The organism is Gemmatimonadota bacterium, from assembly GCA_026706345.1.
Lineage (GTDB): Bacteria > JAAXHH01 > JAAXHH01 > JAAXHH01 > JAAXHH01 > JAAXHH01.
On sequence record JAPOYX010000198.1, the window covers coordinates 41202 to 98872 of the forward strand.

Annotated in this window: 46 protein-coding genes and 3 tRNA genes (1 of these 49 only partly in view); 34 read left to right on the forward strand and 15 right to left on the reverse strand. The window is 61.8% G+C overall.

The window, feature by feature from the left end:
- A partial coding sequence (locus tag OXG98_13335) for a hypothetical protein (GenBank protein MCY3772987.1) occupies positions 1 to 2253 on the reverse strand: 2253 nt, incomplete at its 3' end.
- 247 nt (positions 2254 to 2500) lie between these two features.
- Positions 2501 to 5536 carry a TonB-dependent receptor gene (locus OXG98_13340; protein MCY3772988.1) on the reverse strand — a complete coding sequence of 1012 codons (3036 nt, stop codon included), beginning with the start codon at positions 5534 to 5536 and terminating at the stop codon, positions 2501 to 2503.
- A gap of 733 nt (positions 5537 to 6269) precedes the next feature.
- Between OXG98_13340 and thrC the strand changes: the two genes are divergently transcribed.
- From thrC to OXG98_13355, 3 genes are read left to right on the forward strand one after another with little or no spacing between them, the layout of a single operon-like run.
- Entirely contained in the window at positions 6270 to 7595 is a 1326-nt protein-coding gene (gene thrC / locus OXG98_13345; protein ID MCY3772989.1) for a threonine synthase, read from the forward strand.
- Positions 7592 to 9103 carry a D-alanyl-D-alanine carboxypeptidase/D-alanyl-D-alanine-endopeptidase gene (gene dacB / locus OXG98_13350; protein ID MCY3772990.1) on the forward strand — a complete coding sequence of 504 codons (1512 nt, stop codon included), beginning with the start codon at positions 7592 to 7594 and terminating at the stop codon, positions 9101 to 9103. Before thrC ends, dacB begins: the two co-directional genes overlap by 4 nt.
- A gap of 34 nt (positions 9104 to 9137) precedes the next feature.
- Positions 9138 to 9608 carry a hypothetical protein gene (locus OXG98_13355; protein ID MCY3772991.1) on the forward strand — a complete coding sequence of 157 codons (471 nt, stop codon included), beginning with the start codon at positions 9138 to 9140 and terminating at the stop codon, positions 9606 to 9608.
- 118 nt (positions 9609 to 9726) lie between these two features.
- Here the strand turns inward: OXG98_13355 and rsgA are convergent, their stop codons facing one another.
- Positions 9727 to 10689: a ribosome small subunit-dependent GTPase A gene (gene rsgA, locus OXG98_13360; protein MCY3772992.1), complete on the reverse strand. Its 963-nt coding sequence runs from the start codon at positions 10687 to 10689 to the stop codon at positions 9727 to 9729.
- A 79-nt stretch (positions 10690 to 10768) separates the two neighbouring features.
- Positions 10769 to 11821: a DNA polymerase III subunit delta gene (gene holA, locus OXG98_13365; GenBank protein ID MCY3772993.1), complete on the reverse strand. Its 1053-nt coding sequence runs from the start codon at positions 11819 to 11821 to the stop codon at positions 10769 to 10771.
- A gap of 196 nt (positions 11822 to 12017) precedes the next feature.
- Here holA and OXG98_13370 point away from each other — a divergent pair, with 196 nt between their 5' ends.
- From OXG98_13370 to tsaE, 3 genes are all read left to right on the forward strand, one after another.
- Complete coding sequence (locus OXG98_13370; GenBank protein MCY3772994.1) at positions 12018 to 12830, forward strand: TIGR02757 family protein; 813 nt, start codon at positions 12018 to 12020, stop codon at positions 12828 to 12830.
- 120 nt (positions 12831 to 12950) lie between these two features.
- On the forward strand, positions 12951 to 14219 hold the full coding sequence (gene serS / locus OXG98_13375) for a serine--tRNA ligase (GenBank protein ID MCY3772995.1): 1269 nt from the start codon (positions 12951 to 12953) through the stop codon (positions 14217 to 14219).
- Positions 14216 to 14713 carry a tRNA (adenosine(37)-N6)-threonylcarbamoyltransferase complex ATPase subunit type 1 TsaE gene (gene tsaE, locus OXG98_13380; GenBank protein ID MCY3772996.1) on the forward strand — a complete coding sequence of 166 codons (498 nt, stop codon included), beginning with the start codon at positions 14216 to 14218 and terminating at the stop codon, positions 14711 to 14713. The genes serS and tsaE overlap by 4 nt, the downstream gene beginning before the upstream one ends.
- Before the next feature lie 49 nt (positions 14714 to 14762).
- Here the strand turns inward: tsaE and lon are convergent, their stop codons facing one another.
- The 7 genes from lon to OXG98_13415 all read right to left on the reverse strand — a co-directional run bounded on the left by lon (position 14763) and on the right by OXG98_13415 (position 23142).
- Complete coding sequence (lon, locus tag OXG98_13385; protein MCY3772997.1) at positions 14763 to 17180, reverse strand: endopeptidase La; 2418 nt, start codon at positions 17178 to 17180, stop codon at positions 14763 to 14765.
- Positions 17181 to 17236: 56 nt separating this feature from the next.
- Positions 17237 to 18484 (reverse strand): ATP-dependent Clp protease ATP-binding subunit ClpX, encoded by a 1248-nt coding sequence (gene clpX / locus OXG98_13390; GenBank protein ID MCY3772998.1) that lies wholly within the window; start codon positions 18482 to 18484, stop codon positions 17237 to 17239.
- Positions 18485 to 18493: 9 nt separating this feature from the next.
- Positions 18494 to 19117 carry an ATP-dependent Clp protease proteolytic subunit gene (locus OXG98_13395; protein ID MCY3772999.1) on the reverse strand — a complete coding sequence of 208 codons (624 nt, stop codon included), beginning with the start codon at positions 19115 to 19117 and terminating at the stop codon, positions 18494 to 18496.
- Between the two features lie 12 nt (positions 19118 to 19129).
- Positions 19130 to 20377, reverse strand: a complete 1248-nt coding sequence (gene tig / locus OXG98_13400; GenBank protein ID MCY3773000.1) for a trigger factor — start codon at positions 20375 to 20377, stop codon at positions 19130 to 19132.
- A 204-nt stretch (positions 20378 to 20581) separates the two neighbouring features.
- Positions 20582 to 20663 (reverse strand) — tRNA-Leu (locus OXG98_13405).
- Between the two features lie 50 nt (positions 20664 to 20713).
- Complete coding sequence (locus OXG98_13410; protein ID MCY3773001.1) at positions 20714 to 22432, reverse strand: S41 family peptidase; 1719 nt, start codon at positions 22430 to 22432, stop codon at positions 20714 to 20716.
- Positions 22433 to 22542: 110 nt separating this feature from the next.
- A complete protein-coding gene (locus tag OXG98_13415; GenBank protein MCY3773002.1) occupies positions 22543 to 23142 on the reverse strand; it encodes a CDP-alcohol phosphatidyltransferase family protein in 600 nt (199 codons plus the stop codon).
- 397 nt (positions 23143 to 23539) lie between these two features.
- Here OXG98_13415 and hrcA point away from each other — a divergent pair, with 397 nt between their 5' ends.
- The 20 genes from hrcA to hxlB all read left to right on the forward strand — a co-directional run bounded on the left by hrcA (position 23540) and on the right by hxlB (position 40288).
- Positions 23540 to 24571 carry a heat-inducible transcriptional repressor HrcA gene (gene hrcA, locus OXG98_13420; GenBank protein MCY3773003.1) on the forward strand — a complete coding sequence of 344 codons (1032 nt, stop codon included), beginning with the start codon at positions 23540 to 23542 and terminating at the stop codon, positions 24569 to 24571.
- 169 nt (positions 24572 to 24740) lie between these two features.
- A complete protein-coding gene (grpE, locus tag OXG98_13425; protein ID MCY3773004.1) occupies positions 24741 to 25514 on the forward strand; it encodes a nucleotide exchange factor GrpE in 774 nt (257 codons plus the stop codon).
- Complete coding sequence (gene dnaJ, locus OXG98_13430) at positions 25507 to 26658, forward strand: molecular chaperone DnaJ (protein ID MCY3773005.1); 1152 nt, start codon at positions 25507 to 25509, stop codon at positions 26656 to 26658. Before grpE ends, dnaJ begins: the two co-directional genes overlap by 8 nt.
- 51 nt (positions 26659 to 26709) lie before the next feature.
- Positions 26710 to 27612, forward strand: coding sequence for a 50S ribosomal protein L11 methyltransferase (gene prmA, locus OXG98_13435; GenBank protein ID MCY3773006.1), 903 nt, complete (start codon positions 26710 to 26712; stop codon positions 27610 to 27612).
- Positions 27613 to 27624: 12 nt separating this feature from the next.
- Complete coding sequence (locus OXG98_13440) at positions 27625 to 28368, forward strand: RsmE family RNA methyltransferase (GenBank protein ID MCY3773007.1); 744 nt, start codon at positions 27625 to 27627, stop codon at positions 28366 to 28368.
- A 60-nt stretch (positions 28369 to 28428) separates the two neighbouring features.
- Positions 28429 to 28773 (forward strand): histidine triad nucleotide-binding protein, encoded by a 345-nt coding sequence (locus OXG98_13445; protein ID MCY3773008.1) that lies wholly within the window; start codon positions 28429 to 28431, stop codon positions 28771 to 28773.
- 154 nt (positions 28774 to 28927) lie between these two features.
- Entirely contained in the window at positions 28928 to 29125 is a 198-nt protein-coding gene (gene rpsU, locus OXG98_13450) for a 30S ribosomal protein S21 (protein MCY3773009.1), read from the forward strand.
- A gap of 16 nt (positions 29126 to 29141) precedes the next feature.
- A complete protein-coding gene (locus OXG98_13455; GenBank protein MCY3773010.1) occupies positions 29142 to 29606 on the forward strand; it encodes a GatB/YqeY domain-containing protein in 465 nt (154 codons plus the stop codon).
- An 81-nt stretch (positions 29607 to 29687) separates the two neighbouring features.
- Positions 29688 to 30302 carry a CvpA family protein gene (locus tag OXG98_13460; GenBank protein MCY3773011.1) on the forward strand — a complete coding sequence of 205 codons (615 nt, stop codon included), beginning with the start codon at positions 29688 to 29690 and terminating at the stop codon, positions 30300 to 30302.
- Positions 30303 to 30325: 23 nt separating this feature from the next.
- A complete protein-coding gene (locus OXG98_13465; GenBank protein MCY3773012.1) occupies positions 30326 to 32785 on the forward strand; it encodes a Smr/MutS family protein in 2460 nt (819 codons plus the stop codon).
- A 120-nt stretch (positions 32786 to 32905) separates the two neighbouring features.
- A complete protein-coding gene (locus OXG98_13470) occupies positions 32906 to 33487 on the forward strand; it encodes a thioredoxin family protein (GenBank protein ID MCY3773013.1) in 582 nt (193 codons plus the stop codon).
- Between the two features lie 51 nt (positions 33488 to 33538).
- The gene (gene dnaG / locus OXG98_13475; GenBank protein MCY3773014.1) at positions 33539 to 35308 is read left to right on the forward strand and encodes a DNA primase; all 1770 of its coding nucleotides are present in this window, start codon (positions 33539 to 33541) and stop codon (positions 35306 to 35308) included.
- Positions 35309 to 35394: 86 nt separating this feature from the next.
- Positions 35395 to 35468, forward strand: a tRNA-Ile gene (locus tag OXG98_13480).
- A 6-nt stretch (positions 35469 to 35474) separates the two neighbouring features.
- A tRNA-Val gene (locus OXG98_13485) sits at positions 35475 to 35548 on the forward strand.
- A 69-nt stretch (positions 35549 to 35617) separates the two neighbouring features.
- On the forward strand, positions 35618 to 36445 hold the full coding sequence (locus OXG98_13490) for an HAD family hydrolase (GenBank protein ID MCY3773015.1): 828 nt from the start codon (positions 35618 to 35620) through the stop codon (positions 36443 to 36445).
- A gap of 18 nt (positions 36446 to 36463) precedes the next feature.
- Positions 36464 to 37294, forward strand: a complete 831-nt coding sequence (locus tag OXG98_13495; GenBank protein ID MCY3773016.1) for a Cof-type HAD-IIB family hydrolase — start codon at positions 36464 to 36466, stop codon at positions 37292 to 37294.
- Positions 37295 to 37458: 164 nt separating this feature from the next.
- On the forward strand, positions 37459 to 38133 hold the full coding sequence (locus OXG98_13500) for a hypothetical protein (GenBank protein ID MCY3773017.1): 675 nt from the start codon (positions 37459 to 37461) through the stop codon (positions 38131 to 38133).
- An 80-nt stretch (positions 38134 to 38213) separates the two neighbouring features.
- Positions 38214 to 38990: a LarC family nickel insertion protein gene (locus OXG98_13505; protein MCY3773018.1), complete on the forward strand. Its 777-nt coding sequence runs from the start codon at positions 38214 to 38216 to the stop codon at positions 38988 to 38990.
- Positions 38991 to 39051: 61 nt separating this feature from the next.
- The gene (locus tag OXG98_13510; protein MCY3773019.1) at positions 39052 to 39705 is read left to right on the forward strand and encodes an orotidine 5'-phosphate decarboxylase; all 654 of its coding nucleotides are present in this window, start codon (positions 39052 to 39054) and stop codon (positions 39703 to 39705) included.
- A complete protein-coding gene (gene hxlB / locus OXG98_13515) occupies positions 39698 to 40288 on the forward strand; it encodes a 6-phospho-3-hexuloisomerase (GenBank protein ID MCY3773020.1) in 591 nt (196 codons plus the stop codon). Before OXG98_13510 ends, hxlB begins: the two co-directional genes overlap by 8 nt.
- A 37-nt stretch (positions 40289 to 40325) precedes the next feature.
- Here hxlB and OXG98_13520 read toward each other — a convergent pair whose 3' ends face one another.
- The 4 genes from OXG98_13520 to OXG98_13535 all read right to left on the reverse strand — a co-directional run bounded on the left by OXG98_13520 (position 40326) and on the right by OXG98_13535 (position 51052).
- Positions 40326 to 41945 (reverse strand): hypothetical protein, encoded by a 1620-nt coding sequence (locus OXG98_13520; GenBank protein MCY3773021.1) that lies wholly within the window; start codon positions 41943 to 41945, stop codon positions 40326 to 40328.
- Between the two features lie 82 nt (positions 41946 to 42027).
- A complete protein-coding gene (locus OXG98_13525; GenBank protein MCY3773022.1) occupies positions 42028 to 43917 on the reverse strand; it encodes a BamA/TamA family outer membrane protein in 1890 nt (629 codons plus the stop codon).
- A gap of 54 nt (positions 43918 to 43971) precedes the next feature.
- Entirely contained in the window at positions 43972 to 48711 is a 4740-nt protein-coding gene (locus tag OXG98_13530; protein ID MCY3773023.1) for a translocation/assembly module TamB domain-containing protein, read from the reverse strand.
- A 34-nt stretch (positions 48712 to 48745) separates the two neighbouring features.
- The gene (locus tag OXG98_13535; protein ID MCY3773024.1) at positions 48746 to 51052 is read right to left on the reverse strand and encodes a hypothetical protein; all 2307 of its coding nucleotides are present in this window, start codon (positions 51050 to 51052) and stop codon (positions 48746 to 48748) included.
- A 256-nt stretch (positions 51053 to 51308) separates the two neighbouring features.
- On the opposite strand from OXG98_13535, the gene OXG98_13540 reads away from it, so the two are divergent.
- The 8 genes from OXG98_13540 to OXG98_13575 form a co-directional block, all read left to right on the forward strand.
- Positions 51309 to 51842 carry a metal-dependent transcriptional regulator gene (locus OXG98_13540; protein MCY3773025.1) on the forward strand — a complete coding sequence of 178 codons (534 nt, stop codon included), beginning with the start codon at positions 51309 to 51311 and terminating at the stop codon, positions 51840 to 51842.
- Between the two features lie 297 nt (positions 51843 to 52139).
- Positions 52140 to 52406, forward strand: a complete 267-nt coding sequence (locus tag OXG98_13545; protein MCY3773026.1) for a FeoA family protein — start codon at positions 52140 to 52142, stop codon at positions 52404 to 52406.
- A gap of 168 nt (positions 52407 to 52574) precedes the next feature.
- Positions 52575 to 53780: a PepSY-associated TM helix domain-containing protein gene (locus tag OXG98_13550; GenBank protein ID MCY3773027.1), complete on the forward strand. Its 1206-nt coding sequence runs from the start codon at positions 52575 to 52577 to the stop codon at positions 53778 to 53780.
- Entirely contained in the window at positions 53749 to 54150 is a 402-nt protein-coding gene (locus OXG98_13555; GenBank protein MCY3773028.1) for a hypothetical protein, read from the forward strand. The genes OXG98_13550 and OXG98_13555 overlap by 32 nt, the downstream gene beginning before the upstream one ends.
- Positions 54151 to 54288: 138 nt before the next feature.
- A complete protein-coding gene (feoB, locus tag OXG98_13560) occupies positions 54289 to 56529 on the forward strand; it encodes a ferrous iron transport protein B (protein MCY3773029.1) in 2241 nt (746 codons plus the stop codon).
- 50 nt (positions 56530 to 56579) lie between these two features.
- Positions 56580 to 56771, forward strand: a complete 192-nt coding sequence (locus OXG98_13565) for a hypothetical protein (GenBank protein ID MCY3773030.1) — start codon at positions 56580 to 56582, stop codon at positions 56769 to 56771.
- Between the two features lie 35 nt (positions 56772 to 56806).
- Positions 56807 to 57373 (forward strand): nitroreductase, encoded by a 567-nt coding sequence (locus tag OXG98_13570; protein MCY3773031.1) that lies wholly within the window; start codon positions 56807 to 56809, stop codon positions 57371 to 57373.
- Positions 57374 to 57433: 60 nt separating this feature from the next.
- Positions 57434 to 57671 carry the beginning of a thioredoxin family protein gene (locus OXG98_13575; GenBank protein ID MCY3773032.1) on the forward strand. It continues 299 nt past the right edge of the window, so only the first 238 of its 537 coding nucleotides appear in the window; the start codon lies at positions 57434 to 57436; the stop codon falls past the right edge of the window.

The following is a 57671-nucleotide window of genomic DNA, read 5'->3' on the forward strand; positions in this document are numbered from 1 at the left end:
GATGGTATCATCCTCAAATCCCGGAATCCGCCTGTCTGCGGCCAACGGGTTCGGATAAATTACCTCTTCGGGCGGGCTCAGCGTGTTGACCTGATTGCCGCCACCACCACCGAATTCCGCAATCTGGACGTATGGTCCGACAAAATTCGGCGCCGCGAAGTTGTTCACCAGCTTGGGAGATACGAAGTCATACACCCGGCCGATATTGAAATCGGCGCCGAGCGTCAGGCCTTCATGGATAAACCGGGCGTACGGATGGCCCTGCTTGACGGCAGATGATGTCGGATCGCTCACGTCTGTTACGGGTGACGCGCCTTCACTCAGACCCAGATTCGGCGGGATCATCGTACTATTGTAACCAACCGGATGGGCGACCGTCGCCGTCGGGAACTGATCGATGAACCCCGAAGCGCGGTAGACGCGATACTTCGCGAAATCAATAGATCCCGTACCAGGATCACGGGCGGTTTCAGCGTTATTGGCCCACGCCAGCGCGATCGTACCGTTATTCGTCGGGAACACGGAAAGCGTCGGAGGAGGAGGCGGGTGGAACAACGCGCCGCTGGTTGCGCCTCGACCGAAGTTCATGACCTCGGTCATCGCTTTGCCGTCGGCGTCCCGCACAATCGAACCATCCGCATTGTACACCGGAAGAATGCGGTCATTGGAACCATCCCAGTAGTACGTATCATTGGCTGGATTGTACTTGCGCTGCATCCAGACGTCCTGCGCCCGGAGATACACGTCGTACGCACCGTCTTTCCCGGCGCCAGCCAGGTCGACGTGCCAGATGGTCAGGGACTCACCGGGACCCTTGGTGTACGGACCCCATCCCAACGCGTTTCGAATACAACCGGGACCGGAAGTCTCTTCCTTGGTGTCGGAACCCTCATACGGATCCGGTACGATGCCTTTGAACACCCCGTCAAGATCGAAAAGGGTTATGTGGTCATACATCCCCTTCCTCAGCCCGACGCCAGCCCGAAGGCCCGGATTATTAGCCTGCGTCAGGTTACGCGGATCGCCCCAGAGCATACCCATGCCTTCGGCCGACTGCCCGGTCTGCGTCTTGGCGGTCCAGGTGCTGATATCCGTGGTGTCGGTCATCCTGCCGCCGCTTGTGAACAACGTCGCGTTCGCGGTAATGTCACCCGAAACCGCGTTGTTCCGGATCGTAGCGTCGGTCAGATACTTCGTCATACTACCGATGTACCAGTTGTACACACCCCGAAGGTCGGCAACCCACCACTCGTGAGTCTGAAACAAGCCGATGGAGGGCGCTTCGAAGATATCCAGCGCCGCTTCGGCGTCCAGATCTCCCATTGGCCCCCTGCCATCGCCTTCCAGCACCATCAGGGAGGCTTCGCCCACGTGCATGGGATTGAAGAGGCCGAGGGTCGTGTTCCAGAGATAGGTGTCCACACCATCGATACCGGGTGCATCTTCGTCGAACATGGTGACCAGGCCCGAATAGAAACGCGGCCCGTAAGGCGGCCGGTCGAATCGACCTGAATTGATCAGGTCTACCGGGGTCGCGAGGGGCATGGTTCTGCGAAACACGCCGGGAGGCTGCTTGTCGTCACCGCCGCCTCCACCAGAGACGCCTCCGCCCTGCGGAGAACGGGCCACCCCAATATCGAAGTCATAGTTGAAGATCGCGAAGAAGTTCTTGATGACGATGTCTTTCTGGACATTCTTTCCATCTAATAGAATGTCAACTTCGCCTGTAACGTCCAACACGTTGCGAAGAAGTATGAAATCGTTGGTATGGCCGTAGCCGTAACTGAAACTGTACGACTGGCGATGAACGTTAACCCCGTTGTTGGTTTTGAATGTCGTGTCCGTAATAAACGGCTCGCGGTAACCACCCGGTCCTACGGTGCCGAGACCAAAACCGTCGCTTCCCATACCGCCCAGATCCGACCAGTAACCCGTGGGTAGGTGGACCGGCGCGAGCTTCGGGAATCTGTAGACGTTGTTGGTTCCTACGAAAGCGCCCTCGACGCGGTCGCTTCCGGCTCCCGCCTTCGACACGTCGGGAAGATATGCGGTTATCCCGAAGGCGCTCGCCCATAACGGCTGGTCAAATCCGCCCGTCGGGTACGTAAAAGACGGAAAACCCATTGACGGAGCCATGCTTCGACCGGAACCACGCCAACCGTTGTGGGTGAAGGTGTCGCTCAATTCCGAATTCATATTGACCATGTAATGGTTGCCGGCGAGAAATGCCGACTCTTTTTCGCCTATGGCCAACTCCTCCGGAATCCGGCTGTTAATCGGCTCCAGACGATCGCGGGACGGAGCATCAGGCCGGGCGTTGAGAAATTGGGATATCCCAAAAACCGCCAATGCCGCGATTGCGACCGCGCCGGCTACAATATATCGACGCCAATTCTTCAAAACGAACCTCCTTTTCCGGCGACGTCAGGTGATACGCCGCCAGAGCATTCGGGTCGTGAAAGCACGCGATTACGCGCGTGCTTTCACGGATTTTGTGAAACTACCAGGACAGGTTGAGGCCTACCCATATATCGCGCGGTTGATTGTTCTGGGTGCCGATCCCGCCGACGGGTCCGCCGTTTATCCCCACCGGATCGCCACGACGCTGCCAGCGGTCGGAAGCCGAAAAGGTGGAGCCCGTGATGACACTGTAGACGTTTACGCGATCGAAGAGGTTGTTGACCTGGGTGAATACACCGAGACTCACGTTACCCAGATCGAACGACTTCTGCGCATAAAGATCGGTGGTCCAGGTCCACGGAGATCGCCTGGACGAGGCAAGCAGCCCGAGGGGATCGACGATATCCTCACTCGACGTACGGTACTGATTGCCGCTTTGCGCCTTGGTCAGGAACGACGCGGTTATCCCGTAAGGAAGCTCCAACAGCAGGTTCGTTACTATACGGTGGCGCCGATCAAACTGCGTATACTCCCGTATATAGGTCACCGGCACAGGCGTGCCGTCCACGAAATCTGCGAAAGAAGTAACCGTATCACCGTTGCGCTCGCGGAACGACAGTGGCGTAATCAAATCAGTGGTAAACGCCAGGGTGTAGTTGGCTCGCAGGGAGAAACGATTGGCCATCTGCCGCCTGAACGAAAGTTCAAGACCCCGGGTATCCTGCGCGTAAGTGGGAAGCAGGACGGAGATCTCGCGTTGAGAACCGCCGATGAAGGCAGTCTCAGGAGCAAAGAGCCACTGCAGCGGCAGACTGTTCACATCACGGAAATACCCGGTGGCATCCAGATAGTATCCCGGATAAATCTCGGCCTGCAGACCCATTTCGTAGTTCGTCGACTTCTGGTACGGCAGGTCCGGATTTCCGTGATTCCTTTCGAACGGAGAGGACTGCACAAGACCGTCGTACAGGTTGTTCAACGGAGGACGCTGGTTGAATATACCGTACGAGTAGTGCAACGCCGCCCGGTCCGTAATCGGATGGGAGATACCCAGCCGGGGAGCCAGCGCGGTCTTTATCGAAGGTTCGATGGTCCGGTAGTCCGGGTCGTCGTGAATGGTAAGAGGGCCCGAACGAGGACGGAACGGATTGATCGCATTGGCGTTCGCGTTGAAGATATCCAGGCGCAAGCCCGCGTTAACCACCAGGCTGCCGTATTCGATACGGTCCTGCATGTACGCGAAGTATTCGTACGGGTAGACGTGGGTCTGCCGTCCCGACAACGGAAGGATACTATTGGACGGGTCCGCGTTCAATTCGTTGAAAAGCGGCACGGCGGCGCCACGCGCGGGCCCCCGGGCGTTCTCCTCGAAATCATACAGGGTAATTCCGAGACCCGCCTTGAACTGGTGGTTCGACGTGACCTGGCTTGTGATGGAGAAGTTGGCGTCGGTCTTGAACGGGCGCAGACTGCTGTAATTACCGAAATCGATCGACGCGTATGCTTCGTCGCCATACACAAGGTATCCGCTCTGAGAGCCCTGCTCCGTCGGGTTGTAGCCTAGAGAGGAGATGAATTCCGGCGAATCGCCCGGAAGCGGCTCTTTCCCGTACTTGGGATTGTAACGCTCGTTGTACTCGCGCAAATGACTGAAACGGACTTCATAGAAAGTGCGCGTACTGAGCGTGTGGGTGAAAGCTACGTTGAAATGCAGACGACCGTTGTAGGCCTGGTTTCTTCCTTCGGCGATGTACTTCCAACCGTAAGGCGTGCTACGCTGCCCTTTCTTGCTGAAGAAACCCTCATCCTCGATGAGCCCGGACATGGACAGCTTCATACTGGTCCTCGGCCGGTAAGTCGCCTTGACGAATGCATTCATCAGACGGCTGTAGTCGTGAGGATTCCGCCCCCAGCTTTCGTTGAACCGACCGGAAGCGAACCAGTTCAGCTTGCCGCCCAACGGCCCGCCCATGCCGAAATCGATCTGCACCGGGCGCTTCTCGGTCCGGTTGTTGCGGGCGAACGCATTGTACTTGTCCGGGTGAAAAACGCGGTCGACGGACTTGCTGGCTTCGTCGGAGACCGGAGCGCCATTCGTGAGATACGAGAAATTCAGGGACTCGATCTCCGGATTGATCCGATCATAGTCCCAGTAGTAGTTGTCGCGGCTGTAACTCGCCGTCCAACCGTCTGCGGGGCCGGTCGTGATCAACGTATCGAACGGGTCTTTCAGCCTCAGGCCGTCCTCGGCCCTGGCCGGATCATTATTGAACTTGTTCGTCTTCTCGATCGCGTCGTCTATCGCAGTGCGGAGATCATCTTCCGACAGGGTGCCGGCCCGGTACGCGTCGGCCAAATCCATGTCCGGCGGCTTGGCCCAGTTGAGTCCCTTCTGGCCCAGAGTGCGGTATTCGAAGTTACCGCTGAATTGCGAACCGCCGTCCCTCGTTACGACGGAGGTGATACCGGACAGTGCATTCACGTACTCTGCGTTGAACGTACCCGTCTTGACCTCAAGTTCCTGGATCATGTACGGATTGATCTCGAATGCCTGAGCCCTGTTTTGATGCTGGCCCGTCACCGTGGAACCGTCGACCGTGGTCTGCTGGTCCTGGGCGCGGCCGCCGCGGAGGTTTCCGGCGAAGCTGCCCGCCGTGGTCAGGACCACTTCGGCGATATTCACGATGGGAAGCGCCTGGATTTCCTCGGCGTCCACGATGGTCCGCGTGGAGGTAAGGCTCTTCTCCACCAGGTCCCGAGTCGCCACGACCTCGACCGCTTCGGCGGATTCCAGTATCGTGGATTCCAGTTCGAAGTTCAACGTGGTGGTAAGGTCGGCGTTGACTCCCGTACCCACCACACGCAACGGAACGTAACCGATGACGTTCACCACCAGGGTATAGGTACCGGGCGGTACGTTCAGGATGAAATACTCGCCCATGTCATTCGCCATCGCACCCATTACCGTGCCCTCAACGCGAACACTGGCTGCCGGCAGCGGTTCCCGCGTCGCCTGATCGACCACGACACCGGAAATCTTACCCAGCGACAACTGCGCCAGCGCATCCGTCGAGAAACTGAGCAATAACGCAAAGGCGAACGCGAAGCGTAAAGCTCGTGAAATTATGGTAGACATCTAATTCACTCCTCGTTTGACAGAGCCCTTCTGAGTATTGTCAGCTTGCCCCGGCCTGCTGACGGTATCTAAGCATTGCAGACTCAACTTCAAAATCGAAACGTACGTTGGTAACACTCACCTCCCTCCAGCGATAGTAATGGGGCAATAGTATATAATGAATAATCCTAATACCTTTATGTTAGAACCGACATACGAATGGCCGCGTGCAAGGGCGTGAACACGCGACGAAACAACGGTAATTGAAAGCGCAGGAATTCAAATCGTTTATCAAATGCAAACAGCGTGCCAGATTTCAAACGACTTGCCAATACGCGTCCGGCTGTATCCGAAACTCCATGGGACTCTAAGTAAAACAAGACCGTCAGCCGTATTCCGCCCACTGCATGGGGCCGATGCGGACGACAAGAAACACGAAATAAATTTCATCCTTCCATGTAGACTGAAACGAATTGCATAACACGGCCCGAACCCATTACAATATCATACTCATCGCAATACCCGCGCCCGCCGCCATATCTTCCTTGACATTATGCACGGACCCGCATAAGGTGTTGCGCTGGTGATGGTTCGGTTGTGTTTAGTTATTCGCTTGCAACGATTAGTAAGTATATATGCGGTCCTTTTCATAGTCAACATTTTATTTCATTTTTTTCAAAAAAGTACGCGATAGGTAGTTTCGGGCTTGAAGAAAAGCGGGTTCGAGCGGCTGCGGGAAGAAAAGCGGGTTCGCATGGAAAACAGGGCATGGTTTCAGTGCATAGAAGGCTGCAGCGAAACCTATCCTCTGAACGAAATCATCTATCGATGCCGTGTCTGCGGGGGCCTCCTCGACGTCGCCCATGACCTGGAAAGCCTCGGGGCCCGCGGCGCCGCGGCCTGGATGAGGCTGTTCGACGAGCGGTACCGGCGAACGGACTATCCCTACGGGAGCTCGGTCTGGGGAAAGAAGGAATGGGTCTGTCCCGCGGTGGACGATCAGCACGTCGTCTCCATCTACGAGGGCGGCAGCAACCTGTTCTGGGCCGAGCGGCTCGGCAGGGAACTCGGCCTCGACGACCTGTGGGTGAAACAGTGCGGAAACAACCACACCGGTTCATTCAAGGACCTGGGCATGACCGTGCTGGTCTCCATGGTGAACCAGATGATAGCGGAAGGCAAAGGAATCAGGGGGATCGCGTGCGCATCCACGGGAGACACCTCGGCTTCGCTGGCGGCCTACTGCGCCTCGGCGGGCATCCCGGCCATCGTGTTTCTGCCCAGGGACAAGGTTTCCGTGACCCAGCTCATACAGCCCATCTCCCACGGCGCGCTGACCCTATCGCTGGATACGGATTTCGATGGATGCATGGAGATCGTCCAGCAGGTGGCGGAAAACGAGGGCATCTACCTGGCGAATTCCATGAACTCCCTGCGCCTGGAGGGGCAGAAGACGATCGGGATCGAGATCTGCCAGCAGTTCGACTGGGAGGTGCCCGACCTGATCATCATCCCGGGCGGAAACCTGGGCAATGTCTCCGCGCTGGGCAAGGGATTCCTGATGATGGAGGAGCTCGGGCTGATCGACAAGCGCCCGCGCATCGTCTGCGCGCAGGCCGCGCGGGCCAATCCGCTCTACCTGAGCTACCTGAAGGGGTTCGGCGAATACGAACCCGTCCATGCCGAAAAGACCGTTGCCAGCGCCATTCAGATCGGCAACCCCGTCAGCTACAAACGCGCGGTGCGCGTGTTGCGGACCTTCGACGGCAAAGTCGAACAGGCCACCGAGGACGAAATCGCGAACGCCTCCGCCCGGGGCGATCTTACCGGACTCTACAACTGTCCGCACACGGGCGTCGCGCTGGCGGCGCTCTTCAAAATGGTCGAACGGGGCGAGATTCACGCCTCGGACCGTGTCATCATCATCTCCACGGCGAACGGCCTGAAGTTCACCGATTTCAAAGTCGGATACCACGAAAACCGGCTGAACGACGTCAAAGTGAAACATGGACAGTCTCCCCTCGAACTTCCCGCCCGTTACGATGACGTGGTACGGGCGATCGACCGGACGCTGGCATGATGAGAGCGATACCGACCACCGGCGCGACCGCCTTTCCCGTGGCCGGAGCCCTGCTGACCCTTGCCCTGCTCGTCCTCGCCTGCGGCGGTCCTTTGCAGTTCCGCGGCGGACCTTCCGGGCCGGAACGCCGCCTGGCAGAGGACATAGGCCGGATCCTGGACCACCCGGACCTGGCGCCCATGACCATAGGCGTGAAAGTCGTGTCGCCGGTCACCGGCCGAACCCTCTTCTCGCGGCATTCCGGCGGACTGTTTCATCCCGCGTCCAATACGAAGCTGTTCACCGCCGCGGGCGTCCTGCGTACCATGGGACCGGACTATCGCTATCTGACGACCGTGTTCGGCGACGGAGACGCCTATGCCAGGGGCGATACCCTCTACACTTCGCTTTATCTTCTCGGCCGCGGAGACCCACTGCTGGAATCGGCGCACCTGGACAGCCTCGCCGTCGTCGTCGCCGAATGGTGCGGGACGCGGGTCATCGCGGGCGACATCGTCGTCGACGACGCCTACCTGGACGGGGTACCCTACGGCGAAGGATGGATGTGGGACGACGTGCAGTACAGCTACTCCGCCTCGCTGAACGCGCTCTCGGTGAACGGCAACAGCGTGTGGATCGGTGTATCTCCCGGCGCCGCCGTCGGCGCGCCCGTGACGGTCCGAGTGGATCCGCCGACGACGTCCGTCACCTTCGAAGTGGAGGCCCTGACGGCGGCGGCCGGGGATACGTCGGCCGTCGAACCGCTCCGGGTCGAACGGGACTGGCCGGCGCGGTCCAACCGAATCGTCGTGACCGGCCGCCTCGGGATGGACGCGAAAGAGCAGGCATACTACCGGTCCGTCGAAGAACCCGGGCTGTACGCGGGAAACCTGTTCCGGGACACGCTGCAGGGCCGCGGCATCCGCGTCACCGGCCCCGTGCGAAGGGGGATCACGCCGACGCGCGCACGGGCGCTGGCGACGTGGTCATCGCCGGTGCCCGGGGCCCTGGCCCTTTTGCTCAAGTACAGCAGCAACCTGACGGCGGAACTGCTCGTTAAAACCATGGGACGCCACGTCACAGGCGAGACGGGTACGGCCGTCGACGGTCTGGCCGCGCTGCGGGGGGTCCTGACGGACTATATCGCCCTGGACCCGGCCGCCTACCGGTTCGCCGACGGTTCCGGCCTGTCGTGGTACAACTACGTGTCCCCCGACCAGATCGTGGACCTGCTGACGGCCATGTACCACGATGCCGCGATCGGCGGGAGCTTTCGGGAGGCATTGCCCGTCGCGGGAGTGGACGGCTCCCTGAGGAACCGGATGAAGGATACGGCGGCCATGGGCAATCTCCGGGCGAAGACCGGCACCCTGACCGGCGTGAGCTGCCTGAGCGGCTATGTAAGCACCCGGGACGGCGAACCCCTGGTCTTCTCGATCATGATGAACAATTTCGTCGGCCCGGCGTCGACCGCCCGTCGAGCGCAGGATGAAATCGGCGTCCTGCTGGCGGGTTTCAGTCGAAAGTGACCTGATTGAATCAACTGCCCGGAAGGGGTCGAACATGGCGGGTTCCAGGGATCCACACGTAGAAGGCCGGGTCAACCGGGCGCACTATTCGAGCAAGACGGAACTGTCGGCGCGGCTTTTTGCCGTCCTGGACCTGACTGCGGAGGATCGGGGACTGAAGCTGATTCCCCAGCTCTCCCGGGCGGTGAGGCGGGGAGACGTCCTGGAACTCATCTGCACCGACGAAGAAGACGCCGGTCCGGGTTCGAAGGTGAACCGGGCCGCCTACATCGGCTTCGCGGAAGTTTCGGAAACGGGTTTGCTGCTGTGCGGCGATACCGTCACCGTCCGGCAGGAAGAGATCGGGGAGATCGCGGGATTCGACGAGACGCACCTGCCCAACCATCTGAACGTCGTGCTTCGGTCGAACCGTTGCGGCACGGGCCGAGAAAGAGAACTTCCCCTGGACGTGCCGATCACCTTTTCCGGCATATGCGCGGATACGGACCGGGACATCGGATTCTGAGCCCCTGGCCGGCCGCCTGGTACGCCGATCGCCCGATCCGTCGAGCGCCTGGTCCACCTGCCTGGCCCACCCGGCACCGGTCCGAAGACCCCGCGCGGCCAACGGCGTTCCTCCCAACCTACCGTCCGCCGGCCAGTTCTTCCCGCAACGCGACGTAACTGTCGTATCGCTCCCTGGACACGGCTCCCGCCGACAAGGCGGTCCGCAGGGTGCAGTCCGGTTCGTGGACGTGCGTACAATCGTGAAACCTGCAGCCCGACAGGTGGTCGCGCATTTCGGGGAACAGTTCCGGCAGCTCGCGGGGCGACACGTCCCACAGGCTGAATTCCCGGATTCCCGGAGAATCGATGACCAGGCCGCCGGCAACGAGCCTGTGCGCGGCGAGATAGGTGGTGGTATGCCGGCCCCGGCCCGTCGTCCGGTTCACCTCGCGAATCCGGAGTCCCAGACCGGGCTGTATGGCGTTGAGCAGGGAGGTCTTTCCCGCGCCGGACGGACCCGCGATCGCGGATGTCCTGTTCCGTAGCGTGGCCTTCAGCACATCGACCCCCTGCATGGTCACGGCGCTGGTCGGGATGACGCGGAAACCGGCCCTTGTGTAGATCCCCGGTATATCCGGATCCGCGTCCGTCGCCAGGTCTATCTTGTTCAGGCAGATGACCGGGGCCAGGTTGCCGGCTTCCGCGGCCACGAGCAGGCGGTCCAGCAACTGCAGATTCGGCTGCGGGTTCCTCACGGCGAAGACGACGACGAGATAGTCGGCATTGGCGATCATGATCTGCTCGACGCGCCGCCTGCCGGGGGCGAGACGGGAGAGTTTCGAGCGGCGGGGAAGCACCTCTTCTATGGCGCCCGTTTCCCCCTGGTCCTCCACGACGCGCACGCGGTCGCCGATGGCAACCGGGTTCACCGCTTCAATGCGGCCGACCTGCTCCACGGAGTGATGCCGGTCGTCCCGCTCCGGATAGATCAGCGCTTTCTTCATCCTGCTGCGCAGCGCGCAGGCGAGGATCCCGTGCCGGGTCTCCACGTCGAACACGCCCCGGTGTTCCCTGATTACGATGCCTTCCATGGTATTCATGATCGAAATGCCGGCTCCCCGGCCGTTTCTCCGGCCATCGTTTCCCGATTCTCCGGTCTGGGCCGGCCCGGTTCGCCTGTCAGGCCGTCCGGGTCCATGCCGCCTGGTCCGCCTGGTCCGCCTGGCCCGCCTGGCCCGTGCACAACGTGTACAACAGCCGCCGCATGACGAGTTCGGGCGACAGCGTGCTGGTCTTCAGCGCTATATCGGCCTCGGACAGCGCCTCGAAACCGTTTAACAGGTCTCGTCCCGCAAGGAGCCTGGACTGGGCGGCGTAGCGGTTGTAAAACCGGTTGAACCCCCAACCCAGCTGCAGTTTCTTCTTGATATCGTCGTCGTTCCGGCGCTCCCGTTTCAGGAACCGTATCTTCCAAAGTATCACCAGATGACGGACGAAGAGCGATACGATGGCCTGGGGCGCGTCGCCGCCGTCAATCGCGCGCTGGTAGGCGCCCAGCGCCCTGGCCAGGTCTTTCTCGCCCACGGCCTCGGCGATGTCGAATACCGAACCTGCGCGAACGGGTCCGAGCGAACTTTCCACGTCTCCGGCCGCTATCGTTTCCCGGCCGCCGACGAACACGGCCAGCTTTTCCAGCTCTCCGGCCAGTTCCCCCAGGTCCTGCCCCACGACGGCCTGCAACTGGTGGGCGGCCTCCGAGGTCAGGCGCTTCCCGTAGCGCCGCGCGTGCTGCTGAAGCCATGCCGGAACCCGTTCGGGAAACAGCGGGTAGAACACCACCGAAACCGCCGCCGCCGCCAGCCGTCCGTACAGTTTGGTCTTCAGGTTCACCCGGGGCGCCTCGAGCACCAGGACCGTGCTTGACGCGGGCCGCTCAGCGTAATCCGCGACGGCTTCCCGGTCCTTCTGCGGCAATCGGTGGAAATCCCTCGCCACGACGATCCGGCGGTCCGTCATCATGGGCACCAGCGATGCGGCCGTCAGGATCGCGGTGGCGTCGCTTTCGTCGCCGCGAAACACGTCCAGGCAGAACGCTTCCGTCCCGGGGTCGATGACGCGGGCGACCAGGGCGTCTATGGCTTCTTCCTTCCGGTACGCCTCGTCGCCGGTGAAGAAGTACACCGGATCGATCCGGCCCCGCTCTATCTGTTCGATCAGCTGTTCTGGGTTCATTTCGGCACCTTGCCGCCGAACCACGGCCGACCGTATCGGGCCGGGCTCATCCAGCGGCGCAAATCGGGTTACGGGACACGCAGCATACAATATATATTCAAGTCAAGCCACCTGATACCTTCAAGTCAAGCCGCCTGTGGCATACCTCGACCGAATCCGGGCATTGAAACCGGGTCGGCAGAACGGATGCTTCGACATGACGCGCATCGACCGGACCGCGATAGGAGACCGCCTGGAAGAACTGTACCGTTCTTTCGACTTTTCGATGATCTCGCCTGATCCGCTCGAAGTGGTGAGACGCTTCAACCGACCGGAAGATCAAGAGATCGCCGGCCTGGTCGCGGCTTCACTGGCCTACGGCCGGGCTGAATTGATCACGGGAGCGGCCGCTGAAGCGTTGGGGAGGATGGGGGAAGCGCCCCGGGACTTCGTCATGGGCTTCGACCCGGGACGGGACGGCGGACGATTCGACGGGTTCGTATACCGGTGGACGCGGGGGCGAGACCTGTCGATGCTGGTGGGGCTCATGCAGCAGGCCCTGCGCCGGCATGGCTCCCTTGGCGCGCTCTTCGCCCGGGGCCACCGCGCATCGGACCCCCATACGGGTCCCGCGCTGAGCCATTTCACCGATACGCTCCTCGGGTACGCGCGGGAGGATCACCCCGCGGAACGGCGCGGGGCGAAAACGGGGATCCGCTACCTGTTGCCCTCCCCGAGAACGGGAAGCGCCTGCAAGCGGATGAACCTCTACGTCCGCTGGATGGTACGCCGGGACGCCCCGGACCTGGGTCTCTGGCAGCGTATTTCCCCCTCCAGCCTGGTCATGCCGATCGACACCCACGTGGCCCGGATTTCCAGGCGGCTGGGCCTGACGTCCCGCCGACAGGCGGATTGGAAAATGGCCGAGGAAGTCACGCGGGCGCTGAGAAGATTCGACCCGGACGATCCGGTGAAATACGACTTCGCCATGTGCCACTGGGGCATGCTGGAGTTCAGAAACCGCCGCTGATTCGTTTCTGCTTGCCGGGAACGGAAGTATCTTCCTATTTTACCGTGTTTTGTAGCGGCCAGGCATCCACAGGATCCACGAAAAAGACGCAGTCCCCGGTCACACGGCCACGGAGGGAACATGCTGGACCAGCGATTCGTCAGGAACAATCCCGAAACGGTAAAGCAGGCGGTCGCGAACAAGAACGAGCGGGTCGACGTCGACCAGTTCCTCGACCTGGACGTCCGGCGCCGGGAGCTGCTGCAGACGAGCGAATCGCTCAAACAGCAGCGAAATACCGTGTCCGACGAAATCGCGCGCATGAAGCGCGGCGGCGAAGACGCTTCCGCGCGGATCGAGGAAATGCGGGAGGTGTCCGCGCGCATCAAGGATATCGACGCCCACCTGGCCGGCATCCAGGACAGCCTGCAGTCCGTGCTCGAGCGCCTGCCCAACATCCCCCATCCCACGGTGCCGGTCGGCGCGGACGAAAGCGCCAACGTGGAGGTGCGCCGCTGGGGCGCCACGCCCGAGGTGGAGTTCGAACGCAAGGCCCACTGGGACCTCGGGGAAGCCCTCGACATCATCGATTTCCAGCGGGCGGGCAAGATATCGGGCAGCCATTTCGTCCTCTTCAAGGGAGACGGCGCCAGGCTGCAGCGCGCGCTGATCCAGTTCATGCTCGACCTCCATATCCAGAAGCACGGATACACGGAGGTCATCCCGCCCTTCATCGTCAACCGCCAGAGCATGTTCGGCACGGGGCAGCTGCCCAAGATGGAAGAAGACATGTACCGGACGGACCTGGACGACCTGTTCCTCATACCCACCGCGGAAGTCCCCGTCACCAACATGCACCGCGACGAAATGCTCGCCGGGGACGACCTGCCGATCTGCTACACGGCCTACAGCCCCTGCTTCCGCCGCGAAGCCGGCTCCTACGGGCGGGAGACCCGGGGACTGATCCGGGTGCACCAGTTCGACAAGGTGGAGATGGTCAAGTTCGTCCGTCCCGAGACCTCCTACGATGAACTGGAAACGCTGGTGAACGACGCGGAGGAAGTGCTGCAGTTGTTGAACATCCCCTACCGCGTGGTGGTCCTGAGCACGGGCGACCTGAGTTTCGCCGCGGCGAAGTGCTATGACCTGGAAGCCTGGGCGCCCGGCGTAAACCGCTGGCTGGAAGTCTCCTCGTGCAGCAATTTCGAGGATTTCCAGGCGCGAAGAAGCGGTATCCGATATCGGGACGAGGACGGCAAAAGCCGGTTCGTGCACACCCTGAACGGATCCGGCATGGGCATGGCGCGGACCCTGATCGCGGTTCTCGAACACTATCAGACCGGGCGGGGCAGCATCCGCGTACCGGAGGTGCTGGTACCCTATATGGGCGGGTTGAAGGAAATCGGGTGAGTGCTCCCAATCATTCGAACATGCCGGCAATTCCTGAACGGATCAGATTCGATTCCGGAAGCCCCGATCAGACGGCGCGTCTCGGAGAGCGCCTGGCCGCGCGGCTGGAGCCGGGAGACACGGTGCTGGTAACCGGCGATCTCGGCGCGGGAAAGACCCGTTTCATCCAGGGGATATGCGCCGGCCTGGGCATCGGCGAACCGGTCACGAGTCCCACCTTCACCCTCGTCAACGAGTACGACGGTCGGCTTGGCCGACTTCGAGTGGCCCATTTCGACTTCTACCGGCTGGACAGCCCGGATTCGGTGCTGGAACTCGGCTTCGACGAATACGTGGACACCTGCGTCTGTCTCGTGGAATGGGGCGACAAATTTCCGGAGATCATGCCCTCCGACGCGATCACGGTGCATATCGAAATCGGAGACGGAACGCGTAGAGTGCTGGAGATAACCGGCGGCGGCCTCGTATCCGATCCGGAAGAGGCGGCGCCCTGACCGCGGCGACACCGGGCGGGAACAGACGGGGCCAGACGGGACCGGGTGGCTAAAGGGGTTTTATAGCCGGCTGCGCGACGGCCTGATTGGGGAGCAGGGCGGGAACGTGGGATTCCACCACGGTGATGCCCATGGCTCGTTTCAGCACTTCGTCCATGGTCGCCACCGGGCGGAGATCGATCCCTTCCTTTACTTCCGGCGGTACATCCACCAGGTCCTTCCGGTTGCGCTGAGGGATCGCCACTTCCCTGATACCCGCCCGGCGCGCGGCGATCAGTTTCTCGTTCAGCCCGCCGATGGGCAACACGTTTCCGCGGAGCGTGATCTCGCCCGTCATGGCGATATCGCACCGCACCGGCACGCCGGTCAGCGCCGAACAGAGCGCCGTCGCGATGGTGATCCCGGCGGAGGGGCCATCCTTGGGGATCGCGCCCTCGGGCATGTGCACGTGAATCTCGACGTTCTTGTAGAAGTCCGGCTCGAGTCCCAGCGAGGCCGCACGGGAACGGGCGTAGGTGAGTGCCGCGTGGGCCGACTCCCGCATCACTTCGCCCAGCTGGCCGGTAAGCGTCAGCCTCCCCGCGCCACGGCGGTTCAGGACGCTGACCTCGATGGTAAGGATATCGCCTCCCGACTGTGTCCAGGCGAGTCCCGTCGCCAGGCCCACCGAATCCTGTTTCACGACTTCCGAATCCAGGTAACGCGGCACGCCGAGGTGATCGGAAAGCTGCCTGCGCGTAACCTGCATACCTTTTCCCGACTTGCCTTCCACCACCTTTCGGGCCAGCTTGCGGCACACGGCGGCGATGTGACGTTCCAGTCCCCGGACGCCGGCTTCTCGCGTGTACTCCCGGATGATGCCCAACAGGGCTTCCTTCCTGAAGGTGACGCGCTCCTTCTTCAATCCGTGGGCTTCCACCTGCTTGGGTACCAGGAAACCCCGGGCGATGGCCAGTTTCTGGGTTTCGAGATAGCCGGGCAGCTCGAGGATCTCCATACGGTCGTTCAGGGCCGGGGGGATGGTGTCGGTCGTGTTGGCCGTCGTCAGGAACAACACCCGGGACAGATCGTAATCCACTTCAAGGTAGTGGTCGTTGAAAGTGTTGTTCTGTTCGGGGTCCAGCACCTCCAGCAGGGCTGACGCGGGGTCGCCGCGCACGTCCCGGCCCAGCTTGTCCACCTCGTCGAGCAGGATGACCGGATTGACGCTCCCGGCGCGGCGCATCGCCTGTATGATGCGTCCGGGCATGGAACCGATATAGGTCCGGCGATGGCCCCGTATCTCGGCTTCGTCGTGTACGCCGCCGAGAGACATGCGGACGAATTTGCGGCCCATGGCGCGTGCGATCGAACGGCCCAGAGACGTCTTGCCCACGCCGGGCGGACCGACCAGGCACAGGATCGGACCCTTAAGGTGCCGGGTGAGCTGGATCACCGACAGGTACTCGAGAATGTGTTCCTTCGGTTTTTCCAGCCCGTAGTGATCGGCATCGAGGACGGACTCCACTTTTACGATGTCCCGGTTGTCCCGCGTCCGCTTTCGCCACGGCACCTCGACGAGCCACTCGAGGTAGTTGCGGATCACCGTCGCTTCGGGCGAGGTGGGATGCATCTGCTGGAGCTTGTCCAGTTCGTTCATGGCCTTTTCGTGGGCCTCTTTAGGCATCTTCGCGTCTGCGATCTGCTGTGCCAGGCCACCCAGGTTTTCCGGCAGGTCCTCCAGTTCGCCCAGTTCCTGCTTGATCACGCGCATCTGCTCCTGGAGGAAGAACTCCCGCTGCGATTTGTGAATCCTTTCCCGGACTTCGCCGTCGAGCTGGTTCTTGATCTCCAGGATCTCCAGCTCCGTGGCCAGAATGGCGGCCAGTTCATCGAGCTGCTCGGTGATCGAGGGCGCCTCGATGAGCCGCTGCTTGACCTGGGGGCTCTGCTGGATGAAGGCCGACATCGTATCCACCAGGCGCTGGGCGTCATCCATGTTCTGCAGGGACAGCAGGATCTCGTCGGGCGCCTGCTGGTTCAGCTTGATGTACTCCGAGAACTGATCCACGACCGTCCGCAGTCTCGCCTGCACCTCCGCCTGATTGTCTTCGGTTTCCTCGACCAGGGCGATCTTGACGCGCATGTAGGGGTCGGTGGACAGAAACCGGACGATCCGCGCCCGGACGATCCCCTCGACGAGTACGCGGATGAGGCCGTTGGGCAGCTTTACCACCTGCAGGATCCGGGCCACGATCCCCGTTCTGTGTACGTCCTCCTTCACGGGGGTTTCGACATCCGGGTTGCGCTGGGCGGTCAGGAAGAGCAGACGGTCGTTGTTGACCCCGTGCTCCAGGGCCTTGATGGAAGCGTCCCTCGCAATGATGAGAGGGTATTCCATGTACGGGAACACGACCACTTCACGGAGCGGTATGAGGGGCAGCTTGTCGTCGAATGTAATGGGGTCGGTGCGTTTCAGGGTAATCATGGGAAATCGTCGGACGGCTGGTTCGCGGGAACGGGCAGGCGGACCGCGGGTGGAGGTCAGGCGCTCTGCTTGCTTTCCTTGCCCTGGACGTAGACGGGCGGCGCTTTTTCTTTCACGGTTTCCTCCGTAACGACGACCTCGCGCAGGTCGTCCCGCGTCGGCGCGTCGAACATCACGTCCAGCATCACTTCCTCGAGGATGGACCGCAACGAACGCGCGCCCGTCTTCTTGTCCATCGCCTCCTTCACCACAGCCTGGAGGGCTTCGTCCGTGAAGGTCAGCTTGACGTCTTCCATTTCGAGCAGCCGCTGGTACTGCTTCACGAGGGCGTTCCTGGGCTTGAGCAGGATTTCCATCAGCGCATCGGCGTCGAGTTCGCCCAGCGTGGCGATCACGGGCAGCCTGCCGATGATTTCCGGTATCAGCCCGTACTGCAGCAGGTCGTCGGGTTCGACCCGGGCGAGGAGTTCACTCGTATTGCGGCCCGCGGAATTCTTCGACACGCCGCCGAATCCGATGGTCCCTTCCGCGGTCCGCCGTTCGATGATCTGGTCGAGATCGTCGAAAGCGCCACCGCAGATGAAGAGGATGTTCCGCGTGTTGATCTGGACGAAGTTCTGTTCGGGGTGTTTCCGGCCGCCCTTCGGAGGTACGTTGGCGATGGTTCCTTCAAGCATCTTGAGCAGGGACTGCTGCACGCCTTCTCCCGACACGTCGCGGGTTATGGAGGGGTTGGCCGACTTGCGCGCCACCTTGTCGACCTCGTCGATATAGACGATGCCGCTTTCCGCTTTCGGCACGTCGTAATCCGCGGCCTGGAGCAGGCGGACCAGGACGCTCTCCACGTCTTCGCCCACGTATCCGGCTTCCGTGAGCACCGTGGCATCCGCGATGCAGAAGGGCACGTGCAGCATTTTCGCCAGGGTCTGGGCCAGCAGCGTCTTCCCGGTGCCCGTGGGGCCGATCAGCAGGATGTTGCTCTTCTCCAGTTCCACTTCGTCCTGCGCGGCGCCGTGCTGTATGCGCTTGTAATGGTTGTACACGGCAACGGAAAGCACCTTCTTGGCCTGTTCCTGGCCGATGACGTATTCGTCCAGCGCCTCCTTGATCTCCGTGGGCAGGGGGAGGTGCTCGACGGTCGACAGGGTGCTGCGGCTCATCTCCTCGGCGAGGATCCCGTTGCACATCAGGATGCACTCGTTGCAGATGTATACGTTCGGACCCGTGATGAGGCGTTCCACCTCGTCGGCGTTTCTATTGCAGAAGGAGCAGCGCAGGTCCCGCGACGCCGGTCGTTTCTTCATGATCCCGTCCTAGGCGGTTTTCCCGTTCAGCGATTCCGCGATGGCCCTGGAAGCGGCGGTTTCGACCACGTGGTCCACCAGGCCGTATTCGACAGCCTGCTCGGGCGACATCCAGAAGTCCCGGTCGGTATCCGCTTCGATCTTGTCCACGGACTGGCCGGTGTGATGAGCCATGATCTCGTTCATGGTCCGCTTCATGCGAAGCATTTCCTCGGCCTGGATCTCGATATCCTTGGCCGTGCCGGCCATGTGGGGGATGGAAGGCTGGTGAATCAGTATGCGCGAATAGGGGAGGGCGTACCGCTTTCCGGTTGCGCCCGCCGTGAGCAGAAAGGCGCCCATGCTGGCGGCCATGCCCAGGCAATAGGTCTCCACGTCGGGCTGGATGAACTGCATGGTGTCGTATATGGCGAGCCCCGCGGTTATGCTGCCGCCGGGACTGTTGATGTAGAGCTTGATGTCCTTCTCGGCGTCTTCGTACTGCAGATAGAGCAACTGGGCGATCACCAGGTTCGCGATGGTGTCGTCGATCGGCATGCCGATAAAGACGATGCGGTTCTTCAACAGCAGAGAGTAGATGTCGTAGGCCCGTTCTCCCCGGCCCGTCTGTTCGATCACCATCGGCACTAACATGATGCGCTCCTTCTACTCCGTTTGTATGTCGGCGTGCTGCACGAGGAATTCAACGACTTTCTCTTCTCTTAAATCCGCTTCGATGCGTTCCAGCCGTCCGTTTTCCTGGAAAAGCCGCCGGATCTGGTCGACCGAGGCCTGTCCCCGGCCCGCCAGGGCCTCCAGCCGCTCGTCCACTTCCGCCTGATCCACCGTCAGCCCTTCCTGCTCACTGATGGCGTCCAGGATGAGATGGCGCATGATCTGGCTGCTGGCCACCGGCCGGTACTGCTGACGAAGGGCGTTTTCGTCGACTTCGTCCCGGCCCCGCGCGGTGCGGCGCGCGTCCGCCACGACCTGGTCGAGGTAGGCCGTCATCATGGATTCGGGCACTTCGAAATCGTGGGCGTCCACGATCTGCGTGACCAGGTCCCTGCGCAACTCCAGGTCCGGTTCCCGTTCGATTTCCTCCCGGATCGACTGTTTCAGGGCGTCCAGGCTCTCCATGCCGATGTCCACCGCGAAGTCGTCATCCACCTCGGGCAGTTGCCGCTCCAGCACCTCCCGGACGCTCACGATGAAACAGGCGTCCTGACCGGCCATGCCCTCATCGGGGTAATCGGACGGCAGGGTGGTTTTAACGGATCGGTCCTCGTCCGCCCTGACACCGACGAGTTGCGTATCGAACCCCTCTCCGAGGCGGCCTGATCCGATCTGGAAAAACTGGTTTTCCTCCTTGCGTCCGATGATCGGCACCCCGTTGTCGTCCGCGTGCTGCACATCGGCCCGGATAAAGTGATCCTTCTCCGCCTCCCCGTCGATCCGAACCACGGTGGCGTATCGTTCCCGCAATCCTTCGAGCCGCTTGTCTATATCGTCATCGGAAACGTCCACCACCCGCCGGGTCACCCGCAATTCCTTGTACTGCTTGAGTTCTATGGCGGGTTTGACCTCCACGCTGGCCCGCAGTTTCAGGTCCCGCCCTTCGTCATAGTCGATCTCCTCGATCACGGGCCGGCTGATCGGCTTGATCTCGGCGCTTTCGTGGGCGCTGTTGAGGTATTCAGGGATTTTCTTCTCGAGCACTTCCGCCCGGATTTCATTGCCGAGCCGGGCTTTGAGCACGCTGAGCGGAACCTTTCCCCGCCGGAACCCGGGAAGGCGCACCTCTCTACTGTAACGCGCGTAGGCCGCGTTCAGTTCGGATTGAATCGCATCGGAAGGAACTTCGATCTCCAGGACGCGTTTCCAGGGTTTGGGTTCGGACACCGTGTAGTTCAAGCCAACTCCTCCCGCGCTCTTGCTCATGATTACGAGAACACCAGGCGCCGGTCTTCCGTAAAACCGGCGGACGACGACAGGCCCGGACCCGAAAGCGCCCGCCCGTCGCTTGACAAGCCGTGGTAATTAACCGTGGAGAGGGGTGAATGTCAACGGAAAAGAGCCGGGGCTCCAGCGCCCTGCGACCGAAGATCCCGGACGTGATGCGAGAGGGGGGAGTCGAACCCCCATGGGTTGCCCCACTGGATCCTAAATCCAGCGCGTATACCAGTTCCGCCACCCTCGCGCAGCCTGTGTACCTGCCCCGGGATGTATACCTGCCGCTTCCCGTCGCCTTCATTCTTCAGGGCCGTTTCCGAGCAGCTTCCGGTATCTTTCTTCGTCTTCGAGTATCGCCAGGGCCGCCCTGATCTGCGGATCGTGTTTCGTGGCGAAGGCGTACCGTCCCGTCGTTCCCCAGAGCTTCGCGCTGATTTCGGTCCCGATGCGGACTACGAGCAACTCCCTGTGCCTGAGGTACTCCAGTTCATGCTGCCGGTTCAGCTTCATCCGCAGATCGGCGAGCGATTCCAGCACATCGGTGGACGCGGGACGGTCCAGGCGGTCCAGGCGGTCCAGACGATCCCGGACGATCTCTTCCAGCTCGTCGAGCGTCCGTTCCGCCGTGGAGATGTATTCGAAGGAACGCGCTTCGACGAACCGGCGGAAGGCGTCGATCATAGCGTCCGATACGTCAAAGGTCGCCTGATTCGCATCGGGTTCGCCCGACACGTAGTGGGAGGCGAACTTGATGAACAGGCTCTGGTTGTTCAGGGCCTGTATCAGGTGAGGGTATTCGGGCACCGCGATCTCGACGTCCGGCGTGATGCCGCCGCCGCCGTACACGGTCCGGCCCAGGTTCGTCTCGTACGTCTCCGCTTCTGTCTCGTCCGCCTGGCCCGCATCGCCGCGCGCCGCATTCGACGGGCCGGGCTCGTTCAGGCTCGCCCTGGTTTTCTGTATGAGCCTGCCGCTCGGCGTATAATACCGCGCCGTCGTGATCTTCAGGGCCGTTTCCTTGTTCATGGGAAAAATCTGCTGCACCGAGGCCTTGCCGAGGGTCGGCTGGCCGGCCACGACGCCGCGGTCCCAGTCCTGGATCGCTCCGGCGACGATCTCGGACGCGCTGGCGCTGTACCGGTCGACCAGGACCACCAGCGGCGTGTCCTTCAGGGTAAAGGTATCGGCGGCGTGGTAGGATCGCTGGTCCGTACCGGTACGCCCCATGGTGTAGACGATGAGACGCTCTTCTTCCAGGAACTTCCCCGCTACCTCCACGGCCTGCTCCAGCAATCCTCCCGGATTGCCGCGCAGATCGAGCACGTAGCCCCGGGCGCCCTGTTCTCCCAGTTGTTCCAACGCCTGTTCCACCTTGTTCGAAGCATCTTCGGTAAACTGGTTCAGTTTGATGTAGCCGACCGCGCCTTCCAGCATGCCCGCGTAAGGAACCACCGGTATGGTGATGATGGCCCGCGTCAGGGTGAAGTCGATAGACGCCGCCTCGCCTTCCCTGCTGACCGAAATCGTCACGGAAGTGCCCGGACTTCCCCGGAGGAGATCCGCCGCCTGAGAGACATCGATGTCGGCCGTGGACCGGTCCTCAATCCGGACGATGCGGTCGCCGGTCTGCAGGCCGACGTCGTAGGCGGGCGTATCGTCAAACAGCGCGACAACGACCAGGGCGTCCTCCTGCTTTTGAATCTTGATGCCCAATCCGCCGTACTTCCCCTGGATCTGCATCATTTTCATCTCGTCGTTCTGCTTTTTCTCCAGAAACTCCGTATAGGGATCCAACGTGGCGAGCATGGCGTGGATGGCCGCGGCTATCGCTTCTCCTTCGTTCAGGTCGTCCACGTACCTGGCGCGGATGCGTTCCACGACCTGTTGCAGGAGCTTCAGGTCGTACTGCTGTTCGCCGACCGCCTGCACGCGGTCATACCTGAGCAGCCATCCGGCGCCCAGCAGACCGATGAGCAACAGGCCGATCAGGGTGATTCTTCTGTTACGCGCCCGCATGACCCGAACTCCTGTGGCGTAAACCCGCCATGCTTCGTACCGGGGCCGTAAACGGCCGCCGGCTCGTCTTCCCCATTCCCGACGGCGCGGGAATCTTCATGGAACTTTCCTCACCCTTTGGATTTCCTGCGGATGTGGAACAGACGGGTAATGGCCGTGAAATTCGACACCACGGCGATCAGAACCAGGGCGACGGGAAGGTACGTCTCCCCGAGCATCGCACCCAGTCCGAGACAGATGATCCGTTCCGGCCGCTGCATGAGCCCGACGGTACACTCCTGCCCGAGCCCCTCCGCCCGGGCCCGTACGTAACTGACCATAAGGGAGCCGCTGATGGCCATCACGGACGCCAGCACCCACCAGGCGCTCAGATCGCTGTCGCCCGCGCTGAAAAGGTAGAAGGCGATGATGCCGATGAATACGGCAATCTCGGCATAGCGGTCCAGCGTGGAATCGAGGAGCGCCCCGAAGGTGCTTCGGGTCCCCGTTTCCCGGGCAAGGTGCCCGTCAAGCACATCGCAACTGCCGCCGATGAACATGACCAGCCCCGCCCACCTGAAAGCGCCTAGTCCGAAGAGACAGGCCGAGACCAGGGTGATCCCGAAGCCGAGCATCGTCAACGCGTTGGGATGAATCCCGAACCGCACGGATGTACGGACGAAGGGCCCCAGCATGTTGACGTACCATGTCTTCACTTTCGAACTCAGCATGGCATACTCCCGCATCAGGCCGCGACGCGCTTCCGCCTGCACCCCGCTCTGTCTTTTCCCGCCTTGTGCCGCAGAACGCGACCAGGGTAACCGACGTATTGCAGCGAGGGTTTTCATTGCCGGAAACGTGATGCCGGAATATAGCCGGCGCGCCCCCCCGCAGTCAAGGAAAAGTCGTTGAGAGCCCGGGAGAAAGGCGTTCCCGGGATCCAGCTTTTCGCTTGACATCATCGGGTGCGATTCGTAATTAAAGTATCGGGTTTTTAGCGTGATCGTCCGCCTGCGGAAGGCATGGAACATCACGGTTCCACCTCGGGTCGGTTCGGGGCCGTGCCGCTTCCGACACCTGGCCTGTATGACGTCCTCCCATTCAGACAATACAGACCGCGGGATCGAAATGGCGTATACACTTCAGACAGACCGGGACAAGGATATACTCCGGAACCTGGTCGAACACCATGTAACCACGGGCCAGCCCGTCGGCTCCAAGTCGATTGCCGGCAACGGGCCGATCGCCGTGAGTCCGGCGACGGTGCGCAATACCATGGTGAACCTCGAGGACGCCGGTTACATCACCCGGCCCCATCCCTCCGCCGGGGGCGTTCCGACGGATAAGGGTTACCGGTACTACGTGGATACCCTCCTTCGCATGCGGCCCATAAACAAGCGGGACAGGGAGCGCATCAACCTCGAACTGGAAAACGACTGGTTGAGCGTGCAGGAACTGTTGAGCCACACCGCGCACATCCTCGGCCTGGTGTGCCGGGAAGTCGGTGTGGCGCTGGCGCCAAGGCTGTACGACGGAAGACTCGACCGGGTGGAACTGATACCGGTCGCCCGACGCAAGGTGCTGCTGGTGCTGACCCTCACTTCCGGCCTGGTCCGGAGCATCGTCGCCGAACTCGACGCGGATATTCCCGCGGACCGGCTCGCCGACGCCAACTGGTTCCTGAACGAGCGGCTGAACGGCTGCTCCCTCAGGGAGATCAAGGGGCAGCTCGACGAACGCCTGGAGGACGCGCCAGGGTCCAAGCGGAAGATCGTCCAGCTGTTCATCCAGTATAGCAATTACCTCTTCGATTTCGAGGAGAACGAGAAGACCCATATCGGCGGCACGACCTATATCGTGTCGCAGCCGGAGTTCGTGACGGATTACACGAAGCTTTCGTCGCTGCTTCATTTTCTCGAACACAAGCGGACGGTGGCCCATTGGCTGAGCGAGCGCCATCATGAAAACCGGATCGCCGTGACCATCGGACACGAAAACGGCCAGAACGAAGTGCAGTCCTGCAGCGTGGTGACGTCGACCTATCGAATCGGCGACATGGCGGGCATTATCGGGGTAATCGGCCCGACGCGCATGCCTTACGCGCGCCTGATGTCCGTCGTCGGGTACACGGCGAGATACCTGAATACGATATTCGCGTGAATCCCGCGGTTTTCGTCCCGATCCAGTTTACCAGCGGACGTGAGCGATCACGCCCGCTTCGTTTTGGCATTCCGGGCGCGACCGGGTGTGACCGCGCGGACCGAATAATATAGAAACGAATATAGACACGAGGTTGTTACGGGTTAGAGACTGGAGGTTGTAAACCATTATGGGCAAGGAAGAGGAAGCCGGAGTGGAGTCTGCGGCAACGCCCGGTGACGTAGCGGAAGCGACCGGGACCGCGGCGCAGGAAAACGACCCCGGGGCCGGGCCGGATTCCGAAGCAGGACCGGACCATGGCGCCGAATCGGGAAATGGCCCGGCGGCCGAGGCGGAAGACCGGAACGTCGAGTCCGCGTCCGACGGAGAAGCGGACCCCGCGGAGAAGTTGGATGGCGCTCCGACCGATACGGAAGAGGATGAACAGGCCAGACTGGCCGAGGAGGCCCTGCGGTACAAGGACCGCCTGGTACGCCTGGCCGCCGAGTTCGACAACTACAAGAAACGTACCGGCCGCGAGTTCACCGCGCTGGTAAAAAACGCGGGTGAATCGCTGATCACCGAGTTGCTGCCCATCCTCGACAACATGGAAAGGGCCCTCCAGGCTCCGCAGACCTCCGAGGAGACCCGGTCCTTCGCCCAGGGTTTCGAGATGATCCGCCAGCAGTTCCTGGAGAAACTGGAGAAGGCGGGCATGAAGGAGATCGCGGCGGAGGGAACGCCCTTCGATCCCACGCGGCACGAAGCCGTCATGGCCGTAGAAAACGAAGAACATCCGGCCGACACGGTGATCAACGTGGTCGAAAAGGGGTACACGCTTAATGAAAAGGTCCTGCGCGCGGCCAAGGTCATCGTGACGCGCGCGACGGCGAAAGCGCCGGTCCAGGCGGATCAGGCGAACCAGGACAACGGCGGAAAATCGGATCCAGTGGAAGATGAATAAACAGGACTACTACGATACCCTGGGCGTCGCGCGCTCGGCATCCGAGGACGAAATCAAGAAGGCGTACCGGAAGCTGGCCATGCAGTATCACCCGGACCGGAATCCGGGCGACAAGGCGGCGGAAGAGAAATTCAAGACGGCCGCCGAAGCCTACGAAGTGCTGAGTGATCCGGACAAGCGTACGCGTTACGACCGGTTCGGCCACCAGGGCGTGGCGGGCGACTTCGGCTCGGGCGGCTTCCAGTGGGGGGACTTTACCCACGCCGGCGACTTCGAGGACATCCTGGGGAACCTGTTCGGGGGCAGCATATTCGGCGACTTCTTCGGCGGCCGGACCCGCGGAAGGGCAAGCAACCGCGGCGAGGACCTCCGGGTGAACCTCAGGCTGACCCTGGAGGAACTGGCCCAGGGCGTCAGCAAGACGATTCGAATCAAGCGTTACGTACCCTGCGACCACTGCGACGGCATCGGCGCCGCCGACCGGAACGGCGTGCGGACCTGCCCGACCTGCCAGGGGCAGGGCCAGGTTCAGCAACGCGCGAACTCCCTCTTCGGCGTCGTGATGAACGTGACGACCTGTCCGAACTGCCAGGGGCAAGGAAAGACCATAGACCGGCCCTGCGCCACGTGCGAGGGGCAGGGCAGACAGATGAAGACGGTCACGGTCAAGGTGGATATCCCGACCGGCGCCGGCGACGGGAACTACATGCGCCTCCAGGGCCAGGGCCACGCGGGTATCCGCGGCGGAACGGCGGGCGACGTGCTCGTCGTCATCGAACAGGAACCCCACGAGCTATTCGAACGGCAGGATGACGACATCATCTACGTCATGCCGCTCAGTTTCAGCCAGGCGGCCCTGGGCGACCAGGTGGAGGTCCCGACCCTTACGGGCAAGGTCCGGCTCTCCATCCCTCCCGGTACCCAGTTCGGCAAGGTGTTCCGGCTGCGGGGCAAGGGCATGCCCTATCTCAACGGGTACGGCCAGGGCGACCAGCTCGTAAAGGTCATCGTCTGGACGCCAACGGAACTGACCGGCCGGGAAAAGGAACTGTACCAGGAGCTGTCCCGGTTGAACAGCGGAAAGACGCCGGTAAACGACCGGGGATTCTTCAATCGGATCCGGGAAGAGTTGTTCGGCGACTGAAGCCGGTGCAGCCACACGAACCCGGGCCCGGTTGCCGCCTGATCCTCGCCTATGCGTCACTGGGTTGAAGTCACCATAGCCGTCTCGCCCGAAACCGAAGAAGCGATCGTCAACGCCTTCTGGGAGCTGGGTTCCAGCGGCGTCCTGCAATCCGGGGACGGACGTGCCGGCGCATCCGAATGCGTGACCGGGTTCTGGGCCGATCGGCCCGGAGTGGACGAGAAGCTAGACCGGATCGCCCACCTCTGGGAAGCGCTTCGCGGCCTGGGCGAGGCGGAAGGCCCATGCCGGATCTCCACGCGCAGGGTTGCTGAAGACGACTGGGCCGGGAAATGGAAAGCGCAGGTAGCGCCCGTCCGGATTTCGGACCGGCTCATGGTCGCCCCGCCCTGGTCCGAGGTACCCCGGTCCGACGGACTTCTCGCAGTCCGGATCAACCCGGGCACGGGGTTCGGCACGGGCGGGCACGAGACCACGCAACTGTGCCTGCGGCAACTGGAAAAACGGATTCGGCCGGGAGACCGGGTACTCGACGTGGGATCGGGGTCCGGCGTGCTCTCCATCACCGCGGTCCTCCTGGGCGCTTCCCGGGCGACAGGCATCGACATCGATCCCGAGACCATCGGAAACGCGCTGGAGAACGCCCGGCTGAACGGGGTAGCCGACCGGGTCGATGTATATGCCGGCCGCCTGGATCATCCCGCAATCGACGGACGGTACCGGATCGTGGTCTCCAATATCAGCGCGGCCAGCCTGACCGCCATGCTTCCCGGTTTCTCTGCCCGTCTCCACCCTGCCGGTGAGTTGATCCTGTCCGGTTTGCTCATCAAGGAAGCCCCGTCATTCGAGGCCACGCTGAAAGACGGGGGTTTTACTTTACTCGAACGGGAGACCCGGGGCGTATGGTGGGCCGGCGCGGTCCGTCTTGCGACCGGGCGGCCCGGCGTGCCGTGATCGGCGGAAACGATGGAATTCAGCTATGTGCCCCCGGACCGGATCTCGGGGAACGCGGCCTTCGTTACGGACGAGGACGAACAGAAACACCTGACGCGCGCACTGCGGAAGAAACCCGGGGATGCCGTTCGTTTCGTAGACGGCGAAGGCTGGATCTACGACGGCGTACTCGTTCGCGTGAAACCGGAGATCGAAATCGAGATCCGGGACCGCCGGAGAGACCGCGAGGCGGAATCGCCCGAAGTCACGCTCGCGCCATCGCTGCTCAAGGGGTCGCGGCTGGACGCGGTCGTCGAGAAGTCAACGGAGCTGGGCGTCGCCGTCATCCTTCCCATGCGCAGCGCCCGGACGGTGGCGGGCGGCAGGCCGGCCGGCGAACCGGGCAATCAACGGCTGGAGCGCTGGCGGCGCATTGCCCGGAGCGCAATGAAACAATCGCTGCGCGCCCGGCTGCCCCGGATCGTCCCGGTCACGAACCTGGTGGATATCGTGGGAACCGCGTCATCCTACGACCTGGCCCTGATCGCCTGGGAAGAGGAAAGGGAAAGGAGCCCGGCCCTCGCGACGGGCCTCGGCGCGGAAGCCAGGCGCGTCCTGCTGATGATCGGCCCCGAGGGCGGATTCACCCGGGAGGAGATCGCCATGGCCCGGGAAGCGGGCGTTCAAACGGTTTCCCTGGGACGTTCGCGCCTTCGGTCCGATACGGCGTCCATCGCGGGGCTGACCCTGCTCATGGCGGCGCTGGATGCCGTCTGACGGCGGCCGGCGGACATCCCGGTCCCGCGTCACGCACGAAGCTCCATGGAGGACGATAACATGTCCGAGTGTCTGTTCTGCCGGATCACCGCCGGATCGCTGCCCACCGAATTCGTCTACGAAGACGAACACGTCGTGGCCTTCCGGGACATAAACCCCGCCGCACCGGTGCATATCCTCGTCGTGCCGCGCGCGCATATCGAAACCGTCGCCGCCCTGGGCGGCGACACGACCGGGGTCATGAGCCGGCTCACGGCGGCGGCGAACCGGATCGCCCGGGAGTCCGGCGTCCATACCGATGGGTACCGGTTGATCGTCAACTGCGGCCGGGACGGAGGCCAGACCATCTTCCATCTCCACATGCACCTGCTCGGGGGACGTAAAATGCCCGAACTGGCCGCTTGAGCGGCGACGGACGGGACGAACGGCGCATATCGGGATCGGAGAAATTAACTCCTTGCTTTTTAAACCGGTCCATGGCATATTATGAAGGCTGAAACAGAGACGAAGAGTAAGACTTGGTTCACCCGATTCGAGTGGCATGAGAGGGGGTGTGAGGATGCCAGGTATTCGTGTCAGGGAAGGAGAACCGTTCGAAAAGGCCCTGCGGCGTTTTACCAAGACTTGCGAAAAAGTCGGCATCATGTCTGAGATACGCAAGCATCAGCATTTTGAAAAGCCGAGCGCGAAACGCAAGCGCAAGCTGAACGCGGCGAAGCGGAAGAATCAGAAGCGGCTTCAGCAGGAAAGATACTGATCCACCGGAGCGGGTCATGACGCTCAAAGAGCGTTTGACGGATGATATGAAATCGGCACTCAGGAACCGGGAAACCGTCCGCCTCGGCCTGGTTCGCATGATACGCGCGCAGATCAAGAACCGGGAAATCGCCCAAGGGAACGAACTGCGGGACGAGGAAGTGATCGAAGTGGTCTCCTCCCTGATCAAGTCCCGTAGAGAGGCCCTGGAGTTCGCCGTCAAGGGGGATCGGAAGGACCTGGTCGCCGAGGCCGAAGAAGAGTTGAAGATCCTTGCGTCCTATCTTCCGGATCAGCTGTCCGAAGAAGAGATCAGATCCGTGGTTCGGGAAGCCATCGATCAGTCCGGGGCCACGGGACCAAGAGACCTGGGCAAGGTGATGGGGGCGGTCATGCCTCGTGTCAAGGGCCGGGCAGACGGCAGGCTCGTCAACGACATCGTGCGGGCATGCCTGGCAACGCCGGCCATGCGGACCGGATGATTCCGTTAAATTCGCGGGCAGCGACGGTCCTTTTACGAAGCCTCTCCGAAACCCCGGAGAGGCTTTCTGTGTTTTGATGCCATGAACTGGATCGATATCGCCATCGTGATTCTCGTCCTTTACCAGATGGCAGCCGGCTATCGCAAGGGGTTCGCCGGCAGCCTGCTGGACCTGGCGGGAATCGTCGTGGCCGTGGTCATTTCACTGACCCAGTTCGGCCTGGTGTCCGACCTCCTCGGCCGCGTGACCGGCGTTTCCTCCGGCTGGCTGCACTGGCTCAGCCTGTTCGCCTGCCTCGGACTCGCGCTCGCGCTGACCAACGCCGTAACCGGTGTGATCGGCCGGTGGTTACGGGGCGCTTCAAAGTCTCTCCTCGACCGCGTGACCGGCTTTCTGCTCGGGGGTGCGCGGGGATGCGTCATCGCCAGCCTGCTGCTGATCCTGTACGTATTCATACCGTTCTCCGGTACGACCAGAGCGCACCTGGACGAATCGTCCCTTGCGCCGGAGACCCTGTCCATCGTCCCGGCCATCATCGATTCCGTGATGGACCGGGTAGACCCCGGTTCCCCGCCTCTCATGGACGAACTGGAACGCTACCTCGGTTCCGCGCCGCGGATCGGAATACTGGTCGATAGCGGCCGCCCGTGCGGATCGCCGGCCGAACATACCGCGCGCATGGACCGATCCGGGTAACTGGACGGGTAACAGGAACAAGCATGAAACCCGGTATCCCTCCCCATACGCTGACCGTACTGGAATTCGATGCCGTGCGGACCATGGTATCGGAAAGGACGGTCTCCGCGTCGGGCGACCGCCGTGCCATGTCCCTGGAACCAGGCAACGACGTCGTCGTGATCCGGAAGAACCTGCAGACCGTCACCGAGATGCGCGGGTTCCTGGACCAGGCCGAAACCGTTCCCCTGCGGAGCATCAAGGACATCGGAGAATCCCTGGAAGAGGCGGGCGTAGCCGGCGCCAGGCTGGAACCCCAGGCGCTTCTTGACATAGCCGACACCCTCCGGGTAAGCCGCCTCATGCGGGCGTTCGGCCAACGGCTGCGCGACGGCTCCGCCGTCCCCCACGTCCGATCCCTTACCGCCGGCCTGGGAGATTTCCAGGAAATCGAAACATCCATCGGGCACGCGATCGACGCCGACGGGAACATACGCGACCAGGCCAGCCCCGCGTTACGCCGGACCCGCACGGACCAGCAGACCACGAGGGAACGCGCGCGGAACTGGCTGCAGCGGTTCATTCAGTCCGAAACCGGAGCCCGGGCGCTGCAGGACCCGGTCATCACCATGCGGGACGGGCGATACGTGGTCCCCGTGCGGATGGATCATCGCGGCCAGGTGCAGGGCGTGGTCCACGACCAGTCCGCCAGCGGCGCCACGGTTTTCGTCGAACCCATGGGCGTCGTGGAGTTCAACAACCGGCTTCGCGAACTGGTCGTCGAGGAAGCCCACGAGATCGAACGCGTTCTGTTGACCCTGACGGACCAGGTGCACCGGCAGGTGGAGGCCATAGCCGTATCCTACGGGCTCCTGGGGCAACTCGACTTCTATCACGCCGCGGCCCTGTTGTCCCTCGACCTGCGGGCAACGCCGCCGCGGCTGAATACCGATGGGCGCATCGTCCTGCGCAACGCCCGGCACCCCATCCTGCAGCTGTCGGACCAGTGCGAAGCCGTCGTTCCGCTGGACCTTGAAGTCGGCGAAAACGCGAAAACGCTCGTGATTACCGGTCCCAACATGGGCGGCAAGACCGTCGCCCTGAAATCGGTCGGAATCATGACCGTGATGGCACAGGCCGGCTTGCACATACCGGCGGACGACGACACCGAAATCGCCGTGTTCGATGCCATCTTCGCGGATATCGGGGACGAGCAATCGATCGAGGCGAATCTGAGCACCTTCTCGGCCCACCTTGGACATATACGAACCATACTGGACGAGGCCGATGAACGCACCCTGGTGCTCCTCGACGAGTTGGGCGCCGGCACGGACCCTTCGGCGGGCTCGGCCATGGGCATGGCCATCCTGGAGTCGCTTACCCTGCGGGGAACCGTCACGGCGGCCACGACCCATTTCGACGCGCTCAAGGCCTTCGCCTCGCGAACCGAGAGGGTCGAAAACGGTTCGATGGTCTTCAACGTGGAAACCCTCACACCCTCCTTCCAGTTCAGGCAGGGGATCCCGGGCGCCAGCTACGCCATCGAGATCGGGAGCCGGCTCGGCATGCCCGAAGACGTCCTCGAGCGGACTTCCGGGTTCATGGGCACCGCCGAACGGCGCCTCGACGAAGTCATCATGGAGGTGGACCGGAAGCACGAACTGCTCGTCGACGCGCAGGAACAGGCCGAAAAACTCCGCGATGAGCTGAACGCCCTGAAGCTACACTACGAAAGTCAGATCGCCGCCTACAGGCAGAAAGAACGCGAAGTGATCGCTTCCGTCCGCGAAAAGACGGACCGGCTGCTGAAAGAGGCCCGGGACGCCGTCGACCAGGCGGTGGCCGACGTCCGCCGGGAACAGGCCGCGTCCAGGGTCGTGGAGAAGGCCCGCGATACGATCAGGGACCAGCGCGCGCTGCTTCAAAGCATGCTCGATTCCGTGGATGCGGACACGCCCCCTGCCGGCCCCGGCGATCCGGTCGCCGGCTCGGGCGGACCGCCTGCCGAACCCGATGCTTCGGTCACCGGCCAGGGAACGCCCGGGCAGTCCGTTTCGGTCGGCGACGAGGTCTGGGTGGGATCGCTTCGGCAGGCGGGCACGGTGCTCCAGGACCAGGGAGACCGCCTGCGCATCCGGACCGGCAGGATGGAGATCACGGCGCGGCGGGCCGAGGTCAGCCTTCATAAACCGGATTCGGAAAAGTCAGGCGGAACTTCGGCGAATCCCGTCAAAGTACGGGTGGACCGGCCCCGCGTTGCCCTTTCGGAACTGGACGTGCGGGGTTTTCGCGCGAGGGAGGCCATCGACGCCGTCGACCGCTACATCGACCAGACCGCCCTTGATGACCTCAACGAAATCCGTATACTGCATGGTAAGGGCACGGGCGCGCTGAGCAGCGCAATCCAGGAGTTTCTGCAGACCCACCCCCTGGTCAAATCCTCCCATTTCGCCGAACAGCGGGACGGGGGCACCGGGGTGACCATCGTGCAGATGAAAGCGTAAGCGCGGTCCTGGTAGCGGCACCGCGGCGACACGGAGGCGGCGGGCCGGTAAAGAGTCGGATCGCGGCAAGACGAATCCCCATACGCATTCAAGTCTCGCGTTTCATCAGGAGGAGCAATCATGGCCTTTACGCTGCAGTTGGGCGAAGCGGCGCCGGGGTTCTCCCTTCCGGCGACGGACGGAAGGACGTACGGCCTGGAGGATTTCGCCGGCGCGGAAACTCTGGTGGTGTTCTTCACCTGCAATCACTGCCCCTACGTGACGGGATCCGACGAAGTCACGCGCGGGACCGTGGAAAAGTACGCTTCCAGGGGGGTCCGTTTCGTCGGGATCAACTCCAACAGCGAGGTTACCCATCCCGACGACGACTTCGATCACATGGTCAGCCGCATGAATGTCCATCGTTTTCCCTGGGTCTACCTGCGCGACCTGTCCCAGGATACCGCGCGGGCCTACGGCGCCCTCAGAACGCCCCACTTCTATATCTTCGACCGGAACCGCAACCTGGTCTATACCGGCCGCGGAGTCGACAGTCCCAGGGACGCGGACGGGATTACGGAAAACGACCTGGAAGCGGCCCTCGACGATATCACGGCGGGCAGGCCGGTACGCACGCCGCTTACCAACCCCATCGGCTGCAACGTGAAATGGGAGAACCGGGACGCGCACTGGATGCCGCCCGAAGCCTGCGACCTGGTGTGAGGTTCATGAAAGCACCGGCTGAAGCCGGCCGGCATACATGGGGAGAGAGCCTTGGCGCGCATACCGGACGACCTCATCGATTCGATCCGGTCGCAGGCGGACATCGTGGACGTTGTGTCCGACTACGTCACGCTGCGGAAATCGGGTAGAAACTACCTGGGACTCTGTCCTTTTCACGACGAAAAGACGGCTTCATTCAGCGTGAACCCGGAACGCCAGATCTTCCATTGTTTCGGGTGCGGCAAGGGCGGCAACGTATTCACCTTTCTCATGGAGCACGAGAACGTTTCCTTCGTGGAAGCGGTCCGCCACATCGCCGGGCGCCTCAATATCTCCATACCGGATACGTACCGGGAACGCGAAGCCTCCAGCGAGGCGGAAAGCCTCGCGCGGGTTACCCGGTTTGCCGCCCGGTTCTTCCACGAGCGCCTGATGAACAGCGGCCAGAGTTCGATCGTACGGCGCTATACCGAGAAACGGGGGCTGTCGGACGAGACGATCAAGTCCTTCGGGCTCGGCTACGCGCCCGATTCCTGGAACGACCTGCTGAACGCGGCGCGGAAGCAGGACATCGACGCGCCCTGGCTGGTCAAGGCCGGACTGGCCAAGACCGGCGAACAGCGGACCTACGATGCCTTCCGGAAGCGGCTCGTCTTTCCCATACAGGCGCCGGGAGGCCGCGTGGTCGGGTTTGGCGGGAGAGCCCTTTCCGACGAGGATCAACCCAAGTACCTCAATTCACCGGAGTCCCCCATTTACCGCAAGAGCCAGGTGCTCTACGGACTGTACCAGGCCCGGGAGGCATTGAGGCAGCAAGGACGGGTACTCGTCGTGGAAGGATACATGGATCTGCTCGGCCTGCATCAGCACGGCGTCCGCGGGGTAGTCGCCCTGTGCGGAACGGCGTTGACGCGGGATCAGGCCCGGCTCGTGGCGCGGTACGGACAGCAGGCGTTCCTGGTCTACGATTCGGACCAGGCCGGGGTGAGGGCGACCTGGCGCGCGATCGAACCCCTGGTGGAAGCCGGGCTCTGGACCCGTATCGTGCGGTTGCCGGAGGGATACGATCCCGACTCGTACGTGGCAGAACACGGCCCGGACGGATTCCTGAAGCGCGTCGAACAGGCCGATTCCATTGCCGATTTCATGGGATTCCACGCCAACCTCCAGGAATCCGGCGACCGGGAAGAGGTATTTCGAACGCTGGCCGACCTGATCCGGAAGACGACGAACCTGGTCCACCGGGAGCGGTACCGGGAAGAAGCCGAACACCGGTTTCCGGCGCTGCAGGGCCTGCTGGCCTCGGAACTTCGGAGCCCGGGTGCCGTCCGGCGCGACCGCCGGTCCACTCAGGCCGAGAGCGAACAGGTTCGCGACGAAGCGCCGGTGGAACGGGGCCTGGTCCAGCTCATGCTCAACGACCGGGCCATTGCCGAACTCGTCGAGAGGCAACTGGAGCCACAGGATTTCAATAGTCCCCTGTACCGCGGGATCGTCGAACACTGTTTCGCGAAACTGGGCGATGAGGGGACCTATGACCTCTCCGGCCTGGTCGATACCATCGACAACGACGAGACCCGCCGGGTCATCACGGAACTGATCAATACGGTCGACTCGGGTGTTCACCTGGAACAAAGAGCCCGGGACCACATCATACGCATCAAGCAGAAACGGCTCAAGGAAAGCATGACCCGCCTCATGGAACAGATCAAGCAGATGGAAAAAGATGGGCGAAGCAGCGAATTGACCGAAGCCATGGCCACCTACATGGAACTCAAGCACCAGGAAAAAGTCCTGCTGCAGACGGCCCGCGGAGATTGAGCGACCCCTATCTTTTGCTTGACGATGACCCGCCGTCCATCTATATTTGTCCAGGCTGTCGGGTATGCTGACTGGGCGGTCATCATGGGCCTGTAGCTCAGTTGGTTAGAGCATCCGACTCATAATCGGACGGTCCCAGGTTCGAGTCCTGGCGGGCCCATATGCCGGGCGCTTAGCTCAGCCGGTTAGAGTGCCACGCTCACATCGTGGAGGTCAGTGGTTCGAGTCCACTAGCGCCCATTTCTGCATTGGTTCAACCGAAAAGGCGGGGGCTTTCCAGAAGTCTCCGTTTTTTTGATACGGTTCTGAATGTATCGTCTCATCGCCCTGGACATCGACGGCACGTTGCTCGACGGCAGCAGAGAAATGTCCGATGCCACGGTCGACGCCGTACATTACGCGATCGAGAGCGGCGTTCAAGTCACCGTGTGTACCGGGCGGAGCCTACCGTCCGCCGCGGACGCCGTGCGGCATCTGCCTTTGAACGCGCCGTACGTGCTGAACAACGGCGCCATGATTTACGATGTACCCAATCATCGTGCCAGGTATTTGCGACACCTCCCGAGTCATGTCGCGTTGGATGCCGTGAGGGTGTTTCGCAGCATCGGGTTTCATCCCATTGTCTACGGTCCCCTGCCCGAAGTGGGCTACTTCTACTATGACTCCTTCGATCCGGACAACCAGTCCTTTGTCGACTACGCCGAGCAGAACGCCGACCGCGTTCACCGGGTGGACGACGTCTGCGATTTTCTCCGGCAGGACATTACCTGTATCACGGTCGCCGAGCGCAACGAACGGGTCAGGTCCCGGGAGTCACACATAAGGGGGCAGCTGCCGGACGCGCAGGTGGTCTTCGAGATCAGTCCATGGGACCGCAGGTACAGTGTCATCACGGTAATGCCTTCCGGCGTTACCAAGGGCGAAGGGCTGCGCAGGCTGGCCCTGTTGCTCGGGATCGGCCTTTCCGAGGTCATGGCCGTGGGAGACAACCTGAACGACCTGGAGATGCTCGACGTCGCGGGCCTGGGGGTGGCCATGGGGAATGGAACACCCGAAATACGCGCCCGGGCGGATTATGTCACGGCTACGGTGGACGACGAAGGCGTCGCCCGGGCCATCGAACGATTCATACTCTGATCTGCAACGGCCGCTGCCATGTCCTACGACCTCATCGCGATCGACATCGACGGCACCCTGCTGACGTCCCGCCGCGAGATCTCTCCCGGGACGCTCCAGGCGCTTCGAAGGGCCGCCGAGGCCGGGAAACACGTGGCTCTTTGCACCGGCAGAAGCCTGAACTCCGGCCGGGCAGCCGCGGAGCAGGTGCCGCCTTCCACGACGCTGATCTTCCACAGCGGCGCCCTCATACTCGAGTCCCTCGACGGCCCGCTGCTCAGGGCAGTCAACATGCCCCGGTCCCTGGCGATCGACCTGGTCGATTTCATCAAGCGGCGGGGACACGATCCCCTCGTCTACGAACCGGTGCCGGAAAGCCGGTATATCTGGTTTGAGCGTCCCCGTTCGGCCAATGGCTGGCGGGAACGCTACCTGGAGGCCAACGCGGACAAGGCCTTTCAGGTGGAAGGTCTGGACCAGGTGCTGGACCGGGACCCGGCGCAGATCGCCGTCGCCGGAAAAGGTTCGTCCATGCGTGACCTGGAGGCGGAGCTGACGGGATACGGGAACCGGATCGGCACCATCATGTCGCGCAGCACTTTGGTGGACGACTACTGGTGCATGGAAATCGTACCGGCCGGCGTGTCGAAGGCGAAGGCCCTTGCTTTCCTCGGTGACCGGTACGGAATCGCGCCGGAGCGCATGATCAGTATCGGTGACAACTTCAACGACCTGGACATGATCGAATACGCCGGACTCGGCGTCGCCATGGGGAACGCGCCGGACCCGGTGCGGCGCGCGGCGGACCTGGTCGCGCCGACCAACGACGCGGACGGCGTCGCCCACGTCATCGACACCTGTCTCCTGTGAACCCGTCCCTCCCCGTGGAGCCAGGGAGGGAGAATCCCTTTGATTTTTAAAGAATCTCCCCCTATCTTCCTGTATAATCCCGTTGGCGGGTTCGACGAGATACGGCGAACGATTGGCCTGGACTGAAACAGCGTGCCCTGACCGGGGAACAAGGAGACTTTCAAATGATTCGCATGGCTTTGACTTCCATGGCGCTTTCCGCGTTATTGCTGCTGACCGGAACCACCGCGCCCCTGCATGCCCAGCATGACGACCCGAACATGGAATGGGTGATGGACGGCCCCTTGTATGACCGGCTGGGCGGCGAAGAGATGATTATGGGCGTGATCGATGACTTCGTTGCCTCGACCGTGGAAGAGGAAACGTTGAAAAGCCACCTCGAAGGAGTCGACCAGGAAGCCTGGAAGGCGGCCCTGTTGGCGCAGTTCACGGTTGTCTCCGGCGGTGAAATCGAGTACGACGGCAAGAGCTTCAAGGAAAGCCTGGGAGAAATGGGCATCGAGGAAGAGGCCATGGACCTCGTTGCCGAGCAGTTGACCATCGCGCTGGAGATGAACGAAGCGTGGCCGGAGGACGTGGATGAGCTGCTGGTGGCCCTGGAATTGAAAGAAGCCGAGATGGCGGACGAAGAGATGGCGGAAGAGGAGATGGATTCGGACGGCGTAAGCGGGCACGGGGAGCCGGAAGAGGGAACCGGCAACGACAGTGACGGAGAGAACGCGAACGCCGAAATGGATACCGACGCCGAAATGGATACCGACGCCGAAATGAACGCGAACGCCGGAATGGATACCGACGCCGAAATGAACGCGGATGCGGAAGACGCCCCGCGCAAGTAGCCGGGCAAGTCTCTCCTATGGGATCTTATGACCGGACGATTGGAGGTGATCGTCCGGTCATTTATGTATAGGGCGGTTCGATGGCCATAGCGTACTTCGATTGCTTCTCCGGTATCAGCGGCGACATGATCCTGGGCGCGCTGGTGGACGCCGGCCTGGACTTCGATACCCTGAACAGTGAACTGAAGAAAATGCCCCTCGAAGGCTACCGCCTCAGCCGGTCGACGGTGACCCGCCAACATATCGCGGGAACCAAGGTCGATGTCGCCGTTCGGACTTCGAGCGGCCGGGAAATCATCGAAGGACCCGGCGAGGACGGACCTTATCACGACCACGGGGAAGCGAGGCACCTGAGCGACTTGACTTCCGTCATCGAAGACAGCACACTCGATGCCCCGGTCAAACACCAGGCCGCTCGGGTGTTCGATCAACTGGCGACAGCGGAAAGCGAGGTACACGGCATTTCGAAGCAGGAGGTGCACCTGCACGAAGTCAGCGGGGTGGACGCCATCGTCGACGTCGTGGGCGCCTGCATAGGCCTGGCCCTGCTCGACATACGACAGGTGTACGCCTCGGCACTGCCGTTGGGACGGGGGTTTATCCATTGCGCCCACGGCCTGATGCCGGTCCCCGCCCCGGGTGCGCTGGAACTGATGCGGGACATGCCGGTTTACCACACCGGGATCGAGGGCGAACTGGTTACACCGACCGGTGCCGCGTTTCTGAAAGCCACGGCCGACGGGCACGGTATCATGCCGAGGATGGTGTTGAGGAGGATCGGTTACGGCGCCGGCACCAAGGATTTCCCGGAGCATCCGAACCTGCTCCGGGTATGTATTGGCGACCCCCTGGATTAGACCGGATCAGGTCGGGCGGACCGGGTAAGATGTCCGCCTCCGCTATGCGAATACCGTCATCATGCTGCTCCAGCTCGCCCTGGACATTCCCCACGCCGCAGCGGTTCGCCGCCTGCTGGACGAGACCGCCTTCGGGGTGGATATCATCGAGCTCGGCACACCCCTGCTGATCCGTTACGGGACCGGCATCATCTCCGAGATCAGACGGGATTATCCCGAAACGAAGATCCTGGCGGATCTCAAAATCGTTGATGCCGGCGCCCTGGAATCGGGCCTTGCCTTCGACGCGGGAGCGGATATCGTAACCGTGCTCGGGACGGCGCACCAGACTACACTCTGTGAAGCAGCCGAGCAGGCGAAGCAGTCCGGAGGCCGGATCATGGCCGACCTGATCACCGCACGCGAAGCGGATGAGGCCGTCCGCCTGGCCCATGCGCTGGACCGGGCCGGCATGGACTTCATCTGTCTTCACACGGCTTTTGACATACGGGGACAGGAGGATTCGGCGCCGATACCGGAACGAATCGACCGGGTGGGCGCAGTAGTTCACCGGGCGGGGCTGGCCGTCGCGGGTGGATTGAATCCCCGGATGATCGAGCGCCTGGTTCCCCACGATCCGGATATCGTGGTCGTGGGGCGTTACGTTACCGGAAACGTCGATCCCGGCGGGGCGGTCCGCCGGATCAGGGAGATCATGCATCGAACCGATGGATAACGAGACAGCCTCTTCCCCGTTTGACGAAATCCGGCGGACTATCCTCGACGAGATGCGGCGGACGCTGAACCGGGTCTCATCCGAAGAAGTCGAAGCGCTCGTGCGGGAAGTCACGGAGGCCGGACGGGTCTTCGTCGCCGGCGCGGGACGTTCCGGGCTCGTCATGAAGGCCTTCGCCATGCGGCTCACGCAACTCGGCTTTCAGGTCCATGTGGTGGGTGAAACAACCACACCGGCGGTCAAATCGGGAGATCTGCTGCTGATCGGATCGGGATCGGGCGTAACGGAACGCCTCGTCCACTATGCCGGAAAAGCCGTCGAGGCCGACGCGCGGGTCGCGGTAGCGACCGCCGACCCGGGATCGCCCGCCGCCCGGCTGGCCGACCTGGTCGTCGTCATACCCGCGCCCACGCCGAAATCGTCGAAAGAGACCGGCGGCCAGGGACTTCGGTCGCACCAGCCGATGGCCACGCTCTTCGAACAGTGCCTCGGCGTGATGCTCGATGCCGGCGTCAAGCTGCTCATGGCGCAACTCGATGAAACCGAGCGCGGCATGTTTGCCCGCCACGCCAATCTTGAATAAGCACCGGCAGTTCCGGTGTACTCCGCGGGCCGCGGTGCTACGCCCTCGACAGGCGCCTGAGCACTTCCCGGTTCAGGACTGCCCGCAGAAATCCGCGCCAGTGGCCGTCGCGGTCTCTATCCGCCGACCGGTACGGATCGGTACCCATGTACAATGCGCCGCCGTCTTTGTGCGGCTTCAACAACACCGCGGGCGAACCGTCGCCCCACCGTCCGATGAAGCGCACGTCTTCGTCTGTTTCCGCCGGGCGGACCCGCCACTGGTGCGCGTCGAGCGCGGCCCCCTCGGGCAGATCGGGCCAGCCGGCGGTCAGCAGGATCCGATCCTGATCATTGAGGACGGACTCCCGCCGTATGCCGAACACGCGTTCCCGCGCGGCGCCGTGGCGCATCCCCTCGTCCAGGCTGAAGTCGTCGGCCGAACCCACGATCCATCCACCTGCCCGCATGTACCGAATCAACCGATCGACGACCGCGTCTTTGACCGTTGGACAGGGCGTACAGAAAAGCAAATCGCACCCGGAGAGTCTGTCTCCTTCTGAAATCTGGTGATCGGACGCGAATCCCACCTCCAGTCCCGTACTTTCTTCGAGGATGCCATGGGGCGTCAGCACGTCCAGCCCGGGCTCGCGGCTCGCGAAGGAATCGTACGAAAACAGGCATCTGTACTCCGGGGCCGGCGCATTCGCGCGTTCCGTCTCCGTCACCGATCGACTCAGTGCGGCAATCGTCGCCCATTGCTCCGGGTTCGATTCCGACAGGGGCCTGCCTCGTATGGCGCGGTCCTCCCACCACTCGGTATCGTCCCAGGCATGCCAGCCAACGGCCGAAACGCCCGGCGCGCAAGCCGCGCGTGTCCATTCCCGCAGTTCCCGAAGCGTGGCCTGATACCTGCTCCGCGCCACCTGCGATCCCACGACCATCCAGACGTCGCTGTCCGTCAACGTCCCGGACATGCGCACCGCCCAGCGGATCAGGCGATCCGTATCCGATGCGGACCGAAACGGCGGGGATCCCGGATCGATGATGACGAAGTCCAGCGCGCGGGCCGTATGCTGAAAATGGACCAGCGTATCGGCGGGAAGGAGAGCGTCAAGATGGAAACCCACCGTCGTTTTCAGGTTCGACCTCACCTTCTTCACGGCCCTGACCACCTCCGCCGTGAACGAGGCATACTGTTCCATCTGCCAGATCCTGCGTCCATGCCGATATCCGTCTTCGGTCAGTTCCATGGTCGACAGACGGCCTTCGACGGACTCCATCACCGGTTGCCAGCGGTCTTCGGGATACTCGCTGCCCCCCGTCGGCGCGTCCTCCAGCTGCAGCGCGTACAATCCCTTGCAGGACCCGAATACTTCTGTCACGCGCTGTACATAGTCCAGGCGCCACGCCCGCGTGTCGGGCAACAGGTACAAGGCCTTCGGATTGCCGATGTGCAGGATCGACCGGATTCCCGCGTCTTCCGCGGCGGCGATCATTTCTTTCAGGCGGTTCGTCTGGTCTTCCGAAGTCAGTTGGTTTCTCAGATCGAATCCGGCTCTCAAGACAACGTATTGAAAGCCGTTGGCCTTGAGCTCGGCAAAGTCGTCGCGCCATCGGTCCGCGCGGGCAAACTCGTTATAGTACGTAAAGGCCTGCAGTCTTGATTTGGCGAACATGTCTCCCTATCCGGTATGAGTCTGCGAATGTAACCGCGCCGTTATAGTGAATGCATTAAGAATAGGCACCGTCCGTTAAAAATCAAAACGCCTGTCCCAGCCCGAAATAGAAGAAAGTCCGGTCGTACTTTCTCGAATTGGGCAGGTCGATCTTGCTTTGATTGTGAAAGCCCACGTCACCCCGTATCAGACCGATCGGCGAATTCACCCGTACTCCCGCCCCGTAACCCAGCAGGAGATCCCCGAATCCGAAAGAACCCACCGTCTTCCCCACCCCGCCCCAGTCCGCGAATACGGCCAGGTCAAACCGGGATAGGGGTACCTGGATTTCATGCTGCGCGCTGATGGCGATCAGTCCGCCGTCGGGCTGGCCGATCCGGTTTATGCCGAACCCCCGCACCGATCGGTCGCCGCCGATGAACAGTCTGCTGTCGAGGGGTACGCGGTTTTCATTAAGCGCCTTCACGTAGGCGAACGAGACAGAAGTTGAAAAATCCGGCGCGTTGGGAATGGACAGGTATTTACGGGCTGTGGCCCTCAGCGTAAGTATCGAGTTCCGGTTGAGCGTGGAACTGCCGAGCAGGGGGCTGGCCACGCTGCTCTGGAATTGACCGAAGAATCCCGTCTTCGGGTTCAGGATATCATTCCGCGTGTCGTACGTCACAAGCCCGGTCAGACTGCCTTCGCGCCTGGACCGGAGGCTGTCGGCTTCCGAACCGCTTCGCAGGAGGTCGGCCAGTTCGTCGCTAAACGACGACACCTCGATGTTCTTCAGCGTATAGGTCAGTTGACTGCGGTAGGTGCGAGAGAGTTCGCGGTTGACCGCCACGGACACGCCCGCTTCCTGCTCGGTATGGCTGATGCGGTCCTCGCGCCGGAAGAACGCGCGCAGGATGCCCGTCGTCCTGGTCCGGAACAACCACGGCTGCGTGACCCCCGACTCGACGTGCTGGAAGAGCGAACTGATCTGACCGTTGGCGCCAATGGTGATCCCCCGGCCCAGCCAGTTTCGGTAGGCGACACTGAAGCTGCCCCTGAAGCGTTCGGCCGTGGCGAACCCGGCGCCGAAGCTCACCTCTCCCCCGGGCAGTTCGGTGACCTCCACCACCAGGTCCCGTACCGTAGTGGAGGTGTCGCTCCTCAGGGGAGACAGGCGCACGCTGCGGAACAGGCCCGTCTGGAAGAGCCGGGTCTGGCTCAACGATATCTTCGCGTTGTCGTAGAGTTCTCCCGGTTGGATCTCCAGTTCGCGGATCACCACGTTTTTGTGGGTCTTCCGCAGACCTCGGACCTGTATCGCGCCCACGCTGACAGGATGCCCTTCGAAAACCCGGAAGTTGACGGTAACGGAATGGTCCTCCGCGTGCAGCATGATGTTCGAGTCCACCGCCACGTCCAGCAGCGCACGGCGATCGGCGAGACGCTGGATGTAGCGTTTGTCCGTCGCGGCGGACAGCCGGTAGAAAACCTGGCCTTCCCGCGTAATCAGGTTCTGCCGGATCTCGTCTTCGGACAGGTATCCGAAGCCGTTCAGATTGACCGCGCGCACGGTGTACCGCGGACCTTCGTCGATGACGATCCTGAGCGCGACCCGATCCGCGTCAATCTCGTCGCGAACGGACCGGACCCTGGCATCCAGAAATCCGCTGTTCCTGTAGAAACTCTCTATCGCCGCCAGGTCGGTCCGCCAGATGGCGTTGTTCACTCGACTGCGTTGCCAGAATCTGGGTCGAAGAAAACTGTCCGTTCTGGTTTCGATCAGACCGAGGATACGGTCCTCGGCGATGGCCGCGTTGCCTTCGACGACGATGCGCTCGACGATGTCGGACTGCTGGGCGTCAGCGGGGGAAGCGTACAGGATCGCCAGGAGAAACAGCGTCCGGACCGCACCGGGATACCGCGTCCGGGATGAACCGATACGACCCGATTCGGCAACGGTTGGCTTCGAGGGAAGCCTCATTCCCTTTACCATGTGAATTGCCTGACCGTTTGGTCCCCTGTCGTCCTTACATGCAAAGGCGCAGGCTTACCGAAACCGGAATTTGACCTGGAGGTCGATTCCATTCTGGGGAAGTTCGCCCGATTGATCGGAAAACGTCTCGATATACAGGAAGTCGGTCAGTTGGTAACCGACCCGCAGCGAGTATTCCGAAGATTGGAACAATCGGGTAAAACTGACCCGGGCGCGCCGGTTGATCCGCTTGCTGAGGGTAAGTTGAACCGGCGATCCGGCCTGAACGGCGCTGTTCATCGAGAAAGGATCGCCCTCGACCTGGACTTCGTCGAGATTCAACAAGGCCTCCGCGAGTGCTTCGCCGGTAATTAAAAAGGCCCTGTTTCTCATACCGGCGTATTCATCGGGCGTGCCCAGGCTGGTGAGTCCGGCCGTGCCGAAAGTCAGCAGGGAGACGACCTCGGGCCCGTAGATTACCTCGGGGCCGGCAAGCGACCGGGAACCCGAAGCCAGAATCTCCGTAGCGTTGTCGTCGCGCGGCGCGGCGCGCAACTGGGGCGTCACCGTCGACACCGGTCCGGACGCGAGCAGTTCCACTTCGTAATAGGTATCGTGAATGTCGCGCACGCGGGGCGCCCAGGCCTGAATGTTCAGGACCGGATCGAGCTGCGCTACCGGGTACTCGATCAACGCGGTGAAGCTCTCCAACGGTACGCGCCTGGTCAGGTCGATCCGTCCGGTTTCCAGTTCGAAGGTGGCGCCCAGGTACCTGATCACGCCGTCTTCCTCGGCAACGGCGTTTCCGGTCACCAGGGGATTCTGCACCGTATTGCCGAGGGCCACTCCGCCCTCGACGGTCAGTTGGGCGATATTGTTCTCGACGGCCAGGTCGGTCACGTCCACGGCTACGTCCAGCGCGATGCTTTCCAGGAACGGGTCCGGCGTGTCCTGCGGACGTATGATCGCGTTGTCGAGGAGCAATTCGCCTATATCCAGCGGATGCGTAACCACGCCAGTCACGACGATCGGATCGGCTACATTGTAGATCCGTGAACGATCCCGGTTGCCGGTCCAGGCAAGCGATCCGTCGATAATGAGCATGGCCGAACCGAGCCGTTCCACTTCAGCCTGGCTGAAATCGGCATAGGCTTCGATTTCGGCGAAGGACAGGTTGTCCGTCAAGAGGTCGCCGGAAACCCGGACCGTGCCGTCCCCGGCGCGGAACGCTACGGGCTTTAGCCCGAAGGCGCCTCCATCGACGTCGACCTGGAGCACGTCTGCCCGGAACGTCGGTTCGAACTCACGGAACCGCAACGCCGCGTCCCGAACGGTGACCTGACCGACCGACCGGGGTGAAGCGGGTGTTCCTCCGATGGACAGGCGGATGTCGGCCTTCCCCTCGATGCGTTCGAGATCGTACACGACGCCACTCAGGAAAGACAGGTCGATGTCGTCTCCTTCGACGGTCAGGGCGATATCCTCCACACCGGTCGCATCGCCGGTCCTTTCATTACGGGCCGGGTCATAGGGTATGGTGCCGTGGGCGGTTATGGTATCGCCGCCTTTGCGAATCCTCAGGTCCCGGATGGCGATTTCCCCGCCACCATACACTAAGTGGGCGGCGAGGCTGTCCAGGGAGGCCTGATTGTATCTCGGTTGATCCATGGAAACGCGGGCGTCTATGACCCGGGCGGAGGGCGGACCGGTGACTTCGATCCGGGTATTCACGTTACCGCCCAGGGGAAGGTCGAGATTCGCCAGTGCCATTACGGCGTCCATCCTGATCTGTTCACCCAGGATGGTGAAGTCGGACGCGCCCGCACCCGTTCCGCCATTGACGTACGCCAGGCGGCCGCGCATCGTAAGCCGGCCCCGCTCGTCATCGGGTTGGTTGATGCGGCGAATCGTGGCGGACACGGAATCCATATGGATGTGGGCCCCGTCGAAATGCAGCCTTACGGGGTTCGTGTTCACCAACTCGTTCTGGAGTCCGAACAGTTTCAGCGAATCCAGCGCCATGACCCCGTTGACGTCGCCGCGGTCCCGGACCGACCCGTTCACGTCGATCCTGCCCCGGATGTACCCGTCCAGGTCGGCAGGCACGATCTCGAAGAACTCACGCAGGGGCGCTACGGCCAGGTTGTCCACGACCAGGGACGCCGTGTATCTTTCGCCGGACGGAAGCGACTCCGGCTGGACTTCCGGCGCCCACCGCAGATCGACCGGATAGGCAAGATCGATATCCGATCGTCCCAAAGGGCTTTGCACGGATAGCACGGGAACCCGCAGCAATCGGTCTTCGTAAAGCGCCGAGGCGGTCACCGTGCCAAGCAGGTTGGTTCTGTTTCCTATCGCATAACGCACGTCCGAAACGGTCAGCAGGCCATTGATGCTAGGATCGCCCGGGGTTCCTCCCAGGGATATCACCCCGTCCATGGCGCCGCTGAACGTGCCTTCTGATACCAGGAAAGGAGAGAGGAACTCCAGTTGCACGTCTTCCAGGACGGTTTCGAGGTCGACCCGCCCATCGGCGGCGAGACTTGCCGTACCGTTGACCGTGATCCGGCCGAAATCACCCGTCAGCCTGAATTCGTCCACGGTAATGACCTGGTTCTCGAGTTTCACGGTGGAGGGGGCTACGGAATGCAGTATCCGGTCGTTCATCAGTACATCAAGTGAATCAAGGGAGACCGTTATGGCGGACCGGTCGGGATACCCGGCCAGTCCCACGGCGTGTATATTCCCGCTGAACGTGCCGGTGCCGCCTTCGATCGGTCTCTTGGAAAGTATGGAGAGGAGAGGTGACAGCGAAGTCTGCACCAGATCGACCTGCAGATCGTAAGTGTTCTGTCCGGTCAGCTCGATGGATCCCTCCGCCGAAACGGTGGGGCCGGGGTTTCGCGTCATAGTGAAATCCAGGCGGTCTTCGCTGATCTTCATTTCCAGATCGGTGTCGCCCAGATTTTCGTTTTGAATCGCCAGGTTTCGGACGGTACCCTTCCCCTTGACGGAGGGTTGTTGAACGGTGCCGGAAATACCGCCCTGCATGCGAAGAATGGCATCCAGTCCCCACCAGGATTCGCCCCGGAGGTAATCTCCGAGCCTGAGGTCATGCACGTTGAAGTAGCCGGAGACAGCCTGGTCTCCGGTCAGATTCGTCCTGGCATGGAATTCCAGCCTGTCCAGCACGGCATTGATCGTCATGCTGCGTTGTTCGTCCAGAAAACCTTCGATTTTCGTTTCGCCGAGGAGGACATCGCCATAGGCCAGGCCGCTGACCCAGCCACCCAGCCGGACGGTCGGCCGCCTGAGCGTGCCTAACAGGTAGAGATCCAGTTCGGCCGAACCACGAAGTTTTGCGAAATCCAGCGGCGGGGGCAGGATTCCGACGTCGTTCACGTCAACCGAACCGGTCAACTGAATGTCTCCATCCGTGCCGAGCCGGCCCTCGGTGTGTACCAGGAAAGACGCTTCCCGGAGGTCGACCCGGAGTTGGCCGCGACGGTACCCGGCCGATACCGTCACGTCCCGCAGCGGCAGGTCGTTTATGCTCACCAGGGTGGAAGAAGCGTTCAGATCGGCCCTGCGAGGCGCATCGTCGAACCCGCCCCCTTCCATTTCGAAGGCGAATTCCACTTCTCCCTCGAGCGCGCTTCCGTCGTCGACAAGGGCCGGCGGCAGCGCGGAGAGCATGAGACCGGGTGACTCCAGCTGCAAGCGATATCCGGTAGACTCCCCGCTAAAGTCGAGCAACCCCCGTCCCGACACCCATCCCGCCTCATGCTTTCCCCGGAACCGACCGACCGTGAGCACATTCCGCGCATACGTCATATCCACCGTGGCCAGATTGAACGATCCGTACTCCGATCGCACCACCGGTGATGTGAACCTGGCCTTTAAATCCGGGTCGGACAGACTGTTGCGCAGCGACCCGGTCATGCTGAAGATCCCGGGCATAGTGTTTTCGAAACCGATAATCCGCAGTATGGCGCCCACCTGTCCGTTCGCGGCGAAATCCAGCGTGGCGGGATTCTCGCGCGCGGTCGAGATCTCGCCGGTCACGTGAAATCCCATCGGGGGGCCGTGGGCGGATTCCATGGTCAGGTCGTGAATCGTAACGGCGTCTCCTTCGAAGTATACGTCCGCGCGCATATTCGTTACGGCGTCTTCATATCCTCCAATATGGTAAGCCACGTGCCCTGCGCCTATTTCGCCTTCCATCGTGAAGGGCCGGAGCACGGCGCCGCTGAAACCGACTTCCCCGGCGCTCACCGCCGTGGAATCCGCGGGATCGTAATAGCGGAACGTGCCGTTCCGGATCCGCAGGTCGCGCAGATCAAAGGGCAGGCCGGACATTCCCTCATCTGATGACCCGACCGCTTCCTCGTCCCACGCCGGATCCTCCAGCAGCAGAGACAGGGAACTCTTCCCGCTACCGGCGGCGTTTTCGAAGTAGGCCATGCGGAATCCGTCGATATCGACGCTGTAGAGCGGCGCCTCTCCAAACACGGCGTCCCAGACGTTGAAGCCTATACTGATCTCGTCCGCTCCCGCGACTTCCCCGCCGGTCTGGATGTCCGGAAGGCGAAGGGATACGCCCCGCATCGCCAGGTGCGTCCGCAAACCAAGCTCGATCCGTTCGATCGTTACCTGTCCGTTGAGCCGGTCCTGTACGGTCCGCTCCACGGCGCGGCGGACCTGGTCCATGCCCCAACCGGTACCCAGCAGGATGAAGACGGCCAGGCTCGCGGCCAGTATCAACGAGGCCAACAGACCCAGCCCTATAGTCCATTTATTTAGCCGCAGGTTCATGTGCCATTACCGGGAAGTGAAGGCGCCGAAGCCGTTAATCGAACAACTTGTGGACGAAACGGGTTCTCAGCGCCCTGGCCGCCCATTCCATGTTTCGTTCAATGTCCCGCCACAACTGTTCGCCCGGTCCGGTGCCGTTTCCTTCCTCATAACCCAGACGACGGGCGAGAAACAGGAACTCCTGGGACGTCTTGTCCGGAAGGACCAGGTCCCTGGCGTTGCCGCGCACCATGCGCAGCGCGTTGATCAGCCTGACCAGGAAACGATACGCCGTGCCGAGCATGTCATGCTCCTCGTCCGAAAGGTAACCGGCCCCGTTCAGCGCTTCCATGGCCTCCAGCGTAGTCGGTCCGCGAACCGCCGAATTGCCGACGCCGTAGCGAATCTGCAGATCCTGTACGAAGTACTCGATGTCGATCAACCCGCCGTAACTGTATTTGACGTTGATGGCGCCGGTTTCGACCAATTCATCGTTCTGCCGTTCGCGCAGATGGGTCCATGAACGGCCGTCGACCGGGGCGTCGGCGTACACGAAGGCATCGCGGGCGGCCTCGACGTTCGCACCCAGGACCGGATCGCCCCCGATGGCGCGCAGCTTGATCAGCGCATGGCGCTCGTAGGGCAGGGCGCCGCCCTTTTCGTTGAAATACGCGTTGAACTTCTCGAGCGACGAGGCCAGCGCGCCCTTTTCGCCGTAGGGCCGAAGCCGGAGGTCGATTTCGAACAGGCCTTCTCTCCGGGATTCGATGGTGCCGCAGATCATGCGCACGAGCCGCTCGTAGTACTCCGAATTCAACACGGTCTGGGGGCCGCTCGTACTGCCCTGTCCGGCGTAGACGAACAGCAGTTCCATGTCGGATGCCCAGCCCAGTTCCCTGCCGCCGCATTTCCCCAGCGCACAGATACTGAAAACGCAGGGCGCGCCGGAGGGCAGCAGCGGCGCGCCGTATTGCCGGCGCTGCTCCCGGTCGCAGATATCGTACGCCGATTCCAGGATCACCTCGGCCAGCGTGGTGAGCTCACGGGAAAAGGCCTGGATGTCTTCGTGCTGCTCCAGGATCTCGCGCATGCTGATCCGCAGCATCTCCTTATCCTTGTAACGGTTCAGCAACTCCTTGCGGCGGGCGTAGCTTCCGACCCTGGACAACCGTGCGCCCAGTTCGCCTTCCATCTGCTCCCGCGATCTGACGATTCCGACCACCTTGATGTCCTGCAGCACGGGGAAGAGGTTCTTGTACTGCATCCTGAGGAAGTCTTTCCACAGGAAATCGCTTGTGCCGAAGAGCTTTGCCATCGCGGCGATTACTTCCTGCTTCTCCAGCTGGTCGAACATCTCTTCCATCGCCCGGCCGGGCCGGACGTTGGCCAGGACCTGGTCGATCAACTGGTTGAAATGTTCCAGGGCCTGGGCGGGATTTGGCGCCCGGGTCAGCAGGTGGGTAAACTGCTTGATGAGCGCGATGACGAATCGCAGTTCCTGGAGTTTCCGCGGATCGGTGATCTTCGCTCCGCGCCGGTCGGTCACCTCGAGCGTATCCTGTACCTGGACTCCGGCGGCCGCGATATCGATGCGTCGAATGTTGATGTTACGCAGCGCCAGGGCGGTCGACAGGGCGTACAGAAACGCCGGCGTGTCCTGGCCCGTGATGCCGAGACGGGTCGCCCCGGACCCGGTGTCGTTGTCGATCGTCACATGCACCGGGAACATGGAGGAGGTCTCCGCTTCCTGCTCGCGACGGAGGTAGTCCACGACGCGCTCGTTGATCCTTCGCTGCAATGCGCCGGCGCTGTCCATGCGCAGACGGCGCATGGCGTCCTTGATTTCCAGCGTTATGGCGGGCCAGTCCGGCGGCTCCTCCGACGGCGCGTGCACCCGGAAGACATCCACGATCTTTCGCCGGGAACGCAGCGACGACGAGGTGATGCCCGGCGGCGCGGCCGGAGTGCCCGAGCGAACACGGCGGCGACGTTGAAGCCGGGAGGACCGCTTGCCCGGATCGCCGGCCGGTTCCGCGTCGGCGTAGGTGAATACGTCCCCGCGGCGTATGCTCAGTCCGTTGGACGCCAGGAGTCCCGACAGGATGGAAATCACCGAGAGGTAATCGAAGGCCACGACGGTAAGGCGCCACGTCGAATCGTCCAGGGGCTCCACGTCGACCTCCGCGGCGTTGTCCGGTCCAAGCCGGCTGATCATCCCGATGTGGCGCCGGATCACTTCGGGCTCGTATCGCTCGAAATAGGCCGGCGCCATCCTGCCGATATGATCCCTGACCAGGATATCCGGCAAGTCATTGCCCTTGAGTTGTTCCGAAAGTTCCGCGAAAGGTACCGTATTCGTCATGCTCTGGTTCCGGGGTGGTTTGGCGGGACACAAAACTCCTAAGATACAAGATACATTCAACCCTGCGTAAAATCAACCGTAACACGCATTTGTGCAGCGCGCCTCCGTACGTGCACGCACGTGCCTAAAAAAACGCGGTCTGTCCACTTTTTTCTTGACAGCCCTACAAAACGTTATATTATTCGAAGCCATGTTTGAATAGCCAAACTTTTCATTGTGCCGGCAACACGATTGTTGCCATAACGAATCGGACAAAATGATGGATGTCTGGAGAGAATTCGAGCACAACGAGATCACGCACAGCGGCGCGCACTACCTGATGACGGTGCAGCAGCTGATCGAGGACCAGGGATACGCCCGGGTATCGGACGTGGCCCGGGAGATGCATATCACGCCGGGCAGTGCGTCGATCATGATCAAGTCGCTCCGGGAAAAGGGATACCTGGAAGAGGACCGGAACCGGTTCCTCAAACTCTCGGAGGAAGGGAACCGGCTGGCGCAGTCGGTATGGTCGCACCGGCAGATCCTCATCGCCTTTCTCAAGGGCGTCCTGCATATCGACGCGGAACAGGCGGAAATCGACGCGTGCAAGATCGAGCACCTAATCAGCACGACGACCGGAGAGCGGCTGCTGCTCTTCCTGCAGTTCCTCCTGTCGGACGATCCCCACGGCAGGGCGTTTCTCAAGTCCTACTGGGACGCCAACGTGCTGTCGATCTGCGACTTCGAAACCTGCGCGGTTTGCGAGGAAGTGGGCGAATGCCTGGTTATCCGATCGGAGTCGGCGTGAGGGACGTGGAAGCATTCGGTATCCTGACGGCGGGACACGCGCCGTCAGAAAACAAAAAGGGACTATCGCGACATGGCCCGGCAAGCCCGGCGATAGTCCCTGGCAGGACAGGTATAACTGTCCCTGAGGGCGGTACGGACGTACGCGACCCTCTTATTCTATAGTATAAGGAAACCGCCATGACGGGTCAATACTATAACGGGTCGATTCCGACGAAAGGGGATACTGCCTATCCGAAAAACACCTTTCAGTTCCGTAGCGAGTACCGGCATCGGACCTTCTGACGCGAGATAACCCATGCATTCCGAACTCTTTACCACCAGCACGCAAGCAAAGACTATTCGCCTGGATGAGCTGAAATCGGGCGAGAAGGCAACGATAAGGCAGATCAAGGGCACGGCGGGAGAAGAAGTACACCTGATGGAACTTGGGCTGCTCCCCGGGACAACCGTCGAATTGATCAAACGCGCACCCATGGGCGATCCGATCGAGATACGCGTTCGGAGTTACCACCTGTCCATTCGCTGCGCGGAGGCCCGTTCGGTCATGGTGGAAAGAAGTTGAACTAAAGGGTAGAAAAAAGGACTATCGGTTCGGCTGGCCGGCTCTCCCCGATAGTCCTTGGACCAGGGGGATACGTACACTTGGCGAGTACAATCCGGTCCCGGCCTGTTTTGAAATATACGCCCCCTGGCGGCCGCTGTCAATTCCACAGGTTTACCCGGGGGCTAAATGCTTCGTAAAACTATCTTCTGGATCCATCTCTCGTCGGGCGTAATCGCCGGCATTGTCATTCTGATCATGTCGGTGACCGGCGTGCTGCTCACCTTCCAGAGCCAGATCGTCGACTTCGCCAACCGGGAATACGCCACGGTCCATCCTCCCCATCCCCGTGCCGAGCGCATGGATCTAGACGTGGTGCTCGCGGCGGTCCGGAGCATCGAGCCCGAGGCGGAGCCCACCTCCGTCACCATACGTCCCGATCCGACCGAGGCGTACGTCGTGCGATACGGTCGTGCGAAAACCGTCTTCGTCGACCCCTATTCAGGGGATGTCCGGGGCGAAGGCAATATCGCCGTCCGTAATTTCCTCCGGGAAATCATGTACTGGCACCGCTGGTTCGGCGCGGAAGGCGAAAACAGGGCGGTCGCCCGCGCGGTCACAGGCGCCTGCAACCTGGCGTTCTGCCTGCTGACCATCACGGGGCTGTACATCTGGTGGCCCCGCAAGTGGACCCTGGCGGCGTTCAAGGCCGTCTTTGTCCCGAACTTCAAGACGCGCGGAAAGAGCCGGGATTTCAACTGGCACAATTCCTTCGGCATCTGGTGCCTTCCAGCCCTTTTCCTGATCTCGCTGAGCGGGGTGGTCATCTCCTATCGTTGGGCCGGTGACCTGGTCTACGCGCTCACGGGTACGGAACCCCCTCAACGGGCTGTGCAATCCGCATCGGAACCGGCAACGCCCGGGGACGAATCCGCACCGTTGCCAGCCGCTCCCTCCGAATCCTTTCTGGCCGCGGCACGAAAGCAGGTGCCGGAATGGGCGTACATCACGCTGAACCTGCCGAAGGAAGGCGCGGAAACCACCACGCTGAACGTATCTGAAATGGATAACCGCATACCGCTGACCCGCTCCACCCTTACCGTGTCCACGACAGATGCAGGGATAGTCGAATGGGTACCTTTCACCAGCCTGAACATGGGACGACAGATCCGCACCTGGCTGCGTTGGATCCATACGGGTGAAGCGGCAGGATGGTTCGGCCAGCTCATCGCGGGCGTGGCCTCCGCCGGAGGCGTGGTCCTGGTCTGGACGGGGCTCTCGTTGGCATGGAGACGTTTCCGAAGATTCAACAAAACACGGCAAGACAGGACATTCACGACAAAGGATATACCAGGAGAATCCGATGAAGAACCAAAGCTTGCTCGCACAGGATGAGGAAAACCAGACGCGGGTGTATTCGTGCCATTCCGGGCATATCCACGTCATCTACCGGCGCATCAATATCGCCCTGTCGACGGGTGAATTCCGCGAACTCCTGGACTGCGTCGTACAGACCTTCGAGTACATTCAGAAACAAAGCCCGGAGCGTATGGAATCGAAACACATCGACGTGACGTTCGACGACACGGTCGTAAAAATGCCCCTGCCCGGCTTCAGGACGTTCGTACAAGTCCTCAGACGGGCGATGACCAGTTTCCAGAGACTATCGGGTGTATACAACAAGCCCTCCGGAGTGGAAGCGGAATACATAGCCAACGGCAAGCTCATTCCGTTTGCACCCTGCAGGTACAACCAATTGAATTGACTGGTCGGCCTGGAAAGCCTGCCCGCATCGCTTTTTATTCCCTTTTAGCATGTATTGCGTTATATTTGGTCTGATCCGGGCGTGACGGTTTCCCGGTCCTATAGCGACACCGTTTCCATGCCAGAACGCTCCATGGACATGACCGAAACTACCGATACATTCACGGCGCGTGAATCCGCGTTCGACGTACTCCTCGTCGGCAACCCGAATACCGGCAAGACGTCCGTATTCAATTCTCTGACCGGGCTCCGGCAGAAAACGGGCAACTATCCCGGCGTGACCGTGGAGAAGAAGACGGGCATCGTGGCGGGGCCGGACGGCGGCACGCTTCGTCTCCACGACATGCCCGGAATGTACAGCCTTACCCCGAAGTCTCTCGACGATTCCATCGCACGGGAGGTGCTGATCGGGGAAGCGGACGAGAACCTGGACATCCGGCTCATCGTGGTTGTTGCGGACGCCTCGAATCTCAACAGGAACCTCTACCTGGTTACCCAGCTCATCGACCTCGGCATCCCCGTCGCCGTGGCCATGAACATGATGGACAACGCCGTCAGCAGCGGCGTCCACATCGATCTGGACGCACTCTCCGATCAACTGAAGGTCCCGATCGTACCCGTAATCGCTTCACGTCAACAGGGAATAGACGAGTTGCGACAGATGATGTTCGACCAGATCGGTCCGGGGGGATCGGAAACGCGGCCAGCCGGATCGCCGGAAGAGGCTGCGCAGGGATCGATCGGACCCGCCTCGGGTCCGGCCAGGGTTTCTTTCGCCGAACGGTTTCCGCGGCGGCGTCTGCTGGGCGGCCTGCTCGACGAAGCGCTCTCTCCCGCTGCGGCCTGGTTCGGAGCACACACGAAACTGAACGAGGTAGCGCAGACTTCGGAAGCACTGCGGGTGACTTCGAGCGACCAGGCGCTGCAGACGTGGATGGAAGGCCGCCAGGACGCCTCCTGCAGAGACGACCTGAAACGCATCGTGGAGCAGGTGCGGGGCAGGCTGGACGAGATACAGGTGCCCTGGCGGATGCTGGAGACCATTCTGCGGTATGACCAGATCGACGAGCTCTATTCCAAGGTCGTGCGGGAGGAACGAGATACCCAGGCCAGGCCAAGCGTCCGGCTGGACCGCGTGTTCACCCACCGGGTGGCCGGCCCCGCCATCGTACTGATCGTGTTCGCACTGGTCTTCCAGTCCATCTTCTCCTGGGCAGAAACGCCCATGACGCTCATCGAGGACGGAGTCGGCGCCCTGGGCGCCTTCGTCTACCAGTTTCTGCCGGAAGGCCTGTTGCGCAACCTGCTCGTGGACGGCGTCATTGCCGGGGTGGGCGCCGTGCTGGTCTTTCTCCCCCAGATCCTCTTTCTCTTCTTCTTCCTGGCTCTGCTCGAAGATACGGGCTACATGGCCCGCGTAGCCTTTATCATGGACCGTTTCATGAAGAGCATGGGACTGTCGGGCCATTCGGTCATGCCGCTGCTTTCGTCCTTTGCCTGCGCGATACCGGGCATCATGGCGACGCGGACGATCTCGAACTGGAAGGACCGCCTGATCACGATCATGATCGCGCCGCTGATGAGCTGCAGCGCCCGCCTGCCCGTATACATCCTGCTGATCGGCGCCTTCTTCCCGTCCATGACGATTTTGGGCGTATTCACGCTGCAGGGCCTCATGCTGTTCACCATGTACATCTTCGGGATTGTCGTCGCTATCGCCGCGGCGCTGGTGTTCAAGCGGTTTTTCATGAGGGACGCCGTTCCCACGAGTTTCGTCATGGAACTGCCGCCCTACCGGCTGCCCTCCCTCAAGTGGGTTTTGCTGCAAATGTTCGAACGGGCGAAGGTCTTCGTGACGGAGGCGGGCCAGATCATACTGGCCATATCGGTCGTCCTCTGGTTCCTCGCCTCGTACCCGCAACCCGACGACTACGATACCATGTCGTCCAGGTCGCGCATACAACAGAGTTACGCCGGCCAGCTCGGCCAGCTGATCGAACCGGCCATCGAGCCCCTCGGGTTCGACTGGAAGGTGGGTATCGGCCTCATCACGTCCTTCGTCGCCAGGGAAGTGCTGGTCAGCACCATGGCCACGATCTACAACGTGGAGGAGGCCGACGAGACCTCGGTCGATCTCCGAACGTCGCTCCAGAACGAGGTGGATCCGGAAACGGGCGAGCGGGTATACACACCGCTTGTGGCGGTCGCCCTCATGGTGTTCTTCGCCCTGGCCTGCCAGTGCATGGCCACGGTCGCCATCGTGAAGCGGGAGACCAGCAGTTGGCGATGGCCCATCGTCATGATCGCGTACATGACCGCCCTGGCCTATATCGGATCTTTCGTTGTCTACCAGGGAGGATTGCTCCTGGGATACGGGTAGCTGCCATCGGATCGTTTGGCATTTAACCGTTCCGTCGTTATCTTGTCATCATGGATCTTCAAACCCTGATCGTTGCCATAACCGTTGGAATCGCGGCCGCGTTTGTCGTTCGCACCTTCACGCGGCAGTTCACGTCCCGGGGCCGGAAGGGATGCGCAAGCTGCAGCCACGGCGGCTCGGGCGGCCAGCCAGGCGCATCGCGGGATGGCGATCTGATACAGGTGGAATCGATCCGGGAATAGCTTCAGTCCACAAACGCAGATCGACACCAGACCACATGTCCGTACTCGATACAATCCGGAACAGACGGTCGATTTACGAATTCAGGACGGAACCGGTCCCCCGGGAAGTGATCGCCCGTGTGCTCGAAACGGCCGTGTGGGCGCCGAACCACAAGCTGACGGAACCCTGGCGCTTCCTGGTCGTCACGGGGAAGACCAAGGAGGCCCTGGCGACCATCTACTGCAAGATCCAGCGTGAAAAAACGAAGTCGGACGACTCCGGTATCCTGCGGAAGGCCACTGAAAAGGGTTATGCCAAGATCATGTCCAAGCCCGCCGTCATCGGCGTGGTCTGCAAGAAGGACGAGGACGCCTTCCGCGCGCGCGAGGACTATGCCGCCACCTGCTGCGCTATTCACAACATCGCGCTGGCCGCCTGGGAAGAGGGCATCGGCATGCAGTGGAGCACGGGAGGGCTTATCCGGGATCCCGAGACGCTGGAACTGCTGAAAATCGATTCACGTGAAGAAGAAATCATCGGATTCCTCTACACAGGTTATCCGGCGCAGGTCCCCGCCCAGAAAAGAATACCCGCCGCCGAACGAACCGAATGGTTCGGCTGACGCATCCATAGACTTCTTCCATAGGACAAATACGCAACCTCGAAACACCCTGGAGCCGCCATGTCCGTAGTTTCCGAAGTTCGATTCGCATCGGGATTCCACTGGGAAGACTACATGCGGAACAGCGAGAAGAATCTCGAAAGGTTCAATGAAAATTACGAGAAAGCAAACCTGGATCCGGAGGATGCGCGGTTCCTCGCCTCCATCACGACGCCCTTGAAGGTGCTCATCCTCGCGGAGGACTGGTGCGGCGACGTGGTGCAAAGCCTTCCACCCATCGTCCGCATGTTGGAGCAGA

Coding starts and splice junctions, on each gene's coding strand:
- OXG98_13540 (MCY3773025.1), top strand. CDS start 51,309: ATGATGGATGTCTGGAGAGAATTCGAGCACAACGAGATCACGCACAGC.
- OXG98_13495 (MCY3773016.1), top strand. CDS start 36,464: ATGTCCTACGACCTCATCGCGATCGACATCGACGGCACCCTGCTGACG.
- OXG98_13555 (MCY3773028.1), top strand. CDS start 53,749: ATGAAGAACCAAAGCTTGCTCGCACAGGATGAGGAAAACCAGACGCGG.
- feoB (MCY3773029.1), top strand. CDS start 54,289: ATGACCGAAACTACCGATACATTCACGGCGCGTGAATCCGCGTTCGAC.
- OXG98_13470 (MCY3773013.1), top strand. CDS start 32,906: ATGGCCTTTACGCTGCAGTTGGGCGAAGCGGCGCCGGGGTTCTCCCTT.
- OXG98_13565 (MCY3773030.1), top strand. CDS start 56,580: ATGGATCTTCAAACCCTGATCGTTGCCATAACCGTTGGAATCGCGGCC.
- OXG98_13550 (MCY3773027.1), top strand. CDS start 52,575: ATGCTTCGTAAAACTATCTTCTGGATCCATCTCTCGTCGGGCGTAATC.
- rsgA (MCY3772992.1), bottom strand. CDS start 10,689: ATGAATACCATGGAAGGCATCGTAATCAGGGAACACCGGGGCGTGTTC.
- dacB (MCY3772990.1), top strand. CDS start 7,592: ATGATGAGAGCGATACCGACCACCGGCGCGACCGCCTTTCCCGTGGCC.
- OXG98_13415 (MCY3773002.1), bottom strand. CDS start 23,142: ATGCTGAGTTCGAAAGTGAAGACATGGTACGTCAACATGCTGGGGCCC.
- OXG98_13440 (MCY3773007.1), top strand. CDS start 27,625: ATGGAATTCAGCTATGTGCCCCCGGACCGGATCTCGGGGAACGCGGCC.
- OXG98_13570 (MCY3773031.1), top strand. CDS start 56,807: ATGTCCGTACTCGATACAATCCGGAACAGACGGTCGATTTACGAATTC.
- serS (MCY3772995.1), top strand. CDS start 12,951: ATGCTGGACCAGCGATTCGTCAGGAACAATCCCGAAACGGTAAAGCAG.
- OXG98_13510 (MCY3773019.1), top strand. CDS start 39,052: ATGCTGCTCCAGCTCGCCCTGGACATTCCCCACGCCGCAGCGGTTCGC.
- OXG98_13460 (MCY3773011.1), top strand. CDS start 29,688: ATGAACTGGATCGATATCGCCATCGTGATTCTCGTCCTTTACCAGATG.
- hxlB (MCY3773020.1), top strand. CDS start 39,698: ATGGATAACGAGACAGCCTCTTCCCCGTTTGACGAAATCCGGCGGACT.
- OXG98_13535 (MCY3773024.1), bottom strand. CDS start 51,052: ATGACGAATACGGTACCTTTCGCGGAACTTTCGGAACAACTCAAGGGC.
- OXG98_13525 (MCY3773022.1), bottom strand. CDS start 43,917: ATGGTAAAGGGAATGAGGCTTCCCTCGAAGCCAACCGTTGCCGAATCG.
- hrcA (MCY3773003.1), top strand. CDS start 23,540: ATGGCGTATACACTTCAGACAGACCGGGACAAGGATATACTCCGGAAC.
- OXG98_13505 (MCY3773018.1), top strand. CDS start 38,214: ATGGCCATAGCGTACTTCGATTGCTTCTCCGGTATCAGCGGCGACATG.
- OXG98_13520 (MCY3773021.1), bottom strand. CDS start 41,945: ATGTTCGCCAAATCAAGACTGCAGGCCTTTACGTACTATAACGAGTTT.
- OXG98_13340 (MCY3772988.1), bottom strand. CDS start 5,536: ATGTCTACCATAATTTCACGAGCTTTACGCTTCGCGTTCGCCTTTGCG.
- OXG98_13355 (MCY3772991.1), top strand. CDS start 9,138: ATGGCGGGTTCCAGGGATCCACACGTAGAAGGCCGGGTCAACCGGGCG.
- OXG98_13455 (MCY3773010.1), top strand. CDS start 29,142: ATGACGCTCAAAGAGCGTTTGACGGATGATATGAAATCGGCACTCAGG.
- OXG98_13500 (MCY3773017.1), top strand. CDS start 37,459: ATGATTCGCATGGCTTTGACTTCCATGGCGCTTTCCGCGTTATTGCTG.
- holA (MCY3772993.1), bottom strand. CDS start 11,821: ATGAACCCAGAACAGCTGATCGAACAGATAGAGCGGGGCCGGATCGAT.
- dnaJ (MCY3773005.1), top strand. CDS start 25,507: ATGAATAAACAGGACTACTACGATACCCTGGGCGTCGCGCGCTCGGCA.
- OXG98_13465 (MCY3773012.1), top strand. CDS start 30,326: ATGAAACCCGGTATCCCTCCCCATACGCTGACCGTACTGGAATTCGAT.
- OXG98_13445 (MCY3773008.1), top strand. CDS start 28,429: ATGTCCGAGTGTCTGTTCTGCCGGATCACCGCCGGATCGCTGCCCACC.
- OXG98_13395 (MCY3772999.1), bottom strand. CDS start 19,117: ATGTTAGTGCCGATGGTGATCGAACAGACGGGCCGGGGAGAACGGGCC.
- rpsU (MCY3773009.1), top strand. CDS start 28,928: ATGCCAGGTATTCGTGTCAGGGAAGGAGAACCGTTCGAAAAGGCCCTG.
- thrC (MCY3772989.1), top strand. CDS start 6,270: ATGGAAAACAGGGCATGGTTTCAGTGCATAGAAGGCTGCAGCGAAACC.
- clpX (MCY3772998.1), bottom strand. CDS start 18,484: ATGAAGAAACGACCGGCGTCGCGGGACCTGCGCTGCTCCTTCTGCAAT.
- OXG98_13490 (MCY3773015.1), top strand. CDS start 35,618: ATGTATCGTCTCATCGCCCTGGACATCGACGGCACGTTGCTCGACGGC.
- OXG98_13410 (MCY3773001.1), bottom strand. CDS start 22,432: ATGCGGGCGCGTAACAGAAGAATCACCCTGATCGGCCTGTTGCTCATC.
- OXG98_13370 (MCY3772994.1), top strand. CDS start 12,018: ATGACGCGCATCGACCGGACCGCGATAGGAGACCGCCTGGAAGAACTG.
- grpE (MCY3773004.1), top strand. CDS start 24,741: ATGGGCAAGGAAGAGGAAGCCGGAGTGGAGTCTGCGGCAACGCCCGGT.
- OXG98_13545 (MCY3773026.1), top strand. CDS start 52,140: ATGCATTCCGAACTCTTTACCACCAGCACGCAAGCAAAGACTATTCGC.
- OXG98_13530 (MCY3773023.1), bottom strand. CDS start 48,711: ATGAACCTGCGGCTAAATAAATGGACTATAGGGCTGGGTCTGTTGGCC.
- prmA (MCY3773006.1), top strand. CDS start 26,710: ATGCGTCACTGGGTTGAAGTCACCATAGCCGTCTCGCCCGAAACCGAA.
- lon (MCY3772997.1), bottom strand. CDS start 17,180: ATGATTACCCTGAAACGCACCGACCCCATTACATTCGACGACAAGCTG.